At 52.8% G+C, this 56,879-nt stretch carries 55 protein-coding genes and 3 pseudogenes (2 of these 58 only partly in view); 39 read left to right on the top strand and 19 right to left on the bottom strand.

What is annotated here, in order from left to right:
* Positions 1-579, top strand: the 3' portion of a protein-coding gene (locus EE896_RS19340; RefSeq protein ID WP_110411896.1) for a LysR substrate-binding domain-containing protein. The gene continues 342 nt to the left of window position 1, outside the view; the window shows 579 of its 921 coding nt (coding positions 343-921); its start codon lies off the left edge, out of view; its stop codon occupies positions 577-579.
* 175 nt (positions 580-754) lie between these two features.
* Here the strand turns inward: EE896_RS19340 and EE896_RS22695 are convergent.
* Positions 755-1,142 (bottom strand): annotated as a pseudogene (locus EE896_RS22695) (LysR family transcriptional regulator); the annotation flags it as partial.
* Positions 1,143-1,344: 202 nt separating this feature from the next.
* Between EE896_RS22695 and EE896_RS19335 the strand changes: the two are divergent.
* The 11 genes from EE896_RS19335 (at position 1,345) to EE896_RS19285 (ending at position 10,327) form a co-directional block, all read left to right on the top strand.
* Positions 1,345-1,626: a hypothetical protein gene (locus EE896_RS19335; RefSeq protein WP_039661652.1), complete on the top strand. Its 282-nt coding sequence runs from the start codon at positions 1,345-1,347 to the stop codon at positions 1,624-1,626.
* Positions 1,627-1,677: 51 nt separating this feature from the next.
* Complete coding sequence (locus EE896_RS19330) at positions 1,678-2,022, top strand: carboxymuconolactone decarboxylase family protein (protein WP_039661650.1); 345 nt, start codon at positions 1,678-1,680, stop codon at positions 2,020-2,022.
* A 63-nt stretch (positions 2,023-2,085) separates the two neighbouring features.
* Positions 2,086-2,769 carry a cupin domain-containing protein gene (locus tag EE896_RS19325; protein ID WP_140915905.1) on the top strand — a complete coding sequence of 228 codons (684 nt, stop codon included), beginning with the start codon at positions 2,086-2,088 and terminating at the stop codon, positions 2,767-2,769.
* Positions 2,762-3,886, top strand: coding sequence for a flavin monoamine oxidase family protein (locus EE896_RS19320; protein WP_039661645.1), 1,125 nt, complete (start codon positions 2,762-2,764; stop codon positions 3,884-3,886). Before EE896_RS19325 ends, EE896_RS19320 begins: the two co-directional genes overlap by 8 nt.
* A 71-nt stretch (positions 3,887-3,957) precedes the next feature.
* Entirely contained in the window at positions 3,958-5,313 is a 1,356-nt protein-coding gene (gorA, locus tag EE896_RS19315) for a glutathione-disulfide reductase (RefSeq protein ID WP_140915904.1), read from the top strand.
* Between the two features lie 192 nt (positions 5,314-5,505).
* The gene (locus EE896_RS19310) at positions 5,506-6,525 is read left to right on the top strand and encodes an alcohol dehydrogenase (RefSeq protein ID WP_140915903.1); all 1,020 of its coding nucleotides are present in this window, start codon (positions 5,506-5,508) and stop codon (positions 6,523-6,525) included.
* A gap of 505 nt (positions 6,526-7,030) precedes the next feature.
* A complete protein-coding gene (locus EE896_RS19305; RefSeq protein WP_140034027.1) occupies positions 7,031-8,464 on the top strand; it encodes an aminotransferase-like domain-containing protein in 1,434 nt (477 codons plus the stop codon).
* A gap of 85 nt (positions 8,465-8,549) precedes the next feature.
* Positions 8,550-9,266 carry an AzlC family ABC transporter permease gene (locus EE896_RS19300; RefSeq protein ID WP_008924539.1) on the top strand — a complete coding sequence of 239 codons (717 nt, stop codon included), beginning with the start codon at positions 8,550-8,552 and terminating at the stop codon, positions 9,264-9,266.
* Positions 9,267-9,280: 14 nt separating this feature from the next.
* On the top strand, positions 9,281-9,559 hold the full coding sequence (locus EE896_RS19295) for an AzlD family protein (protein WP_238343247.1): 279 nt from the start codon (positions 9,281-9,283) through the stop codon (positions 9,557-9,559).
* A gap of 83 nt (positions 9,560-9,642) precedes the next feature.
* A complete protein-coding gene (locus EE896_RS19290) occupies positions 9,643-9,804 on the top strand; it encodes a hypothetical protein (RefSeq protein WP_153574583.1) in 162 nt (53 codons plus the stop codon).
* Between the two features lies 1 nt (position 9,805).
* The gene (locus tag EE896_RS19285) at positions 9,806-10,327 is read left to right on the top strand and encodes a LysR substrate-binding domain-containing protein (RefSeq protein WP_110411903.1); all 522 of its coding nucleotides are present in this window, start codon (positions 9,806-9,808) and stop codon (positions 10,325-10,327) included.
* Between the two features lie 12 nt (positions 10,328-10,339).
* Here the strand turns inward: EE896_RS19285 and EE896_RS19280 are convergent, their stop codons facing one another.
* Positions 10,340-11,017 (bottom strand): alpha/beta fold hydrolase, encoded by a 678-nt coding sequence (locus EE896_RS19280; RefSeq protein WP_110411985.1) that lies wholly within the window; start codon positions 11,015-11,017, stop codon positions 10,340-10,342.
* Between the two features lie 188 nt (positions 11,018-11,205).
* On the opposite strand from EE896_RS19280, the gene EE896_RS22800 reads away from it, so the two are divergent.
* Both EE896_RS22800 and EE896_RS19275 read left to right on the top strand, forming a co-directional pair.
* Entirely contained in the window at positions 11,206-11,337 is a 132-nt protein-coding gene (locus EE896_RS22800; protein WP_008924543.1) for a hypothetical protein, read from the top strand.
* Entirely contained in the window at positions 11,334-11,912 is a 579-nt protein-coding gene (locus EE896_RS19275; protein ID WP_140915901.1) for a PLP-dependent aminotransferase family protein, read from the top strand. The genes EE896_RS22800 and EE896_RS19275 overlap by 4 nt, the downstream gene beginning before the upstream one ends.
* 275 nt (positions 11,913-12,187) lie before the next feature.
* Here EE896_RS19275 and EE896_RS22950 read toward each other — a convergent pair.
* A pseudogene (locus tag EE896_RS22950) lies at positions 12,188-12,298 on the bottom strand (IS110 family RNA-guided transposase); the annotation flags it as partial.
* A 144-nt stretch (positions 12,299-12,442) separates the two neighbouring features.
* On the opposite strand from EE896_RS22950, the gene EE896_RS19270 reads away from it, so the two are divergent.
* Entirely contained in the window at positions 12,443-12,682 is a 240-nt protein-coding gene (locus tag EE896_RS19270) for a type II toxin-antitoxin system Phd/YefM family antitoxin (RefSeq protein ID WP_140915900.1), read from the top strand.
* A 113-nt stretch (positions 12,683-12,795) separates the two neighbouring features.
* Here the strand turns inward: EE896_RS19270 and EE896_RS19265 are convergent, their stop codons facing one another.
* The 3 genes from EE896_RS19265 to EE896_RS22915 all read right to left on the bottom strand — a co-directional run bounded on the left by EE896_RS19265 (position 12,796) and on the right by EE896_RS22915 (position 14,914).
* Positions 12,796-13,428: a LysE family translocator gene (locus EE896_RS19265; RefSeq protein WP_008924546.1), complete on the bottom strand. Its 633-nt coding sequence runs from the start codon at positions 13,426-13,428 to the stop codon at positions 12,796-12,798.
* Between the two features lie 655 nt (positions 13,429-14,083).
* Entirely contained in the window at positions 14,084-14,368 is a 285-nt protein-coding gene (locus EE896_RS22920) for an integrase core domain-containing protein (protein WP_085980543.1), read from the bottom strand.
* An 81-nt stretch (positions 14,369-14,449) separates the two neighbouring features.
* Positions 14,450-14,914, bottom strand: a complete 465-nt coding sequence (locus tag EE896_RS22915) for an IS3 family transposase (protein WP_373681451.1) — start codon at positions 14,912-14,914, stop codon at positions 14,450-14,452.
* Between EE896_RS22915 and EE896_RS19250 the strand changes: the two genes are divergently transcribed.
* Positions 14,902-15,234 (top strand): hypothetical protein, encoded by a 333-nt coding sequence (locus EE896_RS19250; RefSeq protein ID WP_219848848.1) that lies wholly within the window; start codon positions 14,902-14,904, stop codon positions 15,232-15,234. The genes EE896_RS22915 and EE896_RS19250 overlap by 13 nt on opposite strands.
* 282 nt (positions 15,235-15,516) lie before the next feature.
* Here EE896_RS19250 and dapC read toward each other — a convergent pair whose 3' ends face one another.
* Positions 15,517-16,719: a succinyldiaminopimelate transaminase gene (gene dapC / locus EE896_RS19245; protein WP_039661630.1), complete on the bottom strand. Its 1,203-nt coding sequence runs from the start codon at positions 16,717-16,719 to the stop codon at positions 15,517-15,519.
* A gap of 504 nt (positions 16,720-17,223) precedes the next feature.
* On the opposite strand from dapC, the pseudogene EE896_RS19240 reads away from it, so the two are divergent.
* Positions 17,224-17,850: pseudogene (locus EE896_RS19240) on the top strand (transposase); the annotation flags it as partial.
* A 62-nt stretch (positions 17,851-17,912) separates the two neighbouring features.
* Here the strand turns inward: EE896_RS19240 and EE896_RS19235 are convergent.
* A complete protein-coding gene (locus EE896_RS19235) occupies positions 17,913-19,370 on the bottom strand; it encodes a YncE family protein (RefSeq protein WP_140915621.1) in 1,458 nt (485 codons plus the stop codon).
* Positions 19,371-19,419: 49 nt separating this feature from the next.
* Positions 19,420-19,848, bottom strand: a complete 429-nt coding sequence (locus EE896_RS19230) for a DUF305 domain-containing protein (RefSeq protein ID WP_140915622.1) — start codon at positions 19,846-19,848, stop codon at positions 19,420-19,422.
* A gap of 276 nt (positions 19,849-20,124) precedes the next feature.
* Here EE896_RS19230 and EE896_RS19225 point away from each other — a divergent pair, with 276 nt between their 5' ends.
* The 11 genes from EE896_RS19225 (at position 20,125) to EE896_RS19175 (ending at position 32,653) form a co-directional block, all read left to right on the top strand.
* The gene (locus EE896_RS19225; protein ID WP_039661624.1) at positions 20,125-20,865 is read left to right on the top strand and encodes a response regulator; all 741 of its coding nucleotides are present in this window, start codon (positions 20,125-20,127) and stop codon (positions 20,863-20,865) included.
* Positions 20,862-22,178 (top strand): ATP-binding protein, encoded by a 1,317-nt coding sequence (locus tag EE896_RS19220; RefSeq protein ID WP_140915623.1) that lies wholly within the window; start codon positions 20,862-20,864, stop codon positions 22,176-22,178. The genes EE896_RS19225 and EE896_RS19220 overlap by 4 nt, the downstream gene beginning before the upstream one ends.
* Before the next feature lie 162 nt (positions 22,179-22,340).
* Positions 22,341-22,598 (top strand): multiple stress resistance protein BhsA, encoded by a 258-nt coding sequence (gene bhsA / locus EE896_RS19215; protein WP_003848120.1) that lies wholly within the window; start codon positions 22,341-22,343, stop codon positions 22,596-22,598.
* A gap of 415 nt (positions 22,599-23,013) precedes the next feature.
* A complete protein-coding gene (locus tag EE896_RS19210) occupies positions 23,014-24,264 on the top strand; it encodes an MFS transporter (RefSeq protein ID WP_140915624.1) in 1,251 nt (416 codons plus the stop codon).
* 538 nt (positions 24,265-24,802) lie between these two features.
* Positions 24,803-25,741, top strand: a complete 939-nt coding sequence (locus EE896_RS19205; protein ID WP_003848125.1) for an omptin family outer membrane protease — start codon at positions 24,803-24,805, stop codon at positions 25,739-25,741.
* 248 nt (positions 25,742-25,989) lie between these two features.
* On the top strand, positions 25,990-26,553 hold the full coding sequence (locus EE896_RS19200; RefSeq protein WP_140915625.1) for a hypothetical protein: 564 nt from the start codon (positions 25,990-25,992) through the stop codon (positions 26,551-26,553).
* A gap of 674 nt (positions 26,554-27,227) precedes the next feature.
* On the top strand, positions 27,228-27,716 hold the full coding sequence (locus EE896_RS19195; protein WP_008924558.1) for a (2Fe-2S)-binding protein: 489 nt from the start codon (positions 27,228-27,230) through the stop codon (positions 27,714-27,716).
* The gene (locus EE896_RS19190) at positions 27,713-28,705 is read left to right on the top strand and encodes an FAD binding domain-containing protein (protein ID WP_003848134.1); all 993 of its coding nucleotides are present in this window, start codon (positions 27,713-27,715) and stop codon (positions 28,703-28,705) included. Before EE896_RS19195 ends, EE896_RS19190 begins: the two co-directional genes overlap by 4 nt.
* Positions 28,702-31,011, top strand: a complete 2,310-nt coding sequence (locus EE896_RS19185; RefSeq protein ID WP_140915626.1) for a xanthine dehydrogenase family protein molybdopterin-binding subunit — start codon at positions 28,702-28,704, stop codon at positions 31,009-31,011. Before EE896_RS19190 ends, EE896_RS19185 begins: the two co-directional genes overlap by 4 nt.
* Before the next feature lie 95 nt (positions 31,012-31,106).
* Positions 31,107-31,673: a nucleotidyltransferase family protein gene (locus EE896_RS19180; RefSeq protein ID WP_140915627.1), complete on the top strand. Its 567-nt coding sequence runs from the start codon at positions 31,107-31,109 to the stop codon at positions 31,671-31,673.
* Positions 31,670-32,653, top strand: coding sequence for an XdhC family protein (locus EE896_RS19175; protein ID WP_140915628.1), 984 nt, complete (start codon positions 31,670-31,672; stop codon positions 32,651-32,653). Before EE896_RS19180 ends, EE896_RS19175 begins: the two co-directional genes overlap by 4 nt.
* Here the strand turns inward: EE896_RS19175 and EE896_RS19170 are convergent.
* Both EE896_RS19170 and EE896_RS19165 read right to left on the bottom strand, forming a co-directional pair.
* Positions 32,642-33,736: an ABC transporter substrate-binding protein gene (locus EE896_RS19170; protein WP_167518487.1), complete on the bottom strand. Its 1,095-nt coding sequence runs from the start codon at positions 33,734-33,736 to the stop codon at positions 32,642-32,644. The genes EE896_RS19175 and EE896_RS19170 overlap by 12 nt on opposite strands.
* A gap of 34 nt (positions 33,737-33,770) precedes the next feature.
* Positions 33,771-35,891, bottom strand: coding sequence for a TonB-dependent siderophore receptor (locus EE896_RS19165; RefSeq protein ID WP_140915629.1), 2,121 nt, complete (start codon positions 35,889-35,891; stop codon positions 33,771-33,773).
* 470 nt (positions 35,892-36,361) lie between these two features.
* Here EE896_RS19165 and EE896_RS19160 point away from each other — a divergent pair, with 470 nt between their 5' ends.
* From EE896_RS19160 to rluF, 4 genes are all read left to right on the top strand, one after another.
* A complete protein-coding gene (locus EE896_RS19160) occupies positions 36,362-37,252 on the top strand; it encodes a MurR/RpiR family transcriptional regulator (RefSeq protein ID WP_003848148.1) in 891 nt (296 codons plus the stop codon).
* A gap of 206 nt (positions 37,253-37,458) precedes the next feature.
* The gene (locus EE896_RS19155; protein WP_140915630.1) at positions 37,459-39,432 is read left to right on the top strand and encodes an autotransporter outer membrane beta-barrel domain-containing protein; all 1,974 of its coding nucleotides are present in this window, start codon (positions 37,459-37,461) and stop codon (positions 39,430-39,432) included.
* 137 nt (positions 39,433-39,569) lie between these two features.
* A complete protein-coding gene (locus EE896_RS19150) occupies positions 39,570-40,040 on the top strand; it encodes a GNAT family N-acetyltransferase (RefSeq protein WP_140915631.1) in 471 nt (156 codons plus the stop codon).
* A 104-nt stretch (positions 40,041-40,144) separates the two neighbouring features.
* Positions 40,145-41,023: a 23S rRNA pseudouridine(2604) synthase RluF gene (gene rluF, locus EE896_RS19145; RefSeq protein ID WP_003848152.1), complete on the top strand. Its 879-nt coding sequence runs from the start codon at positions 40,145-40,147 to the stop codon at positions 41,021-41,023.
* 53 nt (positions 41,024-41,076) lie between these two features.
* Here the strand turns inward: rluF and EE896_RS19140 are convergent, their stop codons facing one another.
* A complete protein-coding gene (locus tag EE896_RS19140; protein ID WP_140915632.1) occupies positions 41,077-42,135 on the bottom strand; it encodes an SDR family oxidoreductase in 1,059 nt (352 codons plus the stop codon).
* Between the two features lie 97 nt (positions 42,136-42,232).
* Between EE896_RS19140 and EE896_RS19135 the strand changes: the two genes are divergently transcribed.
* Positions 42,233-43,135, top strand: coding sequence for a LysR family transcriptional regulator (locus EE896_RS19135; protein ID WP_140915633.1), 903 nt, complete (start codon positions 42,233-42,235; stop codon positions 43,133-43,135).
* A 226-nt stretch (positions 43,136-43,361) separates the two neighbouring features.
* Entirely contained in the window at positions 43,362-44,033 is a 672-nt protein-coding gene (locus EE896_RS19130) for a hypothetical protein (protein ID WP_140915634.1), read from the top strand.
* An 81-nt stretch (positions 44,034-44,114) separates the two neighbouring features.
* On the opposite strand, the gene EE896_RS19125 is transcribed toward EE896_RS19130, so the two are convergent.
* Positions 44,115-44,966, bottom strand: coding sequence for a Vmh family MBL fold metallo-hydrolase (locus tag EE896_RS19125; RefSeq protein ID WP_140915635.1), 852 nt, complete (start codon positions 44,964-44,966; stop codon positions 44,115-44,117).
* Positions 44,967-45,112: 146 nt separating this feature from the next.
* Between EE896_RS19125 and EE896_RS19120 the strand changes: the two genes are divergently transcribed.
* Both EE896_RS19120 and EE896_RS19115 read left to right on the top strand, forming a co-directional pair.
* Positions 45,113-46,009 carry a LysR family transcriptional regulator gene (locus tag EE896_RS19120; RefSeq protein ID WP_003848163.1) on the top strand — a complete coding sequence of 299 codons (897 nt, stop codon included), beginning with the start codon at positions 45,113-45,115 and terminating at the stop codon, positions 46,007-46,009.
* 21 nt (positions 46,010-46,030) lie between these two features.
* Entirely contained in the window at positions 46,031-46,447 is a 417-nt protein-coding gene (locus EE896_RS19115) for a bleomycin resistance protein (RefSeq protein ID WP_033761264.1), read from the top strand.
* Positions 46,448-46,538: 91 nt separating this feature from the next.
* On the opposite strand, the gene gabP is transcribed toward EE896_RS19115, so the two are convergent.
* Positions 46,539-47,954 carry a GABA permease gene (gabP, locus tag EE896_RS19110; protein ID WP_003848167.1) on the bottom strand — a complete coding sequence of 472 codons (1,416 nt, stop codon included), beginning with the start codon at positions 47,952-47,954 and terminating at the stop codon, positions 46,539-46,541.
* Positions 47,955-48,030: 76 nt separating this feature from the next.
* Positions 48,031-49,317: a 4-aminobutyrate--2-oxoglutarate transaminase gene (gene gabT, locus EE896_RS19105; RefSeq protein ID WP_140915636.1), complete on the bottom strand. Its 1,287-nt coding sequence runs from the start codon at positions 49,315-49,317 to the stop codon at positions 48,031-48,033.
* Positions 49,318-49,427: 110 nt separating this feature from the next.
* On the opposite strand from gabT, the gene pdxR reads away from it, so the two are divergent.
* Complete coding sequence (gene pdxR, locus EE896_RS19100; RefSeq protein WP_181162234.1) at positions 49,428-50,918, top strand: MocR-like pyridoxine biosynthesis transcription factor PdxR; 1,491 nt, start codon at positions 49,428-49,430, stop codon at positions 50,916-50,918.
* Between the two features lie 94 nt (positions 50,919-51,012).
* Positions 51,013-52,389 (top strand): glycoside hydrolase family 10-like protein, encoded by a 1,377-nt coding sequence (locus EE896_RS19095; RefSeq protein WP_008924572.1) that lies wholly within the window; start codon positions 51,013-51,015, stop codon positions 52,387-52,389.
* 1,024 nt (positions 52,390-53,413) lie between these two features.
* Here the strand turns inward: EE896_RS19095 and EE896_RS19085 are convergent.
* The 4 genes from EE896_RS19085 to EE896_RS19070 form a co-directional block, all read right to left on the bottom strand.
* Positions 53,414-53,731: a hypothetical protein gene (locus tag EE896_RS19085; RefSeq protein WP_008924574.1), complete on the bottom strand. Its 318-nt coding sequence runs from the start codon at positions 53,729-53,731 to the stop codon at positions 53,414-53,416.
* A 134-nt stretch (positions 53,732-53,865) separates the two neighbouring features.
* Positions 53,866-54,246, bottom strand: coding sequence for a SecDF P1 head subdomain-containing protein (locus EE896_RS19080; RefSeq protein WP_008924575.1), 381 nt, complete (start codon positions 54,244-54,246; stop codon positions 53,866-53,868).
* 443 nt (positions 54,247-54,689) lie between these two features.
* Positions 54,690-54,983: a hypothetical protein gene (locus EE896_RS19075; RefSeq protein ID WP_110411916.1), complete on the bottom strand. Its 294-nt coding sequence runs from the start codon at positions 54,981-54,983 to the stop codon at positions 54,690-54,692.
* 35 nt (positions 54,984-55,018) lie between these two features.
* Positions 55,019-55,210, bottom strand: coding sequence for a hypothetical protein (locus EE896_RS19070; protein ID WP_008924576.1), 192 nt, complete (start codon positions 55,208-55,210; stop codon positions 55,019-55,021).
* A 1,269-nt stretch (positions 55,211-56,479) separates the two neighbouring features.
* Between EE896_RS19070 and EE896_RS19065 the strand changes: the two genes are divergently transcribed.
* Positions 56,480-56,879, top strand: partial view of a hypothetical protein gene (locus EE896_RS19065; protein WP_140915638.1) — the start only. It continues 1,262 nt past the right edge of the window; only the first 400 of its 1,662 coding nucleotides appear in the window; its start codon is at positions 56,480-56,482; the stop codon falls past the right edge of the window.

Here is a 56,879-nt window from a genome sequence, read left to right as displayed (position 1 = left end):
CTCAACCGGTTTTCAGAGCAACATCAGAACATTGATATCCGTCTTGACGTTACGGAACGGTTGTCTGACGTGATTCATGGCGAGGCCGATCTTGGCGTGAGGTGCGGACCTGGCGACTGGGCAGGCCTCAGCAAAACCTGGCTGATGGATGAGGAAGCCGTCATCGTCTGTAGCCCGCGGCTTCTTGGAACGGGTGCCCGTCCCTCGCCGCAGTGGCTGGCCGGTGAAAAACGGATACAGGATGACACCCCCCATCCAGGTGCCGGATTTCCTTCATGGGATACCATTTTCGAACGGCTCAAGGCACCACCTGCAGGCACCACAACTTTACACATCAACTCAACGGCAGCGGCGATCATGACCGCCCTCAGCGGGCGTGGCGTGGCGGTCGTGCGGCGCGCACTGGTGCAACAACTGATCGATACCAACCAGCTGGTATTGCTTTTCCCGGAGCACCGCTGGCCCCTGACGTGGTCTTATTATCTCGTCATGTCAGAGCATTCAAGGATGCGACCTGAAGTTAAAATACTGCACGACTGGCTGGTTCAGGACGTCAGTGACAGTCAAATCAGCAGTTAAAATTCACTGTGCGGCCTGCTCACGTATCCACTGCCGAAAAAAGTGCAATTCTGGGCAGATTTTCACAACCGTATTGACAGACAAAATACCAGGCCCGCGGTGAACGCAGAGAAACGTTCGGGCACAACCGCACCCGCCGCCAGCTTCTGATATCGTCCTGAACACTCAATGCCGGAAGCCGGATATCAATATCCGGCCAGCGACTCTGAAGATCCTCGATGCGCGGCAGCAGCAATTCACCGCAAGCGCAGGACTCAGGGTGATGTTCAGTGTCCCGCCCGTAGCGCCTTCCCGCAGACGCGTCATTCCCAGACTCTGTCTGTCAAACCCCGCCTGTATGTCAGGCAGGGCTCTGGATGCCGGTTCAGTAAGCACCAGACCCGCCCGACGGTTACCGTGCCTCTGAAAGAGAAGGTAGCCCACCGTATCCTCGAGCGTTCTGACCAGTTGTCCGACGGCTCTGCAGGCGTGACATGTAATTCTTCAGCCGCCATTGAAAAACTCTGGTGGCGCGCGCTGTCTTCGTATGCACGCAATGCATTGAGATGGACAGAGATTTTGATATGAGAAAGAAATTCTTTTCCGACAGTCAAGATTATCTGGGTTGTCCACCTTAGGTAACCTTCCCATAATGCGCAACAGAGACAGGGTAATGCATGATGAGGCAGAACAAATCCCTCCCTGAAAATGTTAAGTCGCATCAATTTATTCCGGCTCCAGGTTACGGAGACCGGATCCGCCACAACTTCCGACAAGGAGTACCGTATGGCTTATCTGCAAATTACGCTGAATATCAGTGAAGAACATCGTGAAGCCGCCGCCGGTATTTATCAGAAATATAAAGCGTCTTTTCTGAAAAGTATTGACGGTGCTGAGTCCAAAGAACTGCTCGTGCGGGATAAAGATGTTCAGGTTTTACATGGCTTTACGTCTGCAGTTCAGGCGGAAGCCTACCTGACATCCCCGCTGTTCACACAGGACGTGGTAGCCGCGCTGAAACCCTATCTTAACAGCGCACCGGACGTCCGTATTTACACCGTTGCCTGACGTGTTGGCGAACGCTTCGCCTTAACTCTGCAATAACTACCGGAGATTATTATGCTTTTAGACTGGAATGGCCATCGCGATGAACTGCTTGGCGTAGTGGGCGAGTATGCAAAACTGCAGCCAGAGTTCATGAAAGGCCTGATGAAAATGGATGCCGGTGCGTCGGCGATGGGGCATCTGGATAAGAAAACGCACGAGCTGATTGCGCTGGCCGTGGCTATCACTACCCGCTGTGACGGATGTCTGTCCGTTCATGTTAAAGCGGCGGCGAAACATGGCGCTACCCGGGAAGAAATCGCCGAAGCCCTCGCCGTCGCAATTTCACTGAATACCGGTGCGGCTCTGACCTATACGGCACACGCGCTTGATGCGTTTGATGCATTACCAAAACCGTAAGCAACTGACGACGGCGCCTCGCACCCGCGTGCTGAGCGCCGTCGTGCTGAAATGGATAAAACAATGTTAGTTAATCACGATTTCGCCCGCCGGGCTTCTGTCAGACCCGCAGATTATGACTGGGTCTCTTCCCCCCGGACGGGAGTCGATCGTGTCATGCTTGATCGGACCGGCGCAGAAAAAGCGCGCGCAACCAGCATCGTTAAATACCTGCCTGATTCTCATTTTCCTGAACATCATCATCCGGACGGAGAAGAAATTCTGGTGCTTTCCGGCGTATTTTCAGAGGGTGAGGATCACTATCCTGCTGGCTGGTATATGCGGAATCCGCCTGACTCTGCGCACAGGCCGTCAAGTGTCAGTGGCGCCACGATCTTTGTGAAACTGCGGCAGATGCAGCAGGGCGAGCATGCCCGTTTAAGGCTGGACACGAACGACCGTGATAACTGGCATAACGCGGTTAACGGCGAGGAATGCCTGCTTTTCAGCAATGCGTATGAAAAGGCGACGCTCCGCCGGTTCCACCCTCACAGCCCGATCCTGCCGGATGCCCTGAACAGGGGAGCGGAAATTCTCGTGCTCAGCGGCACCCTTTATGAAAACGGAGAGGCATGGCCTGCCGGCAGCTGGCTACGGTTTCCCGCGGGTGACATTCCCTGCCTGACATCTGGAGAGACCAGTACCTTAATTTATCTTAAAACCGGCCATCTGGGTCAGGCGGCGCTGACGGGTTCCCGGCATGAATGAACATGTGCAGGTCGCCATTATCGGCGCGGGTCTCAGCGGACTTTATGCCGCTTACCAGCTTGAAAAGGCCGGTATCAGCTATGTGGTACTGGAAGCACGGGCGCAGACCGGAGGCAGGATCATTTCCTGCGCAGGCGGACCGGCTCCCTCCCTAAGCGGGGCGGAAGCGGAAGGGCGGGTTGACCTTGGCGCAACCTGGATCTGGCCCTCTTTTCAGCCCCAACTGGCAGCCCTGACGGCCGAGCTGGATATTGCGCTGATACCACAGGCTGAAGACGGCGACATGCTCTATGAACGCGCTCACCATCAGTCCCCCTCCCGTCATCCCGGCTATGTTTCGTCTCCTCCGTCTATGCGGATCGCCGGCGGGATGCGCCAGCTCACGGAGCGCCTGGAGGCGCGGATAGCAGCTGAACAGGTTGTCACCGACGCCCGCGTCATACGCATTGAACGGACCGTCGGTAAGGTTCAGGTACATACCGTTTCGTCTGACCAACGCGGTCGTATGTTTACGGCGCAGGCCGTTCTGCTGGCCTTGCCTCCTGCTCTCGCCGCCCGTATCGAATACCTTCCGGCACTTCCTGCCCGGCTGACCGGGGAGTGGGCCGGTACCGGCACCTGGATGGCCCCTCATGCCAAATATGTGGCCATCTATGAGCATGACTTCTGGCAACAGGCAGGACTGTCAGGTGAAGCCCGGAGTGGCGTCGGCCCCATGGCTGAGATCCATGATGCCTCCGTTCCAGGCCGGGTTAGTGCCCTTTTCGGCTTTATCGGCATCCCGGCACGGTCACGGTGGACTACCAGTGAGGAAAACCTGAAGTTGTTATGCCGGGCGCAGCTCATCCGGTTGTTTGGAGAGAAAGCCGGGGAGCCCGTTGCTGAATACTTAAAGGACTGGGCAGATGACCCCTTTACCGCCACGGAAAAAGATTTACTCATTCAGGCCGGACATACGGTTCCAGCTGCTTACCCTGACCACGGAGCGTGGGCGGACTGCCTGCGCGGAATAGGCAGTGAATGGTCAGCGCAGTTTCCGGGATACCTTGCAGGTGCAGTTGAGGCCTCTCTGGAGGGCGTCAGGCAGGTGCAGCAGAAACTCGTAAGAAAGAACTGAATATCTACGGCCGGGGGCGTGAATCAGCACGCGCCGGCTTCCCGTTTCTGAAGGCTGGCTGGAGAATATCTATGACCCGACATTTTGATTACATTGCAATTGGCGGCGGCAGCGCCGGAATCGCCTCCGTTAATCGCGCGGCTGCGCATGGAAAAAAATGTGCCCTTATTGAGAAGGGGCCCATCGGCGGAACCTGCGTAAACGTGGGATGTGTGCCAAAAAAAGTGATGTGGTATGCCGCACAGGTAGCAGAAACCATCCGCACTTACAGTTCCGGCTATGGCTTCAGCGTGTCGGGGTGTGAATTTGACTGGGCTACGCTGGTGAAAAACCGCAGTGAGTACATTGAGCGCATTCACGGTTCCTATGATGCGGTGCTCAGCAGGAACGCGGTTGAAGTCATTCAGGGAACAGCCCGCTTTACCGGCCCCCGCAGTATTGAGGTCAATGGCGAAACGCTGACGGCCGATCATATTCTTATCGCCACCGGCGGGCACCCCGTTCGTCCTTCTGTATCCGGCGCAGAGCTGGGAATTGATTCGGATGGTTTCTTTGAACTGAGCGCACAGCCCCGTAGGGCAGCCGTCATCGGCGCGGGTTATATTGCCGTTGAGCTCGCGGGCGTGCTGCATTCTCTCGGTACGGAAACACATCTTCTGGTTCGCGGTGATAAACCTCTGCGCCATTTTGATCCTCTGCTCGGGGATACCCTGGCTGCCATGATGGATGAATCAGGGCTCCGCCTCCACCGTCAGGCCGTTACCACGTCACTGTCAGCAGAGCCGGATGGTTCTGTGGCGGTGGTCACGGCTTCAGGAGAAAAAATTGTAGTGGATGTCGTGATCTGGGCAACCGGCCGCAAACCCAATACATCCGGCTTAAACATTCAGGCAGCAGGGGTGGCGCTCAGTGACGAAGGTTACGTCACTGTGGATAAATATCAGAACACCTCCGCGGAAGGCATCTATGCCGTTGGTGATATTACCGGTCAGCTTGAACTCACGCCGGTTGCCGTTGCCGCCGGTCGTCGCCTGGCTGAGCGCCTGATCAACAACAGGCCGGATGAGCATCTGGATTACCAGAATGTCCCCACTGTCGTATTCAGCCACCCACCTGTCGGCACTGTCGGTCTTACTGAACCCCAGGCCCGTGAAAAATTCGGCGACCAGAACGTTAAAATTTACAGTGCGTCATTTACCGCGATGTTCACTGCAGTAACGTCCCACCGTCAGGCGACAAAGATGAAACTGGTGTGCGCCGGGCCCGATGAGAAGGTTGTGGGTATTCACGGCATCGGAGAAGGTATGGACGAAATCCTTCAGGGCTTTGCTGTGGCACTCAAAATGGGCGCGACCAAACGAGATCTGGACAATACCGTGGCAATTCATCCCACCGCTGCCGAAGAGTTCGTCACGATGAAAGGCTGAAAAGCCTGAGCGGAAGAACCGGCCGGCATTATCAGACTAAGGAGCGATAGGCCCGGCGCAGGGGCACAGCGAGCGATATTGCCTCTGCCCAAATCTGAAATCAGATTCCCGCGTACCGGCAGCACCACTGCAAAAATGCTGCTCGTCCGACAGCCCTTAAATACTTTTTTATATCAAACAGTGGAATGAAAAATGAATACATTCAAGGCAATGCAGATTACCGAGCCAGGCAGAATGGAACTGGTAGAGCGCCCAGTGCCGGTGCCTGGTTATGGCGAGGTTCTTCTGAAGGTCGAAGCCTGTGGCATCTGCGGGGCGGATTCCGGCGCAGTTGAGGGGCTTGAAAAGAATACGACTTATCCGCGCATTCCAGGCCATGAAGTGGTGGGGCGCATACTCTCTCTGGGGCAGGGCGTTCCCTCGTACCTTTCTGAAGGGCAGCGGGTCGGTGTAGGGCGCCTGGGGGGATACTGCGGCGAATGCGAGCAGTGCCGGCAGGGTCAGTTTGTGCTTTGCACTGATCAGCCTGTCACCGGCAGCTCCTGCGATGGCGGCTATGCGGAAATAATGCTGGCGCGTGCCACGGGGCTGGTTCTCATTCCCGACGATCTGCTCTCTGCAGAGGCGGCTCCGCTGCTCTGTGCAGGGATTGCCACTTTCAACGCGCTGACCAAATCAGGCGCCCGGCCGGGTGATACAGTCGTTATTCAGGGTATCGGTGGTCTGGGGCATCTGGCCATACAGTATGCACAAAAAATGGGCTACAAAGTTATCGCGGTAGGACGCGGAAGTGATATCAGGCAGGATGCCCTTAACCTGGGGGCTCATCAGTACATTGATACGCTACAGTCAGACCCCGTTGCAGAAATTAAAAAGGCTGGCGGCGCGCAGGTTATCCTGACGACTATTACTAACAGCGAGGCCGCTTCCGGGCTGGTGAAAGCACTCGCACCACAGGGTAAATTTATGGTTGTGGGTGCCGGCAGCTCCCCGCTTTTGATCATGCCCGGAGCAATGGTCGGAAACGAGTTAAGGCTGGAGGGCTCTCTTACCGGCACACCTTACGAAACAGAACGTGCCCTTAAATTCAGTCTGCTGACCAGCGTACGTGCACAGATTGAAACGGCACCGCTGGCTGAGGCTGAAAGTGCTTATCAGCGCATGCGTTCGGGGGACGTGAAGTTTCGCATGGTGCTGAGAATGGATCTTTAACGTTTACGAAGACTGTCTCAGTCTGGCCGAACCAGCCCGGGCAGGCAACAGGGCTGGGCGGCTCAGTTCCCGCGTGATGAGTCAGGGGGCCGGCAGGTTCCTCCGCCCGGTTTTCCGTCATGCCAGCGGTCCGCTATCTGACTGCCAGCTGAAAGGAGCAGCCTGCACCTCATTCAGACAGACGTCCGCGTGCCCTGTATCCGCTTTATCAGCTGCCCCTCAGATAAACAGTGGGCATTCATGATGACCGCAAACGCATTACGCTGGAAATGAAGAAAAAAGATCGACCAGTCTGAAAACAGCCCCCTTCATCGAAGCCGTGAAATATAGCAAACATATTTCTCATAATACCCTAACTGACTGAATGGTTACAGCCACAGTAATCATCAATATTAATGGTCACAGTTAGCGGGAACTGACGCGTGAAATTGTCATAAAAACAGCATTGTCAGGCCACATGGCCTGATATAAATTGTGTCCATCCTGATCAAGAAATATGACATATATGCATCTATATGAAACGATTGCGGATGACATCGCGCGCTCAATCCTGCGCGGACAACTGACGCCCGGTACACGTATTCCGTCCGTCAGACATTATGCGGGACAATATGAGGTCAGTGTTAACTCGGTCAAAACCGCTTACCGGCTTCTGGAGGATCGCGGGCTGATCTCCGCACGACCTCAATCCGGCTATTATGTCCGCGACAGCCTGCCTGAACTCTGCCACCTGCAGGAAAGTTCGGTGAACAGCAGAGAAAGCGCGGTGCCTTTATCCGGTCTGAACCGGCTGCTATCCGTTATTCTGGAAAATCAGCTGCGCGGGGATTGTATTGATCTTGCGCTTGCGTGCCCGTCTGGCGATAGGTTTTATCCTGCCGGCCGGCTGAAAAAAATCACAGCCCAGCTGCTGCGCTCAGCATCCGGGTTCAGCACAACTTACGCCATGCCGCCCGGCTCCCCCCGCCTGCGCTCACAGATTGCCCGACGCGGTCTGCACACCGGCATGATCCTCTCTCCCGATGACGTAATCATCACTCACGGCACCATGGAGGCCATTAGCCTGGCCGTCCGGGCGTCAACCCTTCCCGGTGATACCGTTGCCGTTGAATCACCTACTTTTTACAACCTGTACCCTATGCTGGAGGATCTTGGCCGTCGTATTGTGAATCTGCCTACCCATCCTCAGAGCGGAATGTGCCTGGATACCCTTGAATCTCTTGCAGAGCAGCGAAAAATCTCCGCGGTGATTACGATACCCAGTGGCCACAATCCACTTGGCTTTGTCATGCCTTCAGAAAATCGTCAGCGCCTGGCCCGCATGGCTGAAACCCGGCAGTTCGCCGTAATAGAGGATGTCATGTATGCCGAACTGCAGTTTGGCGATACCTGCATACCCAACATTCGTGCCTTTGATCGTGATGGCTGGGTGATGGTGTGTGCAAGCTATACCAAAACGGTTGCGCCAGACTTTCGCATTGGCTGGCTGGACGCCGGACGCTTTCGCGATGTCGCCAGGCAGATGAAGTTTACCTCCACTGTCGCTGAGTCCGGATTATTGAGTGAAAGCCTGGGGATATTCCTTGAGAACGGCGGATATGACCTGCACCTGCGCCACCTCAGGCGATTATATGAACGACAGATTGATGCTGTAAGAGCCTGTATTGCAGATTATTTTCCAGCAGGCACTCGTGTCAGCCGCCCGCAGGCAGGCTTTATTTTATGGATTGAGCTGCCGGAAGGTGCCGACACGCTGGCTCTATTTCATGCCGCCCTGGATGAAAAAATACTATGTATGCCAGGCCTTCTGTGCTCCGGAAGCCGGGCATTCAATCACTGTTTCCGTATGGCAGCGTGTTTTGAACTGACGGACAGGCACCGCATGGCCATATCGCGGTTGGGTGCCCTGGCCGCTCATCAGCTGAACGAAATGAAGTAAACAGAAAACCAGAAGGCCCGCCGGTATCAGGCTTTTCAGATTGCCTGGCCCGCATGGCTCAACTAATCCATTACGGAAAAATAATATGAACAGCATAACGAGAAGCGATTCCTTCCTGCAGGGTGTTAAGGATGCGTCTCCTTTGCTCATGGCAATTGCGCCTTACGCAATTATTCTGGGGGCTCAGGCTTCCCGATCGGGCCTGACCCTGCCCGAAACAGGCTTCATGACGGCGCTGAATTTTGCTGGAGGATCGGAATTTGCCGCTATACAGCTCTGGCACGAGCCCTTGCCGGTACTGACCATTATTCTGCTGACGTTCCTGATTAACAGTCGCCACATCATAATGGGGGCAGCCCTGACGCCCTATATCAAGCATCTTCCCCGTCGTCAGATATTACCTGCCTTATTTTTTATGGCCGATGAGGGCTGGGCGGTCACCTATGCGAAAATGCTAAAAAACGCTGCCACTTTACCGCCTGAGCAGTCGTTTACCATGGCTTATTACCTGGGGGCCAGCTTTCCGTTTTATCCCGTCTGGGTTGGATTTTCAGTCACGGGTTTTCTTGCGGGCCCCGTGCTTGGAAACATTGAGCAGTACGGTTTTGCTATTGCTTTTCCTGCCACCTTTATCGTCCTCCTGCGTAGCATGTGGAAAGGCCTGGACGCAGCCATCCCCTGGCTTATCAGCCTGACGGTGGCCGCAGTCTGTTATCGTCTGGTACCTGGCCATACCTATGTGCTGGCAGGGACGTTCAGCGGCATATTTTCAGCATGGGTACGGGGAGTGAAAGTAAAATGACACTGGCTGCATGCATGACAATTCTGGGTATGGCAGTGGTCACCTATCTGACGCGCATCCTGGGTTATCTTATATTGAGGAAACGTAGCCTGAGTCCCGGCACGCGCAGCGTGCTGGAAAGTGCGCCGGGATGCGTGATGATTTCTGCTATTGCTCCTTATTTTGCTTCCGGAAATCCGGCACAAATCATTGCATTGATCGTTGCGGCAGGCTGTGCCATCAGGCTGTCGATGTTACCAACACTGATTATTTCCGTCGCGACGCTGGGCATTCTTCAGCTAATAATATCCTGAATTTCCTGGCCCTCTCACTACCGGTTTCAAATGATGAATCTGCGGACTATTCTACGCCGCGGGCGGTGGAAATCAGCGTTGGCGTGACGAAGATCCTGAAGGAAGCGGAGCGACTGATGATGTCTGAAGTGACCTTCGTACAGGCAAAAAGTACGCAGTCATTCTCGGGCCGTATGGCAGATTTGCTGGGCCTGATGCTGCTACCTGATTTGTTGTCTATCGTGACAGGTCAGCCCCGGGTATAAAATTAATATTGAGCACACACCTGTCGATAAAACAATTCCTGCCCTGGAAGACGGCGACCTGAATTGTGTAGTCAGCTCTCAACTCCGTCACACGTCTGGAATTGTCAGCGACCCCGTTATCACCGACAGGCTCAACTGTATAATGCGCCAGAACCATCCGCTATCTGATGCACCGCTGACACTGTCTGAGTTTCTTAGCGCCAGTCATCTGCACGTTGCAACGAGTTCTGCGGATGTTCGCTTTGTGGACAATATACTGTCAGGTCAGCGTTTCAGCCGAAAGATTGCCGTCACGACACCGCACTGGCTGACGCTGCCTTTTGTATTAGTGAAAACCGACCTCATCTCGGTAGTGTCAGAAAAGATGGCATCCACACCTCTTTTTTCCGGGCTTCAGAGGATAGAACTACGCTTTGAAGCCCAGCCTGTTAGCTGGAACCTCTACTGGCATAAGCGTGACGAGAACAATGCGGCACACCTGTGGCTGAGGGAGCAGATATACAGGGTTTGCAGGGTAATCTGACTTTTAAGGTAATTACAGGCCATTAAGGCTAATCCAGTTTGAAATCATCTGAGCCAGTTCCCTGGGTTTCTCAAGCGGTATCATGTGCCCGCTGCCTTCAATGATTTCTGCCGGACACCGGAAAAGCTCAGAAAGTTCAGCCGCCTCACTGAGGCTTCTGAGCCTGTCTTCTCCGGCTGCAATAATCAGCACCGGACAGGTCAGTTCCCTGACGGTTATTCCTCCGCGTTTCAGCAGGGACTGGGCTCTGAATACTTCCGGGCCAAGGCGTTTTCCCATTTCGCGAATACGCCCCAGCAGAGCTGTATCATCATGAAATTTCGGATGAAGCGAATGCCTGATAGCGGCAGGACTTATCCCCCTGAACTCACCCGAAAGCACAGCAGCATCCAGCCGTTCTCGTTGCCGGTATGAGTCTTCACGCAGTGAAGTGGCAATAAGGACCAGGCCGGCAACTTTTTCCGGAGCCGTTTCGGCTATAGCGCGGGCAACATATCCTCCCAGCGAGAACCCTGCCAGTACAAAACGCTCAGGAAGCGACGCGACGATCCCGGCAGCCATCCCGGCAATACTTTCTTCCTGACCAAGGCTGACGCGGCAGAACGTCTGACCGGGCGGATAAACGTCGATGAAGTCATCCCACAAAGTTTCATCAAGCATGAACCCGGGGATCAGTACGAGAGGTGTCATATCCTGAACCATTCCTCATTATTTATGTCCGGAATGCCATCCTGCTGATGGCATAAGGTTTCGTCAAGGTTGGCAGGCCGGGATACTCAGCATTATTCAGCAACTGAATAAGCGCCTATAAATTATCGATTTGAACTCTCTTTCTGATTCTTACACAGTCGTTTTTTTGATGCTCTGCAGGATAATACATGAACCTTTCTGGCACGCTGAAGCCCATACCTGCTGAGCAGGAGAAACTGGATCCCCGGCAGCGCCTGATTTCCGGATTTTCTGAGATAATGCATATTGTGTGCATCCGCTTGCAGAAAACGATCGCATGATAGCGAGTATTTATGATGACTGCGTGCGTCATGGGAATCCTGACCGTGTACCGATTTATGCCTCAACATCAAAAATGACTCTCCCGGGTGCCGGCGTTGCATTTATAGGGGCGTCTGGCACCAATAAGACATGGTGGCTCAGGCATGCATCCGTCTGGAGTGTCGGTCCTGATAAGGTCAACCAGCTTCGGCAGGCCCGTTTTCTTAAGAGCCCAGGGAATATACGGGCTCTGATGGAACAGCATCGTCAGGTTCTCAGGCCCAGGTTTGAACTTGTTGATGCCATTTTTTCTTCGGTTTTAGGCTGCCAGCAGCACGTATCATGGTCCCGTCCTGAAGGGGAATATTTTGTCAGCCTGCATGTACTTCCCGGCACTGCCAGTCGCATCGTCCAGCTAGCCGCTGTGGCAGGTGTGCGATTTGCCAGACCGGGCTCGTGTTATCCCTATGGGCGTGACGATTACGATGCCCAGCTCCGGCTAGCCCCCTCCTGGCCCGAAAAAGAGACGCTCAGACTCGCACTTACGGTAATTGCCATCTGCATTGCTAAAGCGACTGCAGAGAAGTTTTTATGACACAGGTTGACGACCTCCTTTAAAAATAAAAGTTACTCATAAGAACGTCCTGAATTTCCTTATTCTCGTTATTTGAATCTCAACTGTTTCTATAGTCACTTTTATGAGAGCAAAATTGCCAGTGTCCGCCTTTCGCTATTAGCGGACATTGGCTTGGCGTTAGTTCGGTTTAAACCAGGAATGGACGTTGCTAACATCGGGATGTACTAATCTGTAGGTATCAGGTCACGAACCTATTTCGACATGCGGGGACGACGACGTACCGACGTGCCTCAGCGATTCTCAACCGGCTCCACACCCATAAAGGAGTAGCATTTATGGCTGCGTAGCACGACAAGCATAAGCATTCCCAGCTGAGGAACGACAGACTTAATTGATGTCATAAGAATTTTAAAGATCAGACTTCCTGGCTCCCTCCTTAATCTTTCCGTTGCAAGGGCGTCGTCCTGACAAGAAATCGGGCAAATTTTAAATTGTAGTTACTTGAGTACAGGTTGCATATTGCTGTTTAACTGATGGGAGTTAATAACATGCATTCAATCAATTTTACCGATGCCCGTAAACATTTCGCAGATACGATGAAGCGGGTCACCGACGACGCTGAGCCTGTGCGCATTTTGCGCCGCGAGGCACCTGATGTTATGATAGTTGATGCGGAAGAGTATGAAGCACTGATAGAAACGGTGTATCTCTTTAGCAACCCGGCGAACGCTGCGCATATTAATGAGTCAATGAAACAGGCGGAGCGCGGCGAGTTTGTTAAAGTGTAATATTAAGTTCACTACAAATTGCGCCGACGATCTCAATGACTGTCGCGATACGAAGAAGCCCCAAATCGGCAGTAGCCGGACGCTGAACAGAATCGCCACAAACGCATAATTTTTTATTTTTTTGATTCCAGAGCAATTCTCACTGCCAATCCTGCAAGCACAGTACCCATTATCCAGCGTTGCGCTTTAAGCCATGCAGGTCGGCTTGAAAGAAATTTGGCTAAAGTTCCTGCCATCATCACAATAGTAGCATTGACTACCATGCTGATAGAAATCTGTATGCTTCCGAGTTCCAGAGACTGAGTCAGTACACTCCCGTGCGCTGGCTGGATAAATTGTGGCAATAAAGATAAATACATAATGGCAACTTTAGGATTTAATACATTAGTAATGAAACCCATGATAAAGAGTTTCTTTGAGGAATCTATGGGTAAATTTGTAACAGCGAAAGTAGACCTGCCTCCAGGTTTAACTGATTGCCAGGCCAGATATAAAAGATAAGCAACTCCGGAAAAACGAAGTAGATCATATGCATAAGGAATGGCAAACAGGAAAGCTGTTATTCCTAATGCCGCACAGAGTATGTATAAAACAAACGCAAAAGCGATACCACCTAAAGATATCAGCCCGGCTTGTCTTCCCTGGCATACAGACCGAGAGATCAGATAAATCATGTTTGGGCCAGGAGTTAACACCATTGCAAGTGCAATCAAACCAAAAGCTATAAAATGAGTATGATCAGGCATGTTTCATCTCCAGGTGTGGAAAATCATTTAACTAAATAGTCATCATTACAGGCTGCTGATACAATAGGATTTATATAATACAGGCACAGCGGTATGCCATGATTAAACATTTAAAAAATAAATTTTTTCACTTATTAACGCTGGCTTTAAGTGATTTTAGAGAAGTGGCTAATGATTGTTTTTATCACGATTAACTATGCAGGTAAAGTACATTTTCATTATAACAGGAGATGTAATACCAACTCCCCGAGAAAGTGATAGTAGTTAATTTTGCTAATCATTAGTCTTAGTTAACGAGCGGGATAATTATTCTTCACAAACCTCATTAAAACATAAAATACATATTGAAAACCATCCTGATTGAATGTAGGCCTTATTTGGAAAATTATTCTCAAGCGCCCGGTTGTTTTTTTACAAGGGTAAAAGTTCTTAAAAATAAATCCCACGATATTTTTTTGCATTCATTTAGTTTTTGTTTATTCTAAATTAAAGTCAGAATTATGCTTTTATAATGAATTTTTCGTGACAGTTAAAAACTAAAGTGGATATCTATAAGAAAGTGAGAAGATTCATTGTTGACCTGCTCCCCGTTGATTTATATACACCGGTTTTAGTAACGTCTTCATAAGTGACTCTGACCCCGTATATGATCCATTCATAATCGGGAATAACCGGCTTCATTATGGCTGCATATTCTGGCAACCAGCAGATTTTTGGGCAAATTCGGAGGGGGCATACAGCCCACTGCAGAATGGGGACGTCTCTTGTTAAAGAGTATGCGCCAGGACTCGATCTTGTGCAGTGCATCCTCCAGAGACATGAGCCAGTTATCATTCAGGCATTCCTGACGCAACCAGCCGTTGAAGGACTCGACTGTAGCGTTGTCCGAGGGTGCTCCCGGGCGTGAAAGTCGATCCTTCTCCCACTTTCGTACACCCATCTGTCCAGCATTTTTCCTGAAATTCAGAACCACTATCGGTTTTTAGCTACTGCGGCAAAGGACGCCTGAGCGTTATGCTGTTCAGCATTTCTGCCACTTCTGTTGAACGCAGATTCTGCCCGACGCAGATCCCAGGCATTCGTCGGTGTAAAGGTCGATAACCTTTAGCAGGCGCAGTCGTCGCCTGTCAAACAGCACGTCCGAGACAAATTCCATGCCCCAGACGTGATTCGAATACAGCCCCTGAGGCTGAGGCTGAGGCTGTGGCTGCCGGCGCTGCGCGGATTTATTGCGCCGTGGACGTTTGAGGCGCAGTAACAGCGCCTGCTCGCTGAAAAGCCGGTAGATCCGTTTGTGGTTATTGCGACAGCCTTCCCGCCTGAGCATCACGTATACCCGGCGATATCCATGGTGAATTCGCGTTTCGGTTATCTCATTCTGATGTAAGACAGCTAGCCACTGACATTCAGACGGCCAAAGAGCATACGCTGCGTGAACCCGGTTAACGATTAAAGCTGATGCATCCTGCGGATATGAATCAGTCAAATTTTGCTGCTGTAGAAGGGCTGTCTGCGGCCAGGGTTACCTGTGCGTTTCAGGCGTCCTCAACGCCTGAGGAGGTCACCTCAGTCTTTCCATCAGTAAGCGAACTCTCTATCAGCGATCACAACGCTCTGCCTGATGTCACTGAGAGAGCCCCGGCAAGAGGTATCAACGCAGAGAAATTAGCAGGTAAGTTTCGTGAGCGCATTAAAAGTGAGGCATATGGCGACAGGACGGACCCCGCCTTTAAGACAAAAATAATCAGTTATTTTTGCGCTGAAAGCGCAGCGCCCAAAAAAGATCGTTTAGCAAAAAAGTCTTAACTGAATAACATCTTTCCTTACTGCCTGCAATTTTCGTGATTTGGGGCGGGTCAAAGCAACTCTCATCGGATGCGAAGCACGTCATGCATCCTGGACGAAGGGGCTTTTTAGTCAGATTAATGCGACGGCACGCGGTGAAGCGGAGTAAAGCTTGCAGCTGGCATGGATCGCCGTATGCATGAAAACCTGACCAGATAAAATTAAGAATAGCCGGTGTTAACAAAGTCGAAGATGATCTGAGACCACCGGCTGGTTAGCGTTTATCATAAATGCTGTAACCGTTTACCTACGATAGGTAGACAGAAAATCCCTTATTCGTGTGGCCGCCTCCACACACTCTGCAACAGGTGCAACTAATGCCATTCGAATCCAGCCTGCGCCCGGATTGATGCCGTCAACCTCCCGGGAAAGATATGAGCCTGGGATGACTGTAACATTTGTATGACTAAAGAGTTGCCGGCAAAAGTCGGTATCGTCACCAGGGACTTCGGCCCAAAGATAAAAGCCTCCGTCAGGCTTCTTCACCTTAAGAACAGGGGTCAGAATTTCAAGAACCGCATCAAACTTTTCCCGATAAAGAGAACGGTTGTCGCGAACATGTGCCTCATCCCGCCAGGCCGTGGCGCTTGCGAGCTGGCTATGCACCGGCATTGCGCAGCCATGATATGTGCGATAGAGCAAAAATGATTTGAGAATCTCTGCATCACCAGCCACAAATCCAGACCGAAGGCCTGGCAGGTTCGATCGTTTTGAAAGACTGTGGAAAACAACACAGCGCTTAAAATCGATACGGCCCATCTCTGCGCATGCGGTCAGTAAACCCGGAGGGGGCGACAACTCGTCAAAGTACAATTCGCTGTAACATTCATCGGCTGCAATAATAAAATCGTATTTATCCGCAAGGCTAATGAGTGATTTTAGCGTTTCAAGAGGGATAAGTGCACCGGTAGGATTGCCTGGGGAACACAGGAATACAATTTGACAACGTGTCCAGATATCCGCTGAAACAGCCTCAAAGTCAGGAATGAAACCGTTACTCTCAAGGCATGGCAGGTAATGCGGAGCCGCCCCCGCCAGGATCGCAGCACCTTCATATATCTGATAGAATGGGTTTGGGCTGACCACCAAACCTTCGACATTAGGTTCAACAACTGCCTGGGTAAAGGCAAATAATGCTTCTCGTGTTCCGTTTACCGGTAGAACATGACGACTGGCATCAAGCCATCCCTTTGGGACGCCAAACCTCCTTTCACACCAGTTTATGATTGCCTCGCGCAATTCAGGGATACCCAGAGTTGCGGGATACACCGACATTTTATCGAGACTGGAAATAAGCATTTGTTTGACCATTTCCGGGGCCGAATGTTTAGGCTCTCCGATCGACAGTGATATAGGCGTTAGATTTTTATCAGGTTGAATTCCAGCAAGTAAGGCTCGAAGTTTTTCAAACGGGTAGGGGTGAAGTTGTTTCAGCGCAGGGTTCATATCGGTCAACACTCCAGCATTTCTGAGTTGAGAGAAATATCGTGACGCAAGCCGCAAATCCTTATCAAAGACCACTCTGTATCATGATCGTTCTACTTATCTGATTTGTCTGAATGGGTCTTGATAATTATGAAGTCTCTTCTTTTGCTTGAGCGCGGCACGGTATAAATTTTGCTCAGATCTTATAAACTGAATATAAACAGAATAGATTTAGAGTGCCTTCATGCTTTATAAATTGATATATGTGCTTGTAATATAATAATATATATTTTTTGCAATACTTTTCTATTCAGGCATGTAAACTGAAAATCCGTCCTTAATCGTGGTGTTTTTTCTGCGATTCTCTACTCAACAACCCAAAATCGAGCATTATGCTATTTACATTCTGCAATCAAATATTCTGCTCTGCCTCCAGTATTAGATAGTGTAAGTATCCCGCATAATCGAGCCATTCACATTTAAAGACCTTCCGGCATACTCATTTCGCCAGCGAAGGAGATCGCTATGCGTAAAGCCCGTTTTACTGAGCATCAGATCATCACAGTAATGAAGTCGGTTGAAGCCGCACGAACAGTGAAAGACGTCTGCCGGGAGGCCGGGATCTCTGAAGCCACATACTATAACTGGAAGTCTAAATATGGTGGCATGGAAGCATCTGATATTAAAAAGATAAAAGATCCTGTGGACGTGAACCGACGGCTTAAGCAGCTGTTTGCCGACCTCAGTCTTGAAAATCGGGCACAGAAAGACGTTATCGAAAAAAAGCTCTGAAGCCAGCCTTTAAGCGTGAGCGGGTGACGCATCTGATAACGACATTCGGACGGAGTACCCGTCAGGCCTGCAGGACTCTGAACCTGAGCAGAACGGTTTACTACTACCGTCCTGACAGCACGCTGACGATCTCGTTATTTCGCGTTGCAGACGGCGGCTGAAAGTTATCCACGATACGGCTTCCCGAAGCATTTTCAGGTTCTGAAGCGGCAGGGATATCAGTGGAACCATAAGCGGATCCACCGCATTTACTGCCTGCTGAAACTGAATTTTCGTCGCAAAGGCAAAAATCGTCTGCCGGTACGTAGCCCATCGCCGCTGACCACACCTGAAGCGCTGAACCAGAGCTGGTCTGTTGACTGCCGCAACAATAAAAAAGCCAGATCCCCATGGAGATCTGGCTGACAGCAGCAAAGAGAGGATTAACGCACCTGAATCTGCACAGGCTTACCGTGCTGATCGGCGGTGCCTTTTACAATCACCAGATAACGTCGTTCATCTGCATGATGGCTATTCACCACCTGACGAATCGCACCGACGGCATTAACGATCGCTGCACCAGCCGGGTTGGTCATAAATTGTGCCAGTGGCTCCAGCTCACCTTTTCCTTCAGCATCAGACGACAGCGCCAGCAGATAGGCCTGCTTTGGTTCCAGCCCGGTTGCAGACGCCTGCAACACCTGGGTCAACCCCTGATCGAACAGGGTCAGCGTGGTTGCAGCCTGCGCCCCTTGCGCAGCATTTACCTCTTTCAGTGTCAGGTGTGCTGCCTTACCTGCCAGGCCCAACGGTACCAGGTTCTGCTTACCATCGCCCTGCGGCACGGCGTTGGGCACATAGACCACCGCCTGCGGTGCCTGACCAATTGGAATGGTCGCGATCACTTTATTGCTCAGGGTATCAATCGCCGTCAGGGCGTCAGCGTTTTCCAGACCGACATAAACACGACTTCCGTCACCCGATGGCCAGACGCCGTGTGGCAGATTGCCTACCGGAATGGTTGCGACCTGATGGAAATCATCGGTACGGTAAACGTTTACTTTGTTCAGGCCACCAATAGTGACGTAAGCAAAGGTGCCTTTAGCGTTATGCACGATATTGACGTGGTTAGTAATCGGACCGCTGTCGATGGTTTTCAGCAGTGTAAACGGTGGGCGCGCATCGAACACCTGCACTTTACCGACATCTTTGAGCGTGAACCAGACCTGCCGGCCATCAGGCGTGGCGGCTATATTGGGACAGAACGGACTGACCTGTTTAATGCTGCCGATAATTTTATGCGCTTTTGCGTCCACCACCACGGTTTCGGGGTTGAAGGAGGAGCAAACGTAACCGTATTGACCGTCCGGTGAGAAAATCTGCATGCCCGGACCGCCAGGCACGGTAATACGCGTTTTCTCTTCCCCGCTGTTGCCATCCAGTACCGCAATATAATTTTCACCGCGTACGGTGACCCAGATTTCTTTGCCATCGGGAGTAAAGAACGCTTCATGCGGTGCTCGACCCACATAAGTCACATGCTTCACTGCGTTGGTCGCGGTATCAATCAGGCTGACAGAGTTGGAACCAATTGAAACAACAGCAAGGGTTTTGCCATCTGGCGAAAAACCTAGTCCATGTACCAGCACCTGGCCTTTATAGAGTGGACTAAGGTTGGCCGGTTGCGCATCACCCAGTTTAATCACCCCGAGCAGGGTATTGCTGGCGGGGTCGGTAACAGAAACGGTGTTGGAGAACTGCTCTGCTGCGTAAACGCGGTCATGATGACTCACGCTGATGTCCGCTGCAGAGGCAGCATAAGGCGCTTGTCCCGCCCAGGCGAACGACGACGCCAGCGCCACTGTTGCCGCAAGGATTGAGCATACAAATGGTCTTGTCATGGTGTATCCCTTTTTACTGTCGGTTGTTTCAAAGGCCACAGGGTGTGGCTTAGTTTCCCTGCGGAGCCGCAGGCGCAGAATCTGGCTGGACTTGATCGGGAGCGGGTGCGGCCGGAGGCAGAGGTTTACCCAGCGCCTGATACATCGCGACGATCTCCTGTTGCTGGGTCACAATGATCTCCTGCGCAATACGCCTGAGCTGCTCGTTTTTGCCGTATCGCAACTCAGCCACGGCCATATCCATGGCGCCCTGATGGTGCGGTGTCATCATGGCAACAAAGTCTTCATCAACATTGCCGGTAGGTTCGATAGCCATGCGAGACATCATGGTGTCCATAGCCTGTTCATTTTCTTTCCAGAAGCCTTGCTCCTGGAGAACGGCAGTTGCATTGGCACTGGGGTGATCATGTGCGCCTGCACTCTGGCTCAAAATCAGCAGGCTATTAGCAATCAGGAAACAGCGAAGAGTACGGTTCATAGCAAGCCCTTTACCGGATAGCAAAGGCCGGACTGGCCTTTCATTGGCCTATAAAAGCAAAGCCCTGTATCGGTACTGTTTCCCGGAGAAAGAGATTTGTATTTTTATGTAGCAGGATGACGGAATGTTTCTGGCCAAATGCCGCGCCCGTCATGATGGTGACGCAGGATCGATGAGGAAGGGAGATACACTCCGGTACAAAGCCGGCAACGCTAACGATATAACTGCGATAAGCTGACAGCGGTTTGCACACCCTCTGAAAATAAGGATTGCGCTGTGGAACATGTCGATCACATTTTGATCGTGGATGACGATCGTGAAATTCGTAGCCTGATTGCGGAATACCTGAAAAAGAACGGTCTGCGTACGACAGAGGTCGCCGACGGGCGGCAAATGCGTAGCTTTCTCGATAGCATGCCGGTTGATTTGATTGTGCTGGATGTGATGATGCCGGGCGATGACGGCCTTACCCTTTGTCGTGAACTGCGCAGTGGAAAACATAAAGGCACGCCAGTGCTGATGTTAACAGCGCGAAGCGAAGAGACTGACCGCATCATCGGGCTTGAAATGGGCGCAGATGATTATCTGGTCAAACCGTTCGTGCCGCGTGAACTGCTTGCCAGAATAAAAGCGGTCTTACGCCGTACGCGCATGATGCCGCCCAATCTTGTTATTTCAGAAGCGGCGCGAATTGTGGCATTTGGCGAATGGGTGCTGGATACCACGTCGCGTAACCTGGTGGACAAAGAGGGCGTGATGGTGGCACTCAGCGGCGCGGAGTATCGCCTGCTGCGGGTATTTGTTGATCATCCACAACGTGTGCTTAATCGCGATCAGTTGCTGAATCTGACGCAGGGGCGAGACGCCGAGTTATTCGAACGCTCCATTGATTTGCTGGTCAGCCGTTTACGTCAACGCTTAAACGATGACGCCCGCGAACCTTTTTATATCAAAACGGTGCGCAGCGAAGGCTATGTATTTGCGATGCCGGTGGAACTGCGTGAGGCCAACGCGTGAAACGTCTGATGCAATGGTGGCCTAAACACCTCGCCTCACGGCTGATGCTGATTCTGCTGCTTGGGTTACTGCTGGCGAATGGATTAACTCTGGGACTGCTGCTGCTGGAGCGGGCGCAAAGTGCCAAAGCCATGATGATGGGCAATCTGGAATATGACGTGGCCACCAGCGTTGCGATTCTCGATCGCCTTCCTGCCAGTGAACGCGCTGCATGGGCAACACGTCTCGATCGCAGTAATCATCATTATCTGATGTACGCTACGCCATTGGGCCAGCCGCCAAAGACAAAACGCCTGCAGGACACGGCCAGCGCATTGACGCGGGCGCTTGGCCCGCGCTATCCCCTGAGCTTCAGCGTTAATCCTGATAACAGTGCTCAGATGATGGCGCATCTGCGTTTACGTGATGGCAGCCCGCTCAGCATTGATCTGGCCCCGCGTAATATGCCGTTTGCCCGCTGGTTACCGATTGTACTCGTTGCGCAGTTTGTGCTGCTGTTTGGCTCCGCCTGGTTTGCGGTGCGCAGCGCGGTCAGGCCTCTGGCAGATCTGACACGGGCTGCAGAACAGTTGCATCCCGATTCAAATAAAACGGTGCGCCTGTCGGAAGAGGGGCCGGTTGAAGTGCGCAATGCGGCACGGGCTTTTAATGCCATGCAGCAGCGAATGAGTGCCTATCTCAAAGAGCGCATGCAAATTCTTGCGGCGATCTCCCACGATCTGCAAACGCCGATAACACGTATCCGTCTACGTTCAGAAATGATGAGTGAGACAGACGTCAGGAGCAAACTGCTGCAGGATCTTGAGGAGATGACCCGGCTGATTCGCGAAGGCGTGGCCTATGCGCGCACCAGTGAAAGCAGCGATGAAAAACCGTGCCGCATACAGCCGCATGCTTTTATAGACAGCCTGGTCTGCGATTATCAGGACACGGGGCAGCAGGTAACGCTGCAGGGAAAACTTCACGGGTCGTTTAGTACCAGACCGCACGCGCTGCGCAGAACGCTCAGTAATCTGATCGATAATGCGCTGAAGTTCGCGGGCAGCGCAGAAGTGGTGGTGGAACAGGATGCAGGTCAGATCACTATAGCGGTGCTGGATCGCGGACCCGGCATCCCACCGGAAGAGATGTATGCGGTGATGCAGCCTTTTTATCGCATCGAGAACTCGCGTAACCGGGCCACCGGTGGAACCGGGCTGGGTTTAGCCATTGCCCAGCAGCTGGTGGCGTCATTAAGCGGTGAGCTGACACTGACGAACCGCCGACAGGGCGGTTTGCGGGTGACGGTGACATTGCCGGATAACCTTTACTGATTTGTATCGCAGTGTGTAATAACGGCAAAAAGCGAAGTTCCGGTACACTTTTCACCCCTGGTCGATATGTTACCGATACATTGCGATGGTGTAATTCTCACATCGGGCAGCAACAGTTTACCGTTTGCTTCCCCTGGCGAATTCCACTTTCTGAGGTGACATATGAAAAACGTAAAAATGATTCTGGCCGCTGTAATTCTGGGCTCTGTTTCTGTATCCAGCTTTGCTGCAATGGAAACCACCATGCCACAAGGTAAGACCCTTATCGGTAGCGTCTCTGACAGCAGCGGCTCAACTACGCTTTCTGAATTAAAAGACAATCTGGCAGCAAAAGCGCAGGCGGCGGGAGCCAGCAGCTACCGTATCGTGGCGGCGGGAGGCAATAACGTCCTGTTTGGCACCGCTGATATTTACAAATAAACATGTTGATGCGCAGTAACGCAATTCAGTGGATATCAGCGCCGCGTTGCGCTTACTGCGCGAATCGTTTAATGCTATCCGCAATATGAGTTTTGAATCCCGCCCAGGCTATTTTTGGCCACCCTGTTTTTCATTTCTTCTCCACATTTAAACGCTTAAAGCCAGCCAACGCGCTCACCAGAACGGCTTCGGTAACGGGTCACCTTCATGACCAGCAGTAATGTCCGCATTTAATTCCCTGCATTACTTTTTTCCTTACATTGCTCTCCGAACAGGAGCCTTTACCCTATAAGCTGGGGAAATAAACAATTAGTTAACATTTGGATTGCGTGTCCTGGAGAATAATCTTATTAATATTAAGGCTTTATGCACACTGCGTTGCGTAGTACTTACAGAAACAAAATAAGGATATTTTATGACGACCAGACCTGCGGCTGAGGAATGTACGGAAACAGGATTATTCCGGACGCTGAAATCTTTTCCGGCGACAGTTCATGCACTGCTCTTTTTTACGCTGGTTATACGCTTTAGCTATTTCATGGCATGGCCGTTTATCGCCGTCATCATGACGCAGAATTATCATATGTCGCCGATCGCCATTGGTGTGGCAATGACCAGCAGTGCACTGTTCTCGGTGGTGCTAGGCATGTACGGTGGGCAGATTTCAGACAGGCTGGGGCGACGCGTTATTCTGCTGCTGGGCTGCGGGTTTTCAGCGCTGGGGTATAGTCTTCTGGCGCAGGCCGCCGGGATGAGGTTGTTTATTATTGGCCTGATGATTATCGGCGTCTCCTTTGCGTGGGTTGATCCGCCGCTGCGCGCACTGATGAGTGATTTGCTGGTGGATCGTCGTCGTCGTGCGCTTGCCCTGCAAATGCGCTATTACCTTATCAACGTCGCAGCGGTATTCGGCCCGCTGGTCGGAATTGCATTTGGCCTGACATCGCAAAAGGGCACCTTTTTAATAACCGGGCTTACCTATATTCCTTTTTTCGTTTATGTGCTGCTGTTTATCCCCGCAGGAAAACTTGTGAAGGAGCAGGATGGAGACGGGGTAACGGTTAAACTGCATCAGGTTATCGGTATCATCGCGAGGGATAACATTTATATTGCGGGGCTGCTGTGCAGCATTTTATGCAGTGTTGTTTTTATCCATTACGAAGCTATTCTGCCGCAGTATCTCTTGTTACTGAATGGCGACGCCGCCATTAAGCTGATTACCCTGATACTGGTGACAAATGCCTGCACCGTTCTGGTCTTCCAGACGTTCATCATGCGGTTTCTGGCTACCGTTTCCCTGCCGAAGCGCATTCTTCTTGGTGGGTTTATTTTCGCGCTATCTCAGATCTGCTTTTTTAGTACACGCTCAACGGAGATATGGCTTTGGCTTACTGTGACCAGTGTCTTTAGTGTGGGCGAAGCGATTCTGATGCCAAATCTGAACATTTTACTTGATCAGTTGGCACCACCAGAGCATCGCGGTGCATATCTTGGCGCCTCAATGTTGTCGACGCTAGGAATCGCTGTCGGACCCTTGATCGGTGGGATAATGCTGGCGATGACCGGGGCGGGCGTTTTTATCTGTACTGCGTTGCTCAGCCTTTTACTCTGCGCAATCATCTACGCTTACAGAAACCGCATGCTCGCGCGCCTTAAGGATGCCTGATAGAAGGCGAGCAGGGCGCCGGGAATACGTGGCTTTCAGAGGCTACTGCAATTTAATAGTCTGCCGTAAGAGAAGCATGGAAACAGGGAATCCTGATTGCGCTTTATATCAAGATTCGCTCTTCAGCAGTGTCCCAACCTGAACGGTAACGCTGAGAATCAAGTCGCCTGGCCGCTCATTAATCACTCTTTTGGCGGGAGGTCAGGAGACAGCATTGTGAATGACGTTTTTCGAGGTGAATGCCTGGTGAAGCTCACTTCCGCGGTTTGGCCATAACCGGGCCGCCAGAAAAGTGCGAAATGGCAAAAATAATTAATGTTTCCTGATGACATGCCGATTAAAGAATTTGCCTTAACTGTTCAAACCTGCGAGCGATAATGTGAGTTGTTAACAAATCTCCGACTTCACATGCACCATCGCGCAGGATTTCGTTTTTTCGGGGCTTCTGCCCCACAGGTGAGTATAGAAGTGCAGCTGCCATTGAATGAGAAGAATGGCGCTGCTGTACAAGGATTACCTTCAAGGAGATGGGATTAAAATGAAAAAAAGTACCGTTGCAGTGATGATGATGGCGACGCTGTCAGGCGGAGCCTGCGCAGATTCAGATCGGTTTTCACCGAATTTTTCTCCGGAAAGTTTTACTGTCTCGACGTCAGCCGGGATGCTGAGTGGCAAATCTCATGAGTTGGTTTACGACACAGAAACAGGCCGCAAAGTCAGCAAACTGGACTGGAAAATAAAGAATGTGGCTATTCTGAAAGGCGAACTATCCTGGGATGCATACTCATTTCTGACGCTGAATGCGCGAGGCTGGACTTCCCTGGCGTCCGGTTCCGGTCATATGGATGACTATGACTGGCTTGATGACAATCAGTCAGCCTGGACAGACCATTCATCTCATCCCCGCACGGATGTTAATTACGCCAACGAATACGATCTCAATGTTAAGGGCTGGGTGTTACAAGGCGATAACTACAAGGCCGGGCTGACGGCTGGTTATCAGGAAACCCGTTTCAGCTGGACCGCCTTTGGTGGTTCTTACAATTACGATAACGGCGCATCGACGGGTGATTTCCCGAGAGGTGAACGTGGCATTGGCTACAGCCAGCGTTTTTCAATGCCTTACGTTGGTCTTGCGGGCCAGTATCGTATTAACGACTTCGAATTTAACGCATTGTTTAAATTCAGTGACTGGGTCCGTGCACACGATAACGACGAGCACTACATGCGCGATCTCACCTTTCGCGAGAAAGCGACTGATTCCCGGTACTACGGCGCATCAGTCGACGCAGGATATTATGTGACACCTGACGCCAAAATTTTTGCCGAATTTACTTACAGCAAATATGAAGAAGGCAAAGGCAGCACAGAGATTATTGACCGATTCTCCGGTGATTCAGCATCAATTGGTGGAGATGCCGCGGGTATCTCGAATAAAAACTACACGATCACCGCGGGTCTGCAATACCGATTCTGATTCGGCTCTGCACGCCATAAAACGATTAAAAAGCTCTTTCGGGCTTTTTAATCGTCCTGATAATAAGGCCATCAGATAGAGAGTGCCTGCATGGCTTTTATGGCTAAAAATAGCTGGCTGAGTGAAATTTAAACTCACTTGGTCTGCGATTACGTTTAATTGCGCGATAAATAGAATTTTTTATAAATACCTTTAGTTTTTTATTCGCGGCAGGCGTCCAGAATCTGAATATCAGGAAGATAAAATAAATGCATGCCATCAAGAAATTTAAGAGAATAGTGTTAATATGCCCTGCTATTATCCTGGTGGGTTGTTCTACGCTTCTTCCCCTCGATTATAAAAATTACGAAGGTAAAGATGCAGCGACCGTAGTGGCCATAAATCCAAAAGGATTTGTGGGCACATTTTATCTTTCTGTCTATGAGAAGAAAGGCAGTTGTTATGACAGAACTGAGCGCTATCAACTTGAGTCAAATTTAATACCCTCTGCAGGTCACGTTATGACTGGCAAGGTAAAACCGGGCAGGCTCATGGCTCTTCAGCAGCTCAACACGATTAAAAGCGATTATGACGAAAAAGGAAAAAAAACTAAGCATCAGGAAACGTATTTACTCTCTCAATGGGTGCCATTTATCCCGCAGCCAGGAAAACACTACTTTATTGATACTGAATATGGTGTCCGGGAAATTTCGTCTGATTATGTCATCACGGTTAATTCAGATCGTGCCAAAATTGCTTCTGATTTTATAAAAAATCCTCAATATAACTGGGACGCCAGAAATCGTTGTCAACATCTCATCGGTGGAAGCTAATCAGAAAAAAGTCTGTGATTCTTTTACGTCAACGAAATGGTGAGTAATCAGCCTGTAGTATTACTATCCGAAAGGATAGAGCATTTCTGCACGCTTAACAGATAATATGGATAACCTTGAGATGACGCTTGTACATTTCGTTTTTCATACTGGTAATGACCCATTTTATCCCACCACAAATACTCTAAGCCACCAGGGGGCCAGAAGAGGAGCCTGATGTGTGTGCCAGGCGTTCTGGCACCTCATTGCCTCACTGAACCGAGAAAATGGCCATCTCGTAGCAGACTCAACGTTGCATATTCCGTCAGCGGATTCTGGCTTAAACAGGATTGTCGATTCAGGCAATTCCTGAGTGTTTAACTTTTTGGGAAAGTTAACAAGGCAGTTCCAGAAGTCTTCTGAACGACACATAGCAACAAGTTAGACTTTAAAGCCCATAAAATCATAGAGATGAAATCGTTATGCTTTAACTTTTATAACGCTTTGATCTTCTTTTCACCTCAGATAACGCTGTCTTTTATCCTGATCTTCCCCGAATCGCCAAAAAGCTGCTAAACCTAAAAGCAGAGATACGCGTGTAAAGATTAGGGTTATCACCATTTCCCCGATTTCACTCCCGTCATAAAAATACCAATAAAAACCATCTTTTAGCCCACAACAATGGGAAGCAGACAATGTCGGAACAAATATCGCTAACAATGCAGGTCAATGGCCAGTCGCAGCAGATGCAGGTCGATCCGCGAGTCACCCTGCTCGATGCACTGCGCGAGCATCTGAACCTGACCGGCACTAAAAAAGGGTGCGACCAGGGACAATGCGGTGCCTGCACGGTGCTGATTAATGGTCAGCGGGTGCTGAGTTGCCTGACGCTGGCGGTGCAGGCAAACGGCGCTGAAGTCACCAGCATTGAAGGCCTGGCCTCCACCGAAGGTGAATTGCATCCGGTTCAGCGCTGCTTTATGGAAAATGATGCCTTCCAGTGTGGCTACTGCACGCCGGGCCAGATTATGTCCGCTGTCGCCTGTATCAAAGAGGGCCACGCCGGTTCAGATGATGAGATCCGTGAATATATGAGCGGCAATCTCTGCCGTTGCGGGGCTTATCCGCACATCGTCGATGCGATTAAACAGGCCGCTGCTGAGATGGCGAAGGAGTCCGCATGAATGAATTCAGCTGGAAAATCGCGCAGACGCCTCAGGACGCCGCATCCCTTAAACAGCAGTCAGGCAGTCAGTTGCTGGCGGGCGGCACCACGCAGCTCGATCTGATGAAGTGTGGCGTCTTCACGCCACCCCAGTTAATTGGCATCAGCGGATTAAGCGAGCTTAAAAATCTGCAGTTTGACGACGATAAAATTACGGCCGGTGCGCTGGTCACGATGAGTCAGTTGGCCGATCATCACGACTGCGAGCAGAATGCACCGGCAATCTACGGCAGCCTGTGGCAGGCTGCGTCTCCTCAGATTCGTAATATGGCGACGCTGGGCGGCAATTTACGTCAGCGTACCCGTTGCGCCTATTACCGCGATCCGGCGACCTTTACTGCCTGTAACAAACGCAATCCGGGTTCTGGCTGTGCCGCACTGGATGGCGTTAACAGCAATCATGCCATTCTGGGTGCCAGCGACAGTTGCATTGCGGTTTATCCCGGCGATCTGGCGGTCGCACTGGTGGCATTTGACGCCATTGTGGTCCTGCAGAATCAGCAGGGCGAAACCCGCCGCATCGCAATGGATGATTTCTTCCTGCTGCCAGGTGACACGCCTGATCGTGAGCACGATCTGCGTGATGACGAAATTATTGTGGCGATTGAAGTGCCGCAAACCGACTCTCTTCGGCACTCTCACTACCTTAAAGTCCGCGACCGCAGCTCCTATGAGTTTGCTGCAGCCAGTGCCGCCGCAGGCTTTACGCTGGAGAACGGCGTGATGCGTCAGGTGCATATCGCACTGGGCGGCGTGGCGACCAAACCCTGGCGCGTCAGGTCCGTGGAGCAGGCACTGGAAGGCCAGCCGTTTAATGAAGAGACAGTGTTCCGGGCCGCAGAACTGATTACCCAGGAAGCGCAGGCGCTGGCACATAACGCCTATAAAGCAAAACTGGCGCCGCGTGTCATTGCACGCGCGCTGATGGCAGCAGGAGAAATCGCATGAGTGACGTAAACGACCACGCGCCTCAGGATGCAGTGAAGGCGAACTCAGCTGCAGACAACCCGATTGAAGGGCTGGGCGCCGCTCGCACGCGGGGCGACGGCAAAGTGAAAGTCACTGGTGAAGCGCGTTATGCGGTTGAACATCAGCCGGAAAATCCGCTTTATGGCGTGGTGATCCAGTCTACCGTTGCCAGCGGTCGTATCAGCCGCATGTCAACCGACAAGGCGCAGCAGGCGTCGGGTGTGGTGGCGGTTTATACCCATCTGAACAGCCTGAAGATCAACAAACCTACTGCCATTGCAGATGGGGGCGCGGCGCAGTCAACCTACACCCCGATTCAGGACGATGTGATTATTCACAACGGGCAGAATATCGGTCTGGTGGTGGCAGAGACCTTCGAGCAGGCGACCTATGCCGCCTCGCTGGTTGAAATTGAGTATGAAACCTCACCCGCGCTGATTTTTGCAACTGATGAGGGCGTAGAGCCGAAACCGGTCTCGAAGCAGGATATCAACATGGGCGATGCGCAGGCAGCGATGCAGCAGGCTGAGGTGCGTCTGAGTCAGCGCTACACCACGCCGCGCGAATACAATATGCCAATGGAACCGCACGCCTGTGTGGCGCAGTGGCAGGATGGACGCATCACTGTCTGGGAGCCAAGCCAGTGGGTCGCGGGCGCACAGGTAGAGATCGCCGAGTGGCTGGGCATTGAGGTTGAAGACGTGCGCATCATCTCGCCTTATGTCGGCGGCGGATTTGGTTCAAAGCCAGTGCCCTATACCCACGTCGCGCTGGCGAGTGTGGCATCGCGGGCGCTTAACCGCCCGATCAAGGTGTCGCTGACCCGTCCGCAGACCTTTACGGGTCTCGGCGGACGTGCTGCTACCTCTCAGCAGCTGGAGCTGGGTGCCTCGCGTGACGGCAAAATCCAGGCGATTATCCAGCGCAGCTTCAGTGAAACGTCACTGATCGACGAATTTGCCGAGAACTGCAGCAAAGTTACAGCGCGTATGTATGCGGTGGAGAACGTCTCCACTCAACATCAGATCAGGCCGATCAACACCGTTACACCGGGATGGATGCGCGCGCCAGGCGAAAACCCCAGCGCCTTTGGACTGGAAGTGGCGATGGATGAGATGGCTTATGCCCTGAACATCGATCCGCTGGAACTGCGTCTGCGCAACTGGGCAGACAAAGATTATCAGCTCGATCTGCCGTGGAGTTCACGCCGACTGAAAGAAGCCTATCAGAAAGGGGCTGAAGCCTTTGGCTGGGACCAGCGGATTATGACGCCGCGTTCAATGCGTGAGGGGCGTGAGCTGATTGGCTGGGGTATGGCCTCCGGCACCTATCCGGTCAATAAGCTGCCCGCAGAAGCGAAAATCATCCTGACGCCGCAGGGCAAATTTGTGGTGCAGTGCGGTGGTGCGGATATCGGCACCGGAACCTATACCATTCTGGCGCAGACTGCTGCCGACATTCTGGGCGTGGCCTCCGGCACCATTGAGGTGCAACTGGGAGATACCGAGTTGCCGCGTACAGGCGTAGCGGGCGGTTCGCAGCTGGCCGGCAACGTGACTGCCGCAGTGGACGACACCGCTAAACGCATGCGCGACCAGTTACTGAAGCTGGCAAGCGAGCTGGCTCAGTCGCCGCTGAAAGGGACACCGGCTTCTCAGCTCACCCTGAAAGGCGACGGCGTGCAGCATACTCAGCACAGTAACCTGGCCGTCTCATTCGCGCAGCTGGCGAGCCTGGCACCGTCGGAGAGTCTCACGGTGAAAGGCGGGACCTTCCCGGATGATATGTCAGAAAGTGAGCGCGATAAGATGGTCCGCAACCTCAATGATGGTACCCGTCCTGAAAAATTCTCTGCTCACAGCTGGAGCGCGCATTTTGTTGAAGTGCGGGTTGATGAAGACTTTGGCACGATTCGGGTAAAACGGATGGTCGCGGCACTCGACAGCGGCCGTCTCTACAACCCTAAACTGGCGCGCAGTCAGTGGATTGGCGGCATGATCATGGGTGTCGGCCAGGCACTGATGGAAGAGGGCATCATCGATCCGCGTAATGGCCGGGTAATCAATAACAACCTGGCGGATTATCTGGTGCCGGTTAACGGCGATATTCCTGACATTACCACCATCAACGTGGGCGAGCCCGATTTCGAGGCGACTACGATGGGCGGTAAACCCGTGGGTGAACTGGGTATCGTCGGCGTGGCGGCAGCGATCAGTAATGCGGTGTTCCATGCCACTGGCAAGCGCGTTCGCGACCTGCCGATTACGCTCGACAAAATTATCTGAGCCTGATTCTGACCGGCTGACAGCCGGTCGAATTGTCATTTTACGGGCGTGGGCTGGAGCCTGCGCCCGTTTTGCACGCTGAGCGGAGAAAGAGAGTGAGGATAGCGCTGGTCGTACTGGCCGCCGGGCTGAGTCGCCGTTTTCGCCAGCAGGCAGGCGAGCATAAGCTTCTGGCTGATCTGGAAGGCAAACCGGTGTTGCAACATACACTGGAGCAGGCCGCTGCCAGCGGGCTTGACCTGTTCGTCGTCACACGCCCCGACGCATCGGCAATTCACACGCTCTGCAGGCAGGCAACTTTAGTGCTGTGTAACAGCGGCGGACTGGGCGAATCGATCGCTGCCGGTGTTCACGCCAGCCGCGACTACGACGGCTGGCTGATTGCGCTGGGCGACATGCCATTTGTCACGGCGGAAAGCTATCGCGCCGTCAGCGCCGCGCTGGCGGATGCGCCTATCGTCAGGCCGTGGATTGACGGCAGGCCAGGCCATCCGGTCGGTTTTCAGCAGCAATGCTATCCCATGCTGAGCGTGTTGCAGGGCGATGCCGGTCCGCAGGCGATGGTGAAGTCACAGGCGGTCAGGCTGCCACTTCATGATCGCGGTTGCCTGTGCGATATCGATCTCCCCGCTGATCTGCAGTTAATAAAGGAATTTTCATGATAACGCTGGATCAACGCGTGATTAATGCGGCATTGAGTAGTTGCCAGGCAGGTCAGAATGTCTGGCTCTGTACGGTGCTGCGTACCTATGGCTCTTCGCCGCGCGCGCCGGGCACGCTGATGGCAGTCAATGAAGCCGGAGCGTACTGCGGCTCACTGTCGGGCGGCTGCATAGAAGAGGATTTTCTGGCGCAACTGGCGGCGGGTGCTTATCGAGCCAGCAGTCAGCGTGTGCGCTATGGTGAGGGCGGAATTCGGCCTGACGTTAATTTGCCGTGCGGCGGTAGTCTGGAGATCGCCATTGAATATTTGCCGCCTGATGACGCTACGCTGGCATTGCTGACGGCAATGCAACGCGCATTGAGCGGGCAACAGCCGATGGTAAAAATGATACGGCCTGGTGAACGCGCACAATGGGAAGTTATCGCCAGCGATCGTGTGCTGCCTGAGCTGGATGCCAGCGAGGCGCAGATGTTGCTGCCTGTTGGCGCGATACCGGAATTGCTGATCGCGGGCTACTCAACCGTAGCCTATGAGTGCATCCGGCTTGGGCAGATCCTGGGTTTTCATGTGCGGGTCTGTGAGCACCGCCCGGAGATGCTCTCAGAGCTGGAGAGGCACTTCAGCGGCGCGGACAATGTGACGCTGGTGTCACAGCATCCGGCGCGCTGGCTGGAGCTGAACGGGGCGCACGCTGCGGTGGCGATTGTGGCACTGACCCACGATCCGCGCATTGATGACCTGACGATGATGGAAGCGATTGCCACACCCGCGTTCTATATCGGTATTATGGGCTCGGTGAAAAACAGCGAGAAACGGCGCGCGCGACTCCAGCAGATCGCCGGTCTGGATCGGACGGAACTGGACCGCATCCATGCGCCCATTGGTCTGCCCATCGGCAGCAAAACGCCGGCGGAAATTGCGTTGTCGGTGATGGCAGATATCGTTCGGGTAAAAAATCGTGGACTGTCAGCGGCCTGATTCCGGTTTCACTTCGGGTGCCAGTCTGTAGAGGTAGCTGCCCGAATAGGGGATTGGCAGGAAATCACGGAACAGCTGCCGTAGTGTCTGTTCAGGATCGACGTCATGAAACAGCTGCGGGTAGAGCGTGGTCGCAAAGAATTCGGTTGCTACTACGTGCCAGGGACTGAGGTAAAAGTTGTGCCAGATAGCACCGGCATGACCGTCGCGCAGGGCGGTGAGCTGCTTCAGGGCATTCTGCTTACCTGTCAGTGCCAGCAGGCTCTGTCGGGTCTGCGCTGCGGTGACAGCGGGGCCAAGTTTTAACGCACCCACTTCATCTGCGCTGCCAGTGCCGGTAGCAAAGTAGTAATCCGGCTGAGCAGCGATCACACTTTCCTCACTCAGCCGCCCGAACACACCTTTGATCTGCTCACTGGCTATATTTTTGCCACCCGCAAACGTCAGAAGCTCACCCAGATTGCCGTTTACCGAGGTGACACAACATTCACTGCGCCGTCCCAAGTGCAACTGCAACAGCACGGATGGCTTCGGGCCGTGATAACCCGCCAGACGACTCGCAATGCGCTGCATGTGGCTGCGGTAGAAGCGATTAAAGTCAGCCGCACGCTGGGATTGATTCAGTACTTCGCCCAGTAGCGTGATGCTGCGCTCAGTATTTTTTAGCAAATCAACCCGCAGATCGATCTTCACCACCGGGATATTCGCCGCCGCGAGCATTTTCTCCAGTACCAGGCCGCTTTCACTGCCGCGTGCCAGCTGTGGCAGGATGACCACGTCAGGCTTTAGCGCGATAACCTGTTCGGGATTCATGTCATTAACGCCATCCAGGCCCAGTACCGGAATAGCGTCCATCTGCGGGAACCGGCGGGCAAAAATCTGCCAGGTCTGAGGATCATACTTTTTCAGATCCTGCGGCCAGCCAGCGATATTTTGCAGAGGATTGACGGGTGTCAGCAGCGCAACGCTGTAGAGCATCCGGCTTTCACCCAGCACAATACGCTGCGGATGGTCAGGAATGGTGACCTGGCGACCGGTAATATCGGTCAGCGTGCGGGCGTGTACGCCCGCGCTGACCAGCATCACGCCGAGCATCAGCAATGCAGAACGAAGTGATTTAAAATTCAACACGGGCCTGTACCATCAGATTGCGGGTTTCGCCTTCACGGACGCGCAGATTGCCGCCGCTTGAGGTGTAATAGTGCTGGTTAAACAGGTTATTAATGTTCAGACGCAGCTCCGTTTTTTCGCCGAACAGGCGGTTTTTCCATGCGACGAAGCTGTCAGCCACTACGTAGTCGGGCAGGGTGAAGCTGTTGTCGGGATCGCCTGCACGACTGCCGACATATCGCGCACCGCCGCCGAGCCGCAGCGAGCCGGGCAGGCCGCTGACCTGCATTTCATGACTCAGGTAAAGCGCACCGGCATGACGCGGGGCATTCTGCAGACGGTTACCGTTGTTATCCGGATTAACCCGGTCACTGACAATTTCTGCCTGATCATAGCTGTAGTTCGCACTCAAATCCCAGCCAGGCGCAATTTCGCCATTCAGCTCAAACTCAGCACCGGTCGAACGGGCTTTATCAATGGCTCGCGTGCTGCCATTAATATTCAGCGACATCAACCTTTCATCGATACGGTAGAGCGCCACGGTGGCGAGGAGTTTCGGCGACAGCTGCCATTTGCTGCCCACTTCCCAGCTGGTTCCCTGCTCAGGTTTGCCGACGTTACCCTCATCATCCACATCCGTTGAAGGCGTGAAAGATTTGCTGACGCTGGTGTAGAAAGAGAGGTCAGGGGTAAGTTTGTAGATGACTCCCGCCTGCGGCAGAAACTTATTGCCCTCATCGTTCAGGGTTTCAATCTGCGGATTGAAGCCACGAGAGGCACGCTGCTCATAATGCTGATAACGACCACCCAGTACCACAATCCAGTCCTGTGTCAGTGAAATGCTGTCTTTAGCGTAAAGCGACCGGCTATGGATACGGTTCAGGTTATTAGCCGCAGCGGTGTTCTCTGTGCTGGCGTCTGTGACCGGCGACAGCATGTCATAGTCGGGATTTAAGTAATTGAACTGGCGATTGACCTTGCCCTGATACTGATGAGCACGATAAGTCTGGTTCATCTCATAGTCGGTGCCCGCCACCAGCGCGTGCTGCATCCCCAGGATTTCAGGGTTGCCCATCAGATCCCAGCTTACATATTTGGTTTTGTGGTTAAACCCGCGATTGGCATCGGCCCGACGTGTCACCACGCCGCTGGTGGCATTCACCGCCGTTACGCGCACTTCATTATTATCATATTGCCGCTGGTTCCAGCCAAGCGTTAACCGGGTGCGCCACTCATCATTAAACTGCCAGTCATAATGGGCATTCAGGGTTCTGTTATGGCCCCAGGCATGGTTAGCTTTATCATCCAGACGATCTTTGTAGCCAATATCAATCGGCTTGCCGTCGATAAACGCGGTGCCACGATCGTACGGGATGTCATAGCGATAGTCCGCATAGCTGATCAGAAAGCTGGCCTGCTCGCCGAACCACTGCAGCGATGGCGCAAGTAGTGTGTGCTCTTCATTGCCAAAGTTGCGCCAGTAATCCTGATTCTGCTTTTCGGCGATTAGCCGGAAGGCAAAACCGTTGCCCAACGGACCGGTGACATCCACCGTGCCAGCACCGCCACCCTCACTGGCATACCGTCCGGTGACGCTGGAGTGCCAGTTATACTGCGGCTTTTTACTGACCACATTGATAACGCCACCCGGATTCTGAATGCCATACAGCAGGGAAGAGGAACCTTTCAGCACCTCAACCCTTTCAGTCGTCGCATCAAAATTGAGACCCTGGCTGCTGCGGATACCATCCCGGTAAATCGACCCATCGGCGTTGCTGCCAAAACCGCGCCGTACAAAGCCATCTTCGGTGCCTGCCAGCGTGTTCGCCTCCGAGACGCCACTGACAAAGCGCATCGCATCTGCCAGTGAGCTGGCCTGAAAATCCTCCAGTTGCTGCTGCGTGACCACGCTGACCGACTGCACCTCATCGAGTCGCGCGGTGGGCATTTTGCTGGCAACGCTGGTCTCGCTGGCGCTGTAATTTCCCTCTGGACTGGCATCCGCGGTCACGGTCATATCCGGTGCGCTGTCGGTTGCTGCACTGACCTGTGGCAGCATAATGCTGCCGAAAATCGCCATGACCAGAGCAGGGTGTCGGGCCGGATATCGTGTGTCTTTGTTTTTCATTTTTTTCGTGTCTGTTACTGGCAGTTTCTGAAGCTAATACGCCCTGATGGCTGTCGGTCATGCAGGGCTTCCCTGGAGGTGGTCTGCAATATGCAGCGCTTTAAGCAGAGGAGAAGCGCATCAGCGTTCAGACATCATGACGTTGCCCGGACGACAATACTTCTCATCTGTAATTGAGAATCATTCAAACATCAGGTAATGTAGTAGTAAACAAAATTTGAAGAGTTTTTACTACATTTTTATCGCGTCACTTTTTATAAAAAAACAATTCAGGTATGATTTTATATCATTGATAATAATGATTATTTATTCGTTGTGGGATGTAGGAGTAGTGTTTAATCCCTGGCTTTTTCAGGTGAAATGTAAAGCGTAATGAGGCTTTCACTACATTTTTGAGACCTGAAATTGTCACGCCTGGATCAGACCGGGAGTGAGCATTACAGATTTGTAAGGTCAGCAGCAGGAGCAGCATGAAACAGAACAGACCCGTTAAAAACAGAGTGGATGTGGTCGCTGAACGCCTTCGTGCCCGCGAAAAACAGCTTTCTCCGCGTCTGCTGGCCGTAGCGCGCTATATCGATCAACAGCGGGAAACGGTACTGGAGAGCACCGCGCTTGAGATCGCCGTAGCGAATCACACCTCTGATGCCACTGTGATCCGCGCTATTCAGGCTCTGGGTTTTAGCGGTCTGCGCGACCTCAAACAGACGCTTAAGGCCTGGTTTGGTCCCTCGCTGACTTCAGAAGATAAGATGATCACCACCGTCAGTGAGGTGACCAGCGATGTGAACAGCGCCATCGACTTTGTGCTGGATGGTCATCGTTATGCCTGTGAGGTGCTGTCGCAACCGCATAATCGGGTGGCGGTAGCGGATGCCGTCGCGCTGCTGGGCGAAGCGCGGGAAGTCGCTATCTTTGGCATTAATGCCTCGGGGATTCTTGCGGACTACAGCGTGCGGCTGCTAAACCGTATTGGTCTCCCCGCCTTCTCCCTGAATCGCGCCGGTATTGCACTGGCAGAACAAATGCTGGCGCTTCAGCGCGGCGATGTGCTGGTGATGATGGCCCAGCAGTCTGCACACCGCGAAGGCACGGCCGTGGTGCGAGAAGCAAAGCGGCTCGACATCCCGGTTATTCTGCTGACTAATGCCACCGACTCCTTTTTTGCGAGAGAAGCGGATGTAGTGATCAATGTGCCCCGTGGCGGTGAGAAGGGACGCATTCCCCTGCACGGCACGATTATGGTTTGCCTGGAGATGCTAATCCTGTCGGTGGCTTCCACGCTGCCGCAGCGCACGGTGAAAACTATGAAGCGTTTACAGGATCTCAATCGCGGGTTGAAACCCGTCAGCAAAAAGTAGTCATCACTACTGAGCCGAAGCGGTATGCCTTTCAGGTTAACCGGATTTTCCGGCTCATCTTTAAGCCAAATTTTTCGGCTTTGCGACCGCGATCGCGTCTTTTCTGCCGCCCATTTTCTGAGACGACTACGCTTACAGCTTGCTGCGCCAGTGGGTGCGGTTACGACGCTTTTTTTCTCAAAATTTTGATTTGTGCGGAGCTGCTGATGAAACCCCTTCACGCGCAATACCTTTTCTGCTGTGCGACCCTGAGCCTGTTGTCCCCTTTACCTGCTGCGGCATGGAGCGATCTCACCGTGTTTGGCGATAGCCTGAGTGATGGCGGCAACGTAGGCCGCTTTACCTACGATGGCGCGACTCATCCGCTTTATGACGAGATTCTGGCGCAGTCGCTGGGCGATACCCTGCGTCCCTCATCCCTGGGTGGTAACAACTATGCCGAGGGTGGCGCGGTTGCAGTGCCGGCGATCAATCCGCTGTTTAATACCCAGGATCAACTTGATAGCTATCTTGCGGCGCGTGGGGGACGGGCTGACCCGAACGGTCTCTACATTCACTGGATTGGTGGTAATGATCTGGCGGCGGCAGCCCTGGCGCCGCTGGCTGCACAGCAGATCGTGGATAACAGTGCCAGTGCAGCGGCCTCACAGGTCAGCCGGTTGCTGAATGCCGGGGCCGGAACGGTGATTGTGCCGACGGTGCCGAATGTTGGCGCAACGCCTGCTTTGTTGCAGGCGATATTGCAGGTACTTGGCCCGGCTGCGCAACCCGCGACGGCGGCGCTGTTTCAGTCGCTGAGCACCACCACCACGCCTGACCGGGCCGCAAGAGAGCAGGCGATTGAAACTGCGCTAAACGAGGCGGCGGGACAGGTCTCTTCGATTCCACTTATCCGGGATGCTCTTGCGCAACAGCTGATTGCTGCCTGGCAATTACTGAGTCAGGAGGCTGCGACACTGACCGATCGTTACAATCAGGCTGAAGAGCAGGGTCTGCTGACAGCACGCGGGAACATCGCGCGGGTGGATATCAATGGCCTGTTTAATGAGGTGATTGATAATCCGCGTCTGTATGGACTCAGCAATACGGCGGGCATGGCTTGCCCGCCAGGTGTCTCATCAATGGACTGCACCTCCTCGACGCCTGGATTTTCTCAGTCACAGCAATATCTGTTCGCCGACCGGCTGCATCCCAGCCCGGCAGTGCATGCGCTGATCGCCGATTATATTGAGTCGGTGCTGAATGCGCCGCTGCAGGTGGCGGCGCTAGCTCAGGCACCGTCGATGCTGGTGGGCGATGCGCATAACACGCTCGACGGTCATCTGCAGCAGCAGCGTCAGCAGCCCGCCAGCGCTGGCGAGTTTACTGTGTTCGGCGGTTATGCCGGGCAACAGCGAGATTTTCGCGGTGACAGCCTGCCTGATGGCGATGCCACCAGCGCCACTGGCACCGTAGGTGTGGGCTATCAGCTGACCGATCACTGGCAGGCCGGCGCGATGCTTTCCGCCACCTCGCAACGCCAGGATCCTTCGTCGCGCTTTGATTACCGTTTACGCGGCAATCTGGTGGCGCTCTGGAGTCAGTTCAATTATTTCGATGGCGGATGGATTAATGCGGATGCCCATTATGCCGATCTCAACTTTGATGATATTGAGCGTCAGATCAGGCTGGGACCCGCGACACGTACTGAAAAGGGCAGCAGTGATGGCAAAGTGCTGGGAATGCGGGTACAGACCGGCTGGGATTTGCCGCTGGGTCGCTATGTCTCCACCGGCCCGATGGCAAGCTATGCGCTGGATTACACCCAGGTCGATGGGTATAAAGAAGAGGGGAACAGCAGTACTTCTATGCGCTTTGGCGACCAGACACTGCATTCCCAAATCGGCTCCGTCGGCTGGCGTATCGACAGTAAGGATTTGTTAATCAATCCCTGGGCGCAGGTCAGCTATAACCACCAGTTTGGTGATACCGACTCTGCCGTCACCGCCGGACTGAAATCGACACGCACCGCCTTTACCCGCAACAGCGGCTCGCGTGACGATAACTGGATCGATATGGCGGTCGGGGCGAGTGTGCCGATTGGCGCATCGGTCAATGCCTTTGCGGGCGTCTCAGCAGTGGCAGGCAACAGCGACACGCATCAGGTGACATGGAACGTCGGACTTAACGCCCGCTTTTAACTGCTCTGCTTTAAACTCTGTCGTCTGTCATTACGCAAAGAGGTAATGGCTGACGACATCTGAACCTGTCAGGGATTGGAGATCCCCGCATCGCGGTGTGCTAACGTAACGGCTCTGTTCAGGAGCCGGAGGGCATCATGATTGTCAGACAGGCATCGCCCGAAGAGGCGCACACGTTATGGAATATCCGTAATCTGGCCATTCGTCACGGCTGTCAGCACGTTTATCCTCCCGATGTCCTTGCCGCCTGGACGCCGGACCGCATGCCCGCCAGCTTTCCTGCGATGATTCGCGTGAATCTCTTCTTCGTGATTGATGGTCCGGACGGCGTGCCGGTGGCGACAGGATCGCTTGATCTCGCTGCCGCCAGCGTCGAAGCCATTTTTACGCTGCCAGGCTTCGCCGGACAGGGAATGGCGGGCCGGATCATTGACACTATCAAAGCGGAGGCGCTGCAGCGTGGATATCGCCGCTTAACGCTTGAGTCGACGCCAAACGCCGTGAGCTTTTATGAGCAGCATGGTTTCCGGCCGCTGGGAGAAAGTCTTTATCCGTCAAAGCTGGCGGGCTGCGCGTTGCGTTGTATGGAGATGTCGATTGACCTGTAAATGCGGACCACGGCCAGGCGGGCAAAAAGTGGCAAAAGTTTCCCGTACAAAGGCTTCGCAAGCCCCCCACCGGTAAGGTATAGTCCGCGTTTTTTGGAGGAATCATGCTGACTGACTCATCAACTCGTCTCAATAAATACATCAGCGAGAGCGGCATCTGCTCTCGTCGTGACGCCGATCGTTATATCGAGCAGGGCAACGTTTTCATTAACGGCAAACGCGCCTCTGTGGGCGCGCAGGTATTTGCAGGCGATGTGGTGAAAGTGAATGGTCAGCTGATCGAGCCGCGCGACGAAGACGATTTGGTGCTGATTGCCCTGAACAAGCCCGTCGGGATCATCACCACGATGGAAGAAGGCGAGCGCGATAACATCAGCGACTTCGTCAATCACAGCAAGCGCGTCTTCCCGATTGGCCGACTCGATAAAGATTCTCAGGGCCTGATTTTCCTCACCAATCATGGCGATCTGGTCAACAAGATACTGCGGGCCGGTAACAATCACGAAAAAGAGTATGTCGTGACTGTCGACAAGCCGATCACCGATGAATTTATTGCCGGGATGAGCGCAGGCGTGCCGATGCTGGGCACGGTGACCAAAAAATGCAAAGTGAAAAAGGAAGCCCCGTTTGTCTTCCGCATTACCCTGGTTCAGGGGCTGAATCGCCAGATCCGTCGTATGTGTAAGCATTTCGGCTTTGAAGTGACGAAGCTTGAGCGTACCCGCATCATGAACGTCAATCTCAAAGGGTTACCGCTGGGTGAATGGCGCGATCTCACCGACGACGAACTCGTAGAGCTGTTTAAACTGCTGGAGAACTCCTCGTCAGAAGACAAACCGGCGAAGAAAGCCAAAGCCCCGGCGAAAGCTGCCGCCGCGAGTAAGCCACAGAAGCGTGCCGCTAAACCGGCTGAAAAAGCCGATGCGAATGGTGCTTCACGCAAGCGCTTTGTGCAGCCGGGACGTAAGAAGAAAGGGCGCTAAAATCTTCCTGAGGCAGAGAGCGATATTCCCGCTCTCTGCGCTTTACCGTTTTATCACGGAATCATTCGCGATGACCGGAAGTGGGCAAACAGATCGCAGAACATCTCATCCGTTGCACGATAACCGTTAAAACCTGCCCGACGCAGCTTGCTGCCGTCGCCAAACATGTCGTAATTCCAGCCAAAGACAAAATCAGCGAAAGTCCCGTCACTCAGCGCCAGAATATCGGCCTCGACGAGTGTGTTATCTGCAGCGATGTCTCGCCACAGCGTACGATAGTCCCTGAACATCTGGCGGAAAGAGAGTGAAACGGGCGGCGCGATATCCAGCGCAAACCATTCTGCAATGACAGGCCACAGCTCGCTCCAGCGCCAGAGATCGCCGTTGTTAATATTAAACGCCTGATTGCGTGCGTCAGCGTTGCGCGCTGCCCAGATCGTGGCGTCAGCCAGCAATGCCGCATCGGTAAAATCCACCATACTGTTCCAGGTTTCCAGCGAACCCGGGAAGCGTAAAGGCAGCTGAGCTGCACGACAGATTGAAGCATAGATTGCCAGACTCAGCGCCAGATTCATGACGTTGCCTGACCGGTCACTGCCGACCACGCCGGGCCGTGGTGCGCTCCAGTGCCAGGCTTTACCCTGCTGTTGTGCGCTCAGCCAGTTCAACTGAGCGGCGTTGAATTCGGCACCGGGCACGCCGGGATCGCTTTCCCGCGCCGGCGTCTTAAATCGTCCGAGATGGGCGCCATACACTTTGTATCCCTGCATCAGGCTGACATGCTCAAGCGGAGCGATATTTTCAAGGGTTTGCACCAGATTTTGCAGCATGGCGAGATTTGGACCGACCATCGACTCCCAGTCGGCGGCATTCAGCCATGCGCTGTAAAAGATATGGGTCACATCAGTCAGTGAGGCCAGCCGTTCATGGCTCTGCTCCACGTCGCGCAAATCCACCGCGATAACCTCGGTTCCGCTTATCGCCAGGTCTGACTGATGCGTCAGCGCGGTCACCTGCCATTGATCGGCCACCAGCGCCTGGCTGAGTTGCTGGCCGATAATCCCGCTGGCCCCTGCTACCAGCGCAACCTTTTTATCCTGCGTCATTTTCATGATCATTACCCTGTTAAGAGAGAAGCCGCATTCTCACCTGCGCGTTATTCTGATTAAATCCCCTGAACCGGATATCACTTATCAGGAAAATCAATAAATGCAGAACAAACTGACTGCGATTCAGACCTTCGTCCGTGTAGCGGAAGCGGGATCCTTCTCAGCGGCGGCACGGCAAAATGGCATGAAGCAGTCGGCGGTGAGCCAGCAGATCGCTGCACTTGAGGAGGCCTTGGGCGTAGTGCTGCTACACCGAACGACGAGAAAAATGGCGCTCACGGAGCAGGGTCAGCACTATCTGCAGCAGGTCAGGCAACTGCTCAGTGCGATGGAGGAACTTGAACAGCAATTGCGGCCTGGCACGCAGCCGCTTCACGGCAAACTGCATATTCAGCTGCCGAGCGGCATAGGGCACCGGTTGATGCCGCATCTGATCGCCTTTCAGCAGGCGCATCCTGCGCTGCATCTGAATATCGCGCTTGAGGATCGTCTTTCAGACCTCATTGCGGAGGGCGTTGATGTGGCGATCCGCCTTAGCGAGTCACCGCCTGCCACGCTGGCGGCCCGTTCACTGATCACGGTTGAAACCGTACTGGTGGCTTCCCCTGAGTGGATAGCGCAAAACGGTATGCCGGAAACGCCCGATGACTTACAGCGGCATCCTCACATACGTTTTAGCGGTATTTTGCCTGATGCGCCGCTGCAGCTGGTGTCCGGGATGACAAGTGTGTCTGTTCCCGTGAAAACCGTGTTTCGTTCTAACAACAGTGAGGCGTTAATGCAGGCCCTTGAGGCGGGACTGGGGATCGGCGGATTACAGCTGCTGATTGGCGCAGACGCGCTGGCCTCCGGCAGGCTGGTACGGGTTTTACCGGACTGGCGACTTCCTGACCGCTATCTTTATGCCGTTTTCCCGGACGCCCGTTTTATCCCTGATAAGGTTCGTAAGCTGGTGGCGGAAGTGAGTGAGCTGATACGTACAGCAGGCCAGAGCATCAGTTAACAGCATTAAGAAAAGGAATAAGTTCTGCCCTCAACCTAAGGATAGCCTGTCACCTGAGTGGGAAGGGGATAAGACATGAACGCATTATTCGTTGAGCCTTCCGGCTACCAGAAGCACCGGGCTCACATCATAGTGACGATCAGTTCAGACTGTTTCAGAACAACGACACTTTTCACCCTGATCAGGGCGTGGCAGGATAAGCGCAATCTATCAAGGAGTGTGCCTGATGTTACTGAAGGGTATGAACGATCCGCTGCTGAAAGCGTATCAGCACCCAAAATCGCGGATGATGATCAGCCGTTTCAGGGGACTGGCGGGAGATCGAAAACTCAGTGACTGGCAGGCATTCTGTATTCTGGTCACCGGCTTCACCAATTACTGGTTTGTACAGGCGGGTCACTTCACCATCAATGTTACTCTGACCAAAACCCGCCAGTTCGATTTCCTGCAGGATTTTCTGCATTTCACCGTCACGCTGGATGGATTGATTGGGGATGAACATTTTCGCACGCCTGACTTTGTGCTGCCGCATTACGATGTGCCGTATGAATTCTGTCGCTGGCGCAATAAGCGTGGCTATGACGCGTTAACTACCTATATCAGTAAACAGGGCGTGAAATCCCATAAAGGCATGTTTGTTGCCTCAGAAGGGATATCTCCGGATGAGAAGGTGATGAAATGGGAAGGGGTGGTGAACGTCTATGACAAAACCTTTTTCAGTATCGCTAACTTCAATACAACCCAGGCGTTCCTGATTAAGGACATCAGCCGGGCTATTCAGGAAGGATTACTGAAGCATCTGAGTTTTTACCGCGATCTGTTTCACTATATCTTCCCGACTCCGGCGGAAGCGCGGTTGCAGGCGCGTGATGACAGGCGCTATCTCACAAAGAAATAGCGCCTGGACCTCTCTGCTTTATTCCAGGGCGTTAACCGCTAAACGGCTGCGCACGCTGCGGTTAACTGACCCGTTACAGATTTACCACTTCATTTCGCCAGTATTCACTTTAGCGCTGAGTTCCAGTGATGCCGGCTCAGCCAGTTTCGGCCAGGCCGTATTCATGGCGGCAATCACGCCAGCTGAGGTTTTGTGCTGTGACAATGCCGTTTCAAAACTCTTCAGGTAATTCAGTGTGAAATCCACAGCCTGGGAACCCTCAGGACGTGCCCCGAGGTAGTGACCAGGAATGACATTCGTTGCGTTCAGCGTCTTCATTTCTGTCAGGATATGACGCCATTCTGCACGGCTCTTAACGGTCTGGGTGTCAGCGGTCCAGACATGAATACCGGAAGCAAGGCCCGTACCGCCCAGAATGGTGCGCACAGAAGGGATCCATACGTAGGCAGCGTACTGCTCAGGATGACGCAGTTCCAGCACCTCGCCGTCGACGCTAAAGCGTGTCTGTTGAGTCACTTCAGGAACAAACACTTTATCCGGCGCGCCCTGCTTCATCTGAGGACCCCAGTATTTCAGTTTGGCATCATGCGTCTGCTGGATATGCTTCACGACCGCAGGCGCGGCAACCACTTTCACATCCGGCCAGGCCTTAACAATCGGTTCCAGACCAAAGTAAAAATCAGGATCGCCAGAGGTGATCACCACTTCCTTCAGCTTTTTACCGCTCTTTTTAATCATCTCCACCAGTTTCTCACCGTCCTGGGTGCTGAACTGTGCATCAAAAAGAATTGCTTCGGTTGGCCCGGAAACCAGTGTGGAAGAGACAGGGAAAATGCCTTTCTCCTGCGGATTATAGGTTTCCAGTTGCAGAGTGGCGGCGCTAGCGGAAGCCGAAGCCAGAATTAACATCACAGGTAACAGTGTGGTTTTCATTGTGAATCCTCAGAAGTAAAGGCCCGCTTCAGGCATCTGCATCGGGCGTTGTTCAGTGTCGATGGCGCTATTCTACGCCTCTCGCCATCTGATAGAATTCCCGCAATCAGAGATGCTGAGTTTCATAATCCGGGCAGGTGAACGAGATGGACAGAGTGACGGCAGCCGCTGTTTTCAACCGAATCTGTGAACTGGGTAGCCTGAGTGCCGCCTCACGTGCGCTGGGGATCTCTCGTCCGATGGTCAGCCGATATCTGGAGGAGATGGAAAGGTGGGCGGGAACACGTCTGCTGCATCGCTCTTCGCGTCGGCTGACCCTGACGCCTGCCGGTGAGGCGACCCTGCAAAAGACCCGTCAGTTGGCCCTGCTCTCAGAAGCGATCCAGCAGGAGACCACGCAGGGCGTGCCGGCGGGAACGCTTCGCATCGCCTGCGCCCACTTCACGGCGCTGCATCTTGTCGGGCCGGTGATCCCTGACTTTCTGGCACGCTATCCTGCACTGCGCATTGAGCTGGACATTAATAATCAGCCCGTGAGTCTGATCAGTGAGCGTATCGATCTCGCGATTCGTATTACGGATGCGCCAGAGCCGGGCGCTATCGCGCGCCGCCTCGGGGAATGTCGCTCTGTGCTCTGCGCCTCACCGGAATATCTGCAGAAGCATGGCATACCGCAAACCCCGGATGATCTGACGCGGCATAACTGTCTTTACTACAGCCAGTTCGCCGGACAAAGCTGGCATTTCACGGCGGCGGATGGAGAGAAAATCACAGCTGCTGTTAAGGGGAACTTCAGTGCTGGCATCTCACTATTGTTGTGTGATGCAGCCATTGCACATTGTGGGATAGCAATGGTACCTGAGCAGGAAGCCCGGCGTGCACTGGAAGCGGGTAAGCTGGTGAACTTACTGCCCGATTATGAGCCCCGACGCATTGGCATCTGGGGACTGTATCTCTCGCGCGAGCATCAGTCTGCCGCCCTGCGGCTGATGCTGGATGAACTGCAAAGGAGTCTTGGGGATGAGAATGAACAGCGATCATAACAGACAAAAACGGATGCCTTTATGAGTGATAACAATCTGTACTGGAATCGCATGGTGCCAGAACTCACCGTCACTGACTTCGCCGCTTCGATGCACTTTTACACTGTGGTGCTGGGCTTTGAGGTAAGGATTCAGCGTCAGCAGCCCGACTTCGCATACCTTTGCTATGGAGAAGCACAATTGATGATTGAGCAGTTCCATCCGCAGGGCTGGAACACCGCCGGGCTGCACTGGCCGCTTGGCCGGGGCATTAATTTCCAGATCGAGGTGGACGACATTGACGCTGTATTAACGCGTTTGCAGCAGCATGCCGTGCCACTGTTTCGTGAGATGCGGGATAACCATTATGACACTGGCGAGACGATTGCCTGTCAGAGGGAGTTTTTGGTACAGGATCCGGATGGGTATCTGCTGCGCTTCAGCCAGTATCTGGAATAAGCTTTCAAATTTTATTCTGCATATAAAAGCAGAAATGCCCACCTTTGCTGTGAAAGGTGGGCATCATTTACTGTTAAAGAATTACCAGAAATTATGAGGGGTCGGAAGAACGCTGAGTAAAGTATTTCGTTCGCTGGCGAACCTCTTTTTTACGACGCAGAACCAGGCTGGTGGCGATAATCACCAGCGTTAACCCGCCGGTTGCCAGAAGCTCAGACTGATGTTTCGGATCACACAACATAATAATCAGCACTGTCACAATAAAGAGAATAGTGACCCAGGTCAGGCCCGGGAATAGCCACATGCGGTAGCTCAGGACCTCTCCCGCTTTCTCACGCTTTTTGCGTAACACCAGATGTGACGCGGCAATCACCAGATAGACCAGCAGTGCAATCGCGCCTGATGTCGCCAGCAAAAATTCAAACACGGCGCTGGGCGCCAGATAATTCGCGATGACCGCCAGAAACGCAGCCGCCGTAGAGAGCAGTACGGCAACCCAGGGTGTGCCACTGCGATTGGTGCGTGAAGCAGCGGCAGGCGCATCTTTACGGCGTGACAGCGAGTAAAGCATACGTGAAGAGGTATAGAGTGCGGAGTTGAGACAGCTGCACACCGCCATCAGCACCACCAGATCGACAATCAATCGTGCGTGCGGAATGTTCATCGCCTGTAATGCCGTCTGCCATGAACCCTGTTCAACCAGTCCTGGCGTGTTCCACGGTACCAGCGCCACCACAAAGAAAATGGAGAGCAGGTAGAACAGCGCGATACGCCAGATAACCGAATTGGTTGCCTGGGTGATCTGCTTGCCAGGATTCTTCGACTCGGCAGCCGCTATCGTGACAATTTCTGTGCCCATAAATGAGAACATGGTGGTCAGAATGGCCGCGACAACGGCGCCGATACCATTCGGCATAAAACCATGTGTGTCATAAAGATGCGACAGGCCACTGGTGTTACTGTCCGGCAGCAAACCAAATACTGCCGCACCCGCCACGCCCAGGAACAGGATGATGGCAACGACCTTGATCAGGGCAAACCAGAATTCGAACTCGCCATAATTTTTCACGCTGAGCAGGTTGGTGATGGTTAGCAGTAATGTAATGGCGAAAGTGAACTGCCAGATGGCGATATCGGGGAACCAGGCATGCAGAATGGTGCCTGCCGCATTGGCCTCCAGCGGAATTACCAGCACCCAGAACCACCAGTAAAGCCAGCCGATGGTAAAACCGGCCCAGCGTCCGAGAGCTTTATCTGCATAGGTTGAGAACGAGCCGGAGTCGGGCGAGGCAACAGCCATCTCAGCCAGCATTCGCATGATCAATACGACCAGGGCACCCGCCGCTGCGTAAGAGATCAGGACCGCCGGGCCCGCTTCAGAAATTGCGTGGCCGGAGCCAACAAACAGTCCTGCGCCAATCACACCAGCAATTGAGAGCATACGCACGTGGCGCGGTTTCAGGTTTTGGGCGAGCGAATCTTCATTCGCATTCTGAGTCATCGTCATGTAAACGTCTCCAGACGGCGTCCGGCCTGTGAGACCGGACGAACGGGGATAAACTTGCGTTAACGCGCCAGCGAAATCAGGCTGGGACGACGGGATGTCCGGCAGATGCGACACAGTGATTGATCACCGTGGAGAGAATGGTCAGCGCCTGGCTGAACTGGGCATCCGGAATGGTGAGCGGGTAAAGGAAGCGGATGACATTGCCTTTGGCTCCACAGGTCAGCAGCAGCAGGCCCTGTTCCATTGCCATCTTCTGAACGGCCTGCGCGGTGCTGGCCTGATAAAACTCCATGGCTACCATCGAACCCAGCGCACGCACGTCAGCAATATCCGGATGCTTGCGCTGGTGCTCCTGCAGCTCAGCTTCAAGCCGGGCACCGAGTTCAACGGCACGCTGACAGAGCTGCTCCTCTTCAATCACATCCAGAACCGCGTGCGCTGAAGCGATAGCCAGCGGGTTTCCGGCATAGGTTCCGCCCAGCCCACCAGGCGCAGGCGCATCCATGACTTCTGCACGACCTGCGATGGCAGAGAGCGGCATCCCGCCAGCCAGGCTTTTGGCCATCGTGATGATATCGGCCTTCACCGGATAGTGTTCCATGGCAAATAGCTTGCCGGTGCGGGCAAATCCGCTCTGCACTTCATCTGCAATCAGCAGAATGCCGTGACGGTCAGCCAGTTCGCGCAGCTGCACCATAAACTCTGCCGGTGCCGCATGGAAACCACCTTCGCCCTGTACCGGCTCCAGCACGATTGCGGCGACGTCATGCGGTGCAATGTCCTGAGAGAAAATTTCGTCGAGGCTGGTCAGCGCGGCCTCAATGCTGATTCCCTGAACCGCGCTGGGATAGCGTGCATGAAACACCGACGGCGGCATCGGGCCGAAATCGCGTTTATAAGGCGCCACTTTCCCGGTCATCGCCATGGTCATAAAGGTACGGCCATGGAACGCGTTACCAAAGGTGATGATGCCGTGACGGCGGGTAAAGGCACGCGCCACTTTCACCGCATTTTCTACGGCTTCCGCGCCGGTTGTGAAGAAGGCGGTTTTCGCCGGCCCAGCGATTGGCACCCGCTGATTAATGCGCTCGGCAAGTGCGATGTAACTTTCATAAGGCGTGATCTGGAAGGCCGTATGAGTAAACTTTGTTAACTGTTCGGCAATCGCCTGTTCAATGCGTGGATGGCGGTGGCCGGTGTTCAGCACTGCGATGCCGCCCGCAAAGTCGATCCAGCTGTTACCGTCCTGATCCCATAAGGTGGCGTTCTCTGCCCGGGCAACGTACCAGTCGCATAGCGTACCGATACCTTTGGGAAGAGCCTGTGCTTTGCGCTGCTGCATCAGGTTATTTTTTTCGCTCATTTATTCCACCTCGTTAATATGCGTGTTTACAATTCCCGACAAACACGTTTATTTATGCCTGAGGCGCGGTGAGTTGCCAGAGCCAATTGTGAGAGGAAAGGTGGAGCCAATTGCGACTGTTGTACGCAGATCATCTATTAGCACGGTTACAGTTTCTAAGAACGGGCTCATTACATCAGCGGCTGCTGAATTGTATGCAGGCCGCGATCATAGAAGAGGTATTCCCGCGCGGAAGCCGCTTGCCGCCAACACGCGATCTGGCGCGGGAACTGGGTGTGTCGCGAAATACCGTTATGCATGTCTATGAGAGCCTGATGGCGCAGGGTTATGTCACGGCGCGAACCGGCAGCGGCACCTGGATTGCCGAGACGCTGCCGGAAAACTGTCTGCAGAGCGATGCGATTGCCGATCTTCAGGCTGTGAAGGCGCAACGACCGGCGACGTTGTCAAAGCGGGGTGCCACGCTACTCGGTCATGCAACCGCATCACCGTATCAATGGGGCGCATTTGTTCCTGGCGCACCGGATGTCACTGAATTCCCCCACAAGCTATTCAGTCAGATTCAGGCGCGACTGAACCGCGAACCTGACGTTCACCGTCTGGTTTACAGCAGCGGCGGTGGCTGTCCCGATTTGCGCCATGCGCTGGTGGATTATCTGAGGGTTGCACGATCAGTGCGAGCCGATGCTGATCAGATTCTGATTACGGAAGGCGTTCATCAGGCGGTTGATCTGGTGACGCGGGTGCTCTGCGATCCGGGCGATCGGGTCTGGATGGAGGAGCCGGGCTACTGGGGAACACGGAATCTGTTGCGTATGAATGGCCTGAAAATTCGCGCGATGCCCGTGGACGAGCAGGGCCTGGTGCCGGACAGCGGGCCGCCACCCAAAATGGTGTTTGTGACCCCGTCGCACCAGTATCCACTGGGCGTTCATCTCAGTCTGGCCCGTCGTCAGGCATTGCTCTCTCTGGCACGCCGTCATCAGAGCTGGATTGTTGAAGATGATTACGACAGTGAATTTCGATTTTCGGGACAGCCACACCCTTCACTGCAGGGTCTGGAAGCAGATGCACCGGTTATTTACATGGGTACGTTCAGCAAAACGCTCTATCCCGCGCTGCGTATCGGCTATCTGGTGGTGCCGAAACCGCTGGCGCAGCCATTGCGCATTGCGGCGGCGGAGCTCTATCGCGGTGGGCATCTGTTGATTCAGCGGGCGCTGGCGGAGTTTATCCGGCTGGGTCATTACATGGAGCATATCCGCCGCATGCGGCTGCTTTATCGTCAGCGCCGACAGTTCCTCTGCCGGCTTATCGAGCGCTATCTGGGGCCTGCTTTTTTACCGGCATTCAACCATGAAGCAGGTTTGCATCTGGTGATGCCGCTGCCAGCCGGTGCTGATGACGTGGCGATAGCCGCAGAGGCACTTAAGCGCGGGGTCAAGGTGAGGCCGCTTTCGCAATATTATATGCACCCACAGGAGGAGCGTGGATTGCTGCTGGGCTACGCCTGTGTTAATGAGCGGCAGTGTCAGGATGCGTTTGGCACCCTTAAAGCCTGTCTGGCGTCTGCCGGTATTGAATTCACTCCACAGCGCTAGCGGGTTCAGGGCCTGATTTTAATGGCGGCGATTTTACCGTTGCCGCTGTGCTAACGCATTGACATTTAATCAGACTCACCGAGAATACATCTCTTTGCGTCCCGACCAGACAATACTGGAGTTCATCATCGTCTTTAATCTCTTTTCTGCACAGGCCAGAACCGCTGTTAAGCGAGGCGCCGCGCTCGCTGCGGCGTTGTTGCTGGTCAGTTGCGCATCTGAGCCGCCGAAATCGCTGGTGACGCCTTTTCCGCCCGTAACAAAACAGCCGCTACCTGCAGGCAAGCCAGACCGTCCTGAGGTGCATGAACCGGTACGGGGCGTCTGGTTAGCCACGGTATCGCGTCTTGACTGGCCACCGGTAGCGTCGGTGAATGGCAGCCGTCCGGCGGCAGAGCGTATTCGCCTGCAGCAGCAATCACTGACCGACAAGCTGGATAAGCTGAAAAGCCTGGGGATTAACACGGTCTTTTTCCAGGTCAAGCCCGATGCTACCGCGCTCTGGCCCTCAAAAATCCTGCCCTGGTCCGATATGCTGACCGGCAAAATCGGTGACGATCCTGGCTATGATCCGCTGCAGTTTATGCTGGATGAGGCACATAAGCGCGGTATCAAAGTCCATGCCTGGTTCAACCCTTACCGGGTATCGGTGAACACTAAACCCTCTACCGTGAGCGAACTGAACCGCACACTGTCACTTAATCCGGCCAGTGTTTTTGTATTGCATCGCGACTGGATCCGCACCGCTGGCGATCGCTATGTGCTCGATCCGGGTATTCCTGAGGTGCGTGACTGGATTACCAGCATTGTGGCCGAGGTTGTCGCGCGCTATCCCATCGACGGTGTGCAGTTCGATGACTACTTCTATTCCGAATCTGCGGGTTCGCTGCTCAATGATAATCAGACCTTCAGCCGTTATGGCCAGGGTTTTGCCAGCAAAGCAGACTGGCGGCGTCACAATACGCAGCAGCTGATTGAGCAGGTATCTCGCACCATTAAGCAGCTGAAGCCGGAGGTTGAGTTTGGTGTCAGCCCGGCGGGCGTCTGGCGCAATCTTTCACACGATCCCGCCGGTTCCGATACCCGCGGCGCGGCGGCTTATGACGAAGCCTTTGCGGATACCCGCCGCTGGGTTCAGCAGGGTTTGCTGGATTACATTGCGCCCCAGCTGTACTGGCCATTTTCCCGTCAGGCTGCCCGTTACGACGTGCTGGCAAACTGGTGGGCAGAGGTGGTGAAACCCACTAAAACCCGGCTCTATATTGGTCTGGCGCTCTACAAAGTGGGGGAACCTTCAAAAATTGAGCCTGACTGGACGCTTCAGGGTGGTGTGCCAGAGCTGAAAAAACAGCTCAATCTCAATGAATCGAACCCAAATATCAACGGCACCATTCTGTTCAGAGAGAACTATCTGAATCAGCCACAGACTCAGCAGGCGGTGAGCTATCTTAAAAGCCGCTGGGGAGGCTGAAAAAGGCCACATCAGCATGACCAGTGCGGTTATGTTTTTCCCTGTGACTTACTGCTATTCCTGCGCTATATAACAGTTTCTATTCCATCTGTTTTCTTTCGATTCCCGGCTATTCCGTATATTCACGTGACAGCTGGCGAATCGCATAAAAAACAGGTAATTGATGAGTTTTTGTATTCCGCAGTATTCCAGGTGTTTCTCTTCACTTACTCTTTTTACGTGTACATAATGATGTACATAATTCCCAACCTCCAAAGAATCTATAGCACTCTCAGATGCTGCCCTGAGTTCAATGCCGGGCAAGGAATATGAAAAAGTTCAGGTGAAAACGGATCGCGACGGATTATCTGTCCGGATATCACGTAAAGGCCGAATGATGATTCAATACCGTTATCTCTGGAATGGGCAGGATGAACGTGTCGATATCGGCACCTATGCCCATCGAATACGTGATCAGTTCGTGGCGGGAAAATAGGTCGTCGAAAACAAGAGTGATTATCAGCAGGCATTGCGATCATTTGAACTGCACCTTTTTCCACAACCATGCTGTGTTCCCCATGAGAATGCGCCAGTCAGTATGTGGTCAGACGTACTGGAACTTAAATGATCTGCGCCGCACTGACTTGTTATGGTGGATACGAGTTACGGTAAGGGTGACTCTCGATGCGGGCGCAATCTTCGTGATAGTGCAGGATGTCGCAGGTGCGAAACGTCAGACGGCTGCGGCGTACCGGTACCGGGAATATCTGAACCCGTCTTCAGATAATAAAAAACCCCGCAGGGCGGGATTCATTGTTTATCTTTATCGCGATTATCCTGCTCCTGCTTCCATTCAAGGCCGCACTTTCTGCAGGACCATTTCCGATCCGGCTCTTTTTGGAGGCCCGGATAGTTGCAGAAAGGACATGTTCTCGGTTTGTAGGCTATTTTCATTACTCCTTCTGTTATACAGAGTCTGGTTTTCCAGGGAAGTTCATCTTCTGATAACCCCGAAAATTTAGCCGCGCAGACGTTAAAAAGTGTCTCAGTGAGCAGCCTTTGATGATTTACCTGTTTCGTAATTTCGTCTTTTTCCAATCATCCTAATGTAGAAGTCATAAAGCTCTTTGCGCATGTGCTGCTTCATTTCATCAGGTAATGGCTCCTGCGACTTCTTCCACTCATCCAGTTCTGGCTTACAGGTAACATAGGCCTCATCAACGATTTCTTTTGGCGGAACTTCCGACTTAATGAATGGGATAGTGTGTTCATTCAGGCATTTTACTTCTGGCGTTTCGAACGACCGGTCATCCGCTATTACCATCATGGAAAGTAACATTCCGGATAAGAAAAGCCATCTCACCGTTTTTCTCCTTTGATAGATTGTGCAAGTGCCACCCGGATACTACAGCCCAACACTCGTGTAATACTTGCTACACGTCTGAATCTAAGTTAATCCTGTCGCGTTCGTCTATACTTCATTCCCCTACATTTCCACTAATTACGCTTAACCCCATAGTCATAAAGAAGCTGCATCAGAACTATGCGCGGCATCTCTTTACTGGATATTCTGAAAGTATTCCTGAGTACAGAGACAATAGTAGCGCTGGAAAGCAGATTGCCTTTGTAATAAATAGACAACTTCTTACCAATGTTCTGCTTTGTGTTGACAAAGAGTTTTTTTCCACACTCATTTCTTAGTGTGAAATCAACATTTTCAGAATCAACCTCATCATTCGGCACGTAACTTATTGATTTTATACATCCTGGTGAGTATGTTTCCTTTGTACCATTTACTTCAAATATAAAACTACCGGGCCCGGCGACAGAGGCAAAAGGAGAGAGCAGGGCAGCGAGAAAAAGCGCGGATTTAAGCATGCAATATCCCCATTCGTAGCATTAAAAAATCATTATAAAAACCATGAAGCTTAATGTGCACCTGCCATGCATTCTGGCTGATATCAGGTAGCAAAAAGTCCGGCTCATCTGTCAGCTGAATCAGTCATAACCGGTCTTATTCCGACCGCGCCCTTGCCTGTTAAAAATGTCCATCATTTCCGCCACCATGAGTGTGACCAGTATCAGGCCTGATGTCGTTTAAATACCTGTCCGTGCCCGCGATTAAAAAGCTGCTGCAGGTCTTACGCTCAGGCCACCACAGGCTCCGAGTTGTGCGATTTTGCCAGCCAGAATTTAACCAGAAAAGGAGTTCGGACGGGGGCAGCAAACGTTTTTCTTTCTTATGAGACTAAGCAGTTTACATTGGTATGAACGATTGGTCCGGTACCATTGAGGACATAATGGTACCGGCAGAGGCTTTATTAAGAAACAAATGCTGATGCATCTATACTTAGTGTGTAAATATCAGCAGGTATGACCTGCTCCCCGTTGATTGAAGACGTCTGCATGGCCTCAGACAAAGATGACCTGTATAAATCAAGAAGATCTTGAGTTCGGGTTGATTTAGCCTTGAGATCTTCCTCATTAAACATAGATAAGTAGCCAAGGCATTTACCTGAAGCACCAACTTTATCAGTGCTTTTTTCTGCACCAATAACAGTCAAAGAAGTAATCATCATTGAAATAAAAGTTAAAGCTGGCGTTAATCTTTTCATTACTTAAAATCCATTTAGATTAATTGGTGCTTCTATCATGCGCGTGGAAGACTTGGCCACTTCTTGTAAGCTAAAACGTAGAGCATGATGAAATGGATACCTGGGAAGGAAAGCAACAGCGCCATCTTCCATCCGAAACCAGCTTTCTGAGCCATGCGGAAGCATGGGATAAACATCAGAAACCAGATGATCAATGATAGGGCTGCGAGAGGGTTTGGTTTTTCCATTGAGCGTTCTCCTTGAGTTACATACTTATGGTATCGACTGCCGGCCTAATCATTCACTGGGAATGAACACCGCTTATTGCTTGCGCAGCAAATCAATCTGAGCAAGCAGGCGCTATAATGTGTGAATGTTTTTGTGAAGCAGGTATTGCTTTTCAACATCCTAGTCAGGGCATGTAGCAAGATCGGCATTGCACAGTTTTATGACAAAGTGAATTGCAGCTATTTCGTCCCGGCGGCAGTTTTCAGCTATTAAACGGAGTTGAGCATCACTAAGTGTTCAATGTGGCGTTTCAGCCCAGGCTTTTTAAAAGTGCCGGTAAATAGTATCAACTGACATGATCATCATTCACAAGAGTCACTCAGGCATGTTATTGATTATCGGCACACTGGCTGCAAACTTTAACTTTTCTTTTGCATATTCACTCTTTCAGCATAATCAAAAAAGCCCAGCGGAGTGGGCTTTGAGTACGGATTCCATACTATTAATCAGTGTCGCTTCTCATAATGATTGCCCGTACGAGCGTTTTTATACGTACCATACTTGTGAGAAGAGCCATGCCCACCAGCGTAATGACCACCGCGTGCAAAGCTGACAGATGGTGCCAGGAGAGCCAGAGTGATTAGAGCCACGATTGTTTTTTTCATTTATGATTTTTAAACCTTGCCATATGGGAAGACCCCATTGGCAATATACGCTTAAGTTTTGGAATAGGAATCCTGATAAAAAAACAGGTCTTTTCGCAGTGACTGGAATTTGTGAATGCTCAAATGATGAGCCGGAATCGATGGTGTAAAGTGTCTGGTTCTGGCAGATAAAACGGAAATGCAGAGCCGAAAAATGCGTATGATAATTAAACGCAGATAGCTGGCTGGTTCAATTAAAGACTTAGTTATAAAAGGAATTATTTGGCATGGATTACGGCTATTGGTTCACTGTAATTGCAATTTTTGTCACTGGGCTTGTAATGGTTATGCAAGCAATCAGTTATTACCGAACTGGTGTCTACACCAAGACTTTCAAAGGCACGTCCAGATGCGAGCTTATCAAGAGGGCTGACCGGCCTCACGCATACTGGTTCAATCTTAGCTTGCATATGCTCGCTGGTGTTGGAGGGGTTTACTTCAGTCTATGGTTTTTGCAATTCGATCCAACAGTGAAGGAGTGGTATGAGGCTCTTATAGAGTCCCTGTCGCACCGAATTTTGATGTTATTTTCTTAAAACCCGACCCGCTCCGGCAGGTTTTTTATGCCCGTAAATTGAGGTTCCTATGGATGTTAAGGCTTACCGTGTAGCCGTGCGGCTGGCGCTGGATGACCAGATTACGCGCAACCTGCTGCAGGTGAGCCGTGATGCGATTGAACTGAACAAGAAGTTCCTCACCATCACCAGGAACATTAAAGCACTGACCAGTGCGGCACGCGAGGCGACATCTGCGCTGCGGGCACTCAATCGCTCCCTCAATAATATGTTCTCTGGTGCGTCACGCGGCGCGCGTGAGTATGCCGGTGCCATCCGCGAGATTGCCTACCAGACACAGCGCATCAACCGGGCCTCCCGTAATGTGCCACTGCTGGCGGGCAGCTACGGTGCAGCCATAACGTTGCCCGTTCGGGCTGCTGCTGGTGCCGCGGCTGCAGGGGGCAGCAGTGGATATGGGAACCATGGCG

This window comes from Pantoea eucalypti (assembly GCF_009646115.1).
GTDB classification, from domain to species: domain Bacteria; phylum Pseudomonadota; class Gammaproteobacteria; order Enterobacterales; family Enterobacteriaceae; genus Pantoea; species Pantoea eucalypti.
This window is presented reverse-complemented; position numbering and strand designations above follow the sequence as displayed.

What these genes read in the sequence shown, in the direction of transcription:
- EE896_RS19335 (WP_039661652.1), top strand. Translation starts at nt 1,345, where the DNA reads ATGGCTTATCTGCAAATTACGCTGAATATCAGTGAAGAACATCGTGAA.
- EE896_RS19330 (WP_039661650.1), top strand. Translation starts at nt 1,678, where the DNA reads ATGCTTTTAGACTGGAATGGCCATCGCGATGAACTGCTTGGCGTAGTG.
- EE896_RS19325 (WP_140915905.1), top strand. Translation starts at nt 2,086, where the DNA reads ATGTTAGTTAATCACGATTTCGCCCGCCGGGCTTCTGTCAGACCCGCA.
- EE896_RS19320 (WP_039661645.1), top strand. Translation starts at nt 2,762, where the DNA reads ATGAATGAACATGTGCAGGTCGCCATTATCGGCGCGGGTCTCAGCGGA.
- gorA (WP_140915904.1), top strand. Translation starts at nt 3,958, where the DNA reads ATGACCCGACATTTTGATTACATTGCAATTGGCGGCGGCAGCGCCGGA.
- EE896_RS19310 (WP_140915903.1), top strand. Translation starts at nt 5,506, where the DNA reads ATGAATACATTCAAGGCAATGCAGATTACCGAGCCAGGCAGAATGGAA.
- EE896_RS19305 (WP_140034027.1), top strand. Translation starts at nt 7,031, where the DNA reads ATGCATCTATATGAAACGATTGCGGATGACATCGCGCGCTCAATCCTG.
- EE896_RS19300 (WP_008924539.1), top strand. Translation starts at nt 8,550, where the DNA reads ATGAACAGCATAACGAGAAGCGATTCCTTCCTGCAGGGTGTTAAGGAT.
- EE896_RS19295 (WP_238343247.1), top strand. Translation starts at nt 9,281, where the DNA reads ATGACAATTCTGGGTATGGCAGTGGTCACCTATCTGACGCGCATCCTG.
- EE896_RS19280 (WP_110411985.1), bottom strand. Translation starts at nt 11,017, where the DNA reads ATGACACCTCTCGTACTGATCCCCGGGTTCATGCTTGATGAAACTTTG.
- EE896_RS22800 (WP_008924543.1), top strand. Translation starts at nt 11,206, where the DNA reads ATGAACCTTTCTGGCACGCTGAAGCCCATACCTGCTGAGCAGGAGAAA.
- EE896_RS19275 (WP_140915901.1), top strand. Translation starts at nt 11,334, where the DNA reads ATGATAGCGAGTATTTATGATGACTGCGTGCGTCATGGGAATCCTGAC.
- EE896_RS19270 (WP_140915900.1), top strand. Translation starts at nt 12,443, where the DNA reads ATGCATTCAATCAATTTTACCGATGCCCGTAAACATTTCGCAGATACG.
- EE896_RS19265 (WP_008924546.1), bottom strand. Translation starts at nt 13,428, where the DNA reads ATGCCTGATCATACTCATTTTATAGCTTTTGGTTTGATTGCACTTGCA.
- EE896_RS22920 (WP_085980543.1), bottom strand. Translation starts at nt 14,368, where the DNA reads ATGGGTGTACGAAAGTGGGAGAAGGATCGACTTTCACGCCCGGGAGCA.
- EE896_RS19250 (WP_219848848.1), top strand. Translation starts at nt 14,902, where the DNA reads ATGAATCAGTCAAATTTTGCTGCTGTAGAAGGGCTGTCTGCGGCCAGG.
- dapC (WP_039661630.1), bottom strand. Translation starts at nt 16,719, where the DNA reads ATGAACCCTGCGCTGAAACAACTTCACCCCTACCCGTTTGAAAAACTT.
- EE896_RS19235 (WP_140915621.1), bottom strand. Translation starts at nt 19,370, where the DNA reads ATGACAAGACCATTTGTATGCTCAATCCTTGCGGCAACAGTGGCGCTG.
- EE896_RS19230 (WP_140915622.1), bottom strand. Translation starts at nt 19,848, where the DNA reads ATGAACCGTACTCTTCGCTGTTTCCTGATTGCTAATAGCCTGCTGATT.
- bhsA (WP_003848120.1), top strand. Translation starts at nt 22,341, where the DNA reads ATGAAAAACGTAAAAATGATTCTGGCCGCTGTAATTCTGGGCTCTGTT.
- EE896_RS19210 (WP_140915624.1), top strand. Translation starts at nt 23,014, where the DNA reads ATGACGACCAGACCTGCGGCTGAGGAATGTACGGAAACAGGATTATTC.
- EE896_RS19205 (WP_003848125.1), top strand. Translation starts at nt 24,803, where the DNA reads ATGAAAAAAAGTACCGTTGCAGTGATGATGATGGCGACGCTGTCAGGC.
- EE896_RS19200 (WP_140915625.1), top strand. Translation starts at nt 25,990, where the DNA reads ATGCATGCCATCAAGAAATTTAAGAGAATAGTGTTAATATGCCCTGCT.
- EE896_RS19195 (WP_008924558.1), top strand. Translation starts at nt 27,228, where the DNA reads ATGTCGGAACAAATATCGCTAACAATGCAGGTCAATGGCCAGTCGCAG.
- EE896_RS19190 (WP_003848134.1), top strand. Translation starts at nt 27,713, where the DNA reads ATGAATGAATTCAGCTGGAAAATCGCGCAGACGCCTCAGGACGCCGCA.
- EE896_RS19185 (WP_140915626.1), top strand. Translation starts at nt 28,702, where the DNA reads ATGAGTGACGTAAACGACCACGCGCCTCAGGATGCAGTGAAGGCGAAC.
- EE896_RS19175 (WP_140915628.1), top strand. Translation starts at nt 31,670, where the DNA reads ATGATAACGCTGGATCAACGCGTGATTAATGCGGCATTGAGTAGTTGC.
- EE896_RS19170 (WP_167518487.1), bottom strand. Translation starts at nt 33,736, where the DNA reads ATGCTGGTCAGCGCGGGCGTACACGCCCGCACGCTGACCGATATTACC.
- EE896_RS19165 (WP_140915629.1), bottom strand. Translation starts at nt 35,891, where the DNA reads ATGAAAAACAAAGACACACGATATCCGGCCCGACACCCTGCTCTGGTC.
- EE896_RS19160 (WP_003848148.1), top strand. Translation starts at nt 36,362, where the DNA reads ATGAAACAGAACAGACCCGTTAAAAACAGAGTGGATGTGGTCGCTGAA.
- EE896_RS19155 (WP_140915630.1), top strand. Translation starts at nt 37,459, where the DNA reads ATGAAACCCCTTCACGCGCAATACCTTTTCTGCTGTGCGACCCTGAGC.
- EE896_RS19150 (WP_140915631.1), top strand. Translation starts at nt 39,570, where the DNA reads ATGATTGTCAGACAGGCATCGCCCGAAGAGGCGCACACGTTATGGAAT.
- rluF (WP_003848152.1), top strand. Translation starts at nt 40,145, where the DNA reads ATGCTGACTGACTCATCAACTCGTCTCAATAAATACATCAGCGAGAGC.
- EE896_RS19140 (WP_140915632.1), bottom strand. Translation starts at nt 42,135, where the DNA reads ATGAAAATGACGCAGGATAAAAAGGTTGCGCTGGTAGCAGGGGCCAGC.
- EE896_RS19135 (WP_140915633.1), top strand. Translation starts at nt 42,233, where the DNA reads ATGCAGAACAAACTGACTGCGATTCAGACCTTCGTCCGTGTAGCGGAA.
- EE896_RS19130 (WP_140915634.1), top strand. Translation starts at nt 43,362, where the DNA reads ATGTTACTGAAGGGTATGAACGATCCGCTGCTGAAAGCGTATCAGCAC.
- EE896_RS19125 (WP_140915635.1), bottom strand. Translation starts at nt 44,966, where the DNA reads ATGAAAACCACACTGTTACCTGTGATGTTAATTCTGGCTTCGGCTTCC.
- EE896_RS19120 (WP_003848163.1), top strand. Translation starts at nt 45,113, where the DNA reads ATGGACAGAGTGACGGCAGCCGCTGTTTTCAACCGAATCTGTGAACTG.
- EE896_RS19115 (WP_033761264.1), top strand. Translation starts at nt 46,031, where the DNA reads ATGAGTGATAACAATCTGTACTGGAATCGCATGGTGCCAGAACTCACC.
- gabP (WP_003848167.1), bottom strand. Translation starts at nt 47,954, where the DNA reads ATGACGATGACTCAGAATGCGAATGAAGATTCGCTCGCCCAAAACCTG.
- gabT (WP_140915636.1), bottom strand. Translation starts at nt 49,317, where the DNA reads ATGAGCGAAAAAAATAACCTGATGCAGCAGCGCAAAGCACAGGCTCTT.
- EE896_RS19080 (WP_008924575.1), bottom strand. Translation starts at nt 54,246, where the DNA reads ATGCTTAAATCCGCGCTTTTTCTCGCTGCCCTGCTCTCTCCTTTTGCC.
- EE896_RS19075 (WP_110411916.1), bottom strand. Translation starts at nt 54,983, where the DNA reads ATGAAAAGATTAACGCCAGCTTTAACTTTTATTTCAATGATGATTACT.
- EE896_RS19070 (WP_008924576.1), bottom strand. Translation starts at nt 55,210, where the DNA reads ATGGAAAAACCAAACCCTCTCGCAGCCCTATCATTGATCATCTGGTTT.